Genomic DNA, 46,845 nt, shown 5'->3' with positions numbered 1-46,845 from the left:
TGCTCGATGATCTGGCGGACCGGGTCCTTCTGCACGTCCTTGACGAGCACGAGCTCGGTCTTGCCGTCGATGTCGAGCTCGAGCAGGGCGTTGGCCTTGCGGAGGATGAGTCCGATCTGATGGGCGGGCAGGGTCACGTGGCGGGGGTCGGAACCGTGGCCGTAGATGACGGCCGGGATCTTGCCGACGGCGCGGATCTTGCGGGCAGCGCCCTTGCCGAACGACCCGCGAACCTCTGCGGCCGGATCAGTACTGAGTTGGTACTGACCCTCAGATTTATCAACCATGACACGATGATAGGCGCGCGGATGACTCAGAGGTATAGAGCGCGCCTGACTTAGAACCGCTCAGTCGAGCCCGGGCGCAGAGATGGCGGCCGATCCGTTGAGCGAACAACACCATCTAAACGTTTGTGACGGTCTGCTCTGCATTGCCGCGCACCACTCGCTGAGTCACGTTGTCTCCCCGCGCAATGCGTCTGGCTCCTAGTCAACCCGGCGATCCGCGACCGTGTGGAACAGCCATGAGCTCACTCTCGTCGATTAGCAGGGCCCGACACATCGAGGAGAAGTGGTCTTGATCCACGGCGCTCATCATGCTGAACAGCGAGCGTAGCACGACCGTAGCCTCACTCGGATCGAGCATCGCCGAAACATTGCCTTCTTCGTTGTGTGAGTAGGCGTGTAGGTACCTCTCTACGTGGGTTCGGATCGACTGGTCGTGGACAGCGCCGATCGCAGCTCGCATTCCAGCATGAAAGTCTCCGATGTGCTCCGGGTAGCGGAAGCTCAAGAATGCTTCCATCATCTTGCGCGCCGCGTTTGGTGCGAGCGCGAGCAAGTCCATGCGTTCTGCGAGGCTGAGGTCCGGAGTCGCATCAATGACGGCCGTTGCAACCCGTGCGAAGAGAAAGTGATACAACGACCTGAGACGCCGACTCTGTCTTCTATCTTCGGTCCAAGGGTCAAGTTGCGGCAACCGACGCAGCACTCCCGAACGATGCGGCCTGTACCGCATTCGAATCTCGTGCACCGTGTAGCCGCCTTCAAGATGTCGTCCAGCGTTCTCTAACTGGATGATCCATTGGCGAAAGAGCTCAAAGTTGTGCGTAAACAGGAGGATTTGGCTCGCGAAGTTATCTCCGACTAGTGCCGCCCATAGAAATGAAGAGACCCCGAAAAGGATGCTGTCATCCAGGCTCGAAACGGGGTCATCGATGACCACGATCGGTTCATCTCCGGGCACCACTTCTCTTCGGATGCTGGCGAGAAAATGCAGCAATGCGATCGCCGTGCGCTCGCCTTCGCTCAGGTGCGTCGCGGGCTCATCGCTTCGTTCGATCCGATAGTGTTTGCCGTCCGTTGTGGTTTGGAACCTCAAATCTCCGCGCCCGAGGAGCCTCTCTACGTCGCGGGTCAGAATCTCTGCAGTCGGCACAGGATCTGCGCTGACGTTTCGCAGCGCCACGATTCGCTGCCCGAGTAAACGAAGTTCCGTGTCGAAGTCGTTCGCCTGCTCCTCTTTGTCACGCACTTCTTGGGCGCGTTCGGCGTACTCCTCAGAAAATGCCCTCACGCGCGCGAGTTCGACTCGTCGTGCGGCAGCGGCCGCGGCTTGGCTGTGCAGGTCTCTCTTCTTGGAATGCTTCCCAACTACAGCCAGAACGCCGGCGATCGATGGCGGTTCAAGCGGCAACTGGTTGTCCGGCACGTCAAGTTTCTGGAAAGGGTTCGCCCTCTTGGAGCCGAGGAGATCGATAAGTTCGCTGGCGCTCTTTGCGTACCTGTCTTGGGCGTCGCGATATGCCGATCTTGCGGTCCGTAGCTCGCCAGCGAGTTCGGGGTAGAGGTCGCCGTCGCCAGGTATAAGGGAACTGAACTCCTTTTTCCTCAGAACGGATGATTCGAGCACTGTGACAACTTGGTCGATTTGCCCCTGAAGCGCCGTGACCGCGTCATCGAAGTGCGCCACCAGTTGATCTCGCCGCTGGTCTGAAATTCCCTCACCGCAAAAGAGGCACGTGTTCAGGTTCGCGTGAAGCGGAATGCCCGCCTGTACCCATATTGCGCGATCGGGATGGTTCCGGAGCTCCTCTATAACTCTGGCCGAAACCTGCTCGGACAATAGACCTCGAGCTCTTTGAAAAAGTGCCGTCGCATCAATCTCAGATTCTGTCCCAATCACCGAAACACTGGGCATCGCGCTCGAAACCGCCGTAGCCCTGTCCGCCGCTATGTCGGTTGATGCGCCGTCGAAGACCGAGGCATCTCCTTCGAGCAGCTTGCGCACGCTTGCTTTCGTGTATGTATTCGTCGCTCGGTATGTGGCGACGGGCGACTGGCGAAGGTCCTCCACCACCTCGCCGGCGATCTCAGTCATTCGCCGCTGCAACAGCTTTTCTGCAGACCTCGCCTCAGACATGGCTGATCGAGCCTTCGGGGTCAACTCATCCTTGCGCGCCTCCGCTGAAATCAGCTCCTCTGCCGCCTTCACATTGGGCTTGCCGAGCGTGAGGAGGCTGTCGGAACTTGGCCCCTCGTCGTCATCGAACCGGAGATTCTCCCTTACGTAATCCGCGTTGAATACGCGTACGCGCGACCAAAACTCCGAAGAATGCTCCGTGGCGAGGACCATGGTTCCCGCGGCGTCTACGTCTATCTCGATCTGAGAACCGTGTGGTACAGAATCGGGGTCAGAACAGTCACGAAACAGACTCGCGAGAGTGCTTTTGCCACTTCCGTTGGTGCCGTAGAGGACGTTCACCCGGGCAAGCGGCTTGGCGCGACCTTCATCTGTCCAGCTCTGAAACGCGCGATAATTCGCGACTTTGCGGATCCGGGTGATTTGCGCCTTAGCCATCTCCGCACCTGTCGGCTTCCCTGTCGATTTACGATCGCTGGGCATCCGCCGCCGACCCTGTCGACTGGACCCTATCGGCGCCGGCCTATCTCTCAGGTGTGACGCGCTCGTCTACCGTGGTGTTGGGTAGCGGACCGTGTGCCGACTGACTGTGTCGCCAATTCAGACACTGCCGCGCCGTGCAGTCACACTGCGCCACTGCGAATATCATGGCGTTACTTTGTGCAACGGCCGTCTTCGCGACGCTTCCCACGACGACCACGCTGACTGTTTCCTGTAGCTCCATCGTTCCGGATCAGGCATTCGCCCAAAGCGATTGGGCACGCCGCGTGCCGCGATGCTCCACTAACCATGAAGCAAAACAAGCTGCGTCCTCAATCGCATGCCTGTTTATTCCGGTCGATCAAATTCCCAATCGCTGACGTCTGAATCGACGCGAGCGGCCTCTTTCATCGCCTCAGCGATCTGATCGTCCGTCCAGCTGAACCATTCGCCGAGCCGATGGAGCCACTCATCCGTATCGGAGTGATCGAAGGCCCCTGGATGCTTGAACCTGTTGGCAAACGCGCTCCCGGCACATGCTTTGAAAATGAAGCTTTGCTGTTCTAACGGACCCTCCTTGTATTTAGTGATCTGATCATCGATCGAGGGCGCTCCCCATGTGGGCGCTTCGTTGCGCCCGGGAAGAGTAACGAATGGCTCGGGCATGTGCCCGAGAATAACGATTCGGAGAATGGACTAACAAGTCATAACCGCGAGTGGTCTGAGCGAGCGGGAACCGATCTCCGTGAGGGAGAAGAGCCTCCCTCTCACGCGCGCTGTTCGCCCCGGCGAAAGATCACTCGGGTGGTCGATCTGGCAGCTCAGTTCGATAGTGGAGGTTTGATCCCGAGGCCTGCCGCGAAGGACTCCCTTCCGGCCTCCGCCTCAGGAGCCCAGTTGCTCGGCTGCGGGCGGTCAGCAACATCAGCTCACCGATTCGTGACTGCGGCCGTCGGCCAGGGATTCGATGATCGCTCGGAGCGCCGTGATCTCAGCGGTGAGTTCGCCGATCTCCCGCCGGGTTGCCGCTTCCTCCAGCGCTTCCTTCTTCTCTGCGTTCTGCTCGACCTTCTCGACGATCCACGACGCGAGGGTGGCGGTAACGACACCGATAAGGGCGATGCCGCCAATCATGACGCCGACCGCGACGAGTTGTCCGGTGCCGGTGACCGGGAAGTAGTCTCCGTAGCCCACTGTGGTGATGGTCACGAACGCCCACCACAGTCCGTCCTGGAATGTTTGGATCGATCCGCTCCCGCCTCGTTCAGCGTCGAGGACAGCGAGCGCGGCGACGTAGACGAGGAGGGCGGCGGCTCCGGCGGCGTAGACGATGACGCGGCCGCGGAATGCCGCCCCGGCGGTGCGGTTCAGGATGGTGAGCAGCGTCACCAGACGGAGGAGCCGGAGTGGCCGGAGCATCGGTAGGACGACGATGAGCAGGTCGAACAGGTGGGTGTAGAACCAATGCCAGCGTTGCTTGGCGAGTATGAGGTTGACGATGTAGTCGGCTAGGAATATCCCCCAAGTGATCCAGATGATCAGTTCGAGCCACGCGGTGGTGTCTGCCGGTGGTTGTGCGATCACCTCGATCGAGTAGGCGATGAGGAAGATGAGGGCGGCTGCGGCAAGCGGCCATTCGGTCAGTTTCTGCCAGCGTTCTTGCGTCATAAGGACCTCCGTGGGTGGGGTGCGGATGGGCGCGTCACCAGTGTCGCAGCCACCGACTATGGTTGCTGCGATGTCGAATACCCGCGCCGAAGCCGCTTACCAGCGGTCGCTCACAGCATTTAAGAATCCGACACTCGACCTCCTCCACGGGCGCTACGCACCGTTCGTCATCGCCATGCTGTCGATCATGTTCACGACCGGCCGGACCTCGGTCGCTATCGCTGATGCTCACGCCGAAGTCGGCGAGTCCGTCGACCAGCTTCGAGCTGCCGGCTACGACGAAGACGACCGGCGACTGCCTGGTGGCACCGCCCGCGAGATCTGCCGTTACTGGGTGAAGCTCGGGTGGCTCGTGCCTCAGCTCGAAGACGACACCGAGGTGTACCGCCTGTCCGCTCACGCGGTCGGTGCACTCGAGGTAGCAGGCCGCGCCGGCGGCACCACCGGGCGTGTGTCACGTTCCCGGGTCCGGACCCTCCTGGACGCCGTCGACCGCCTCGCCCGCGACGCCGAGTCTGACCCCGCAGAGCGGATCGCCAGGCTGAAGGAAGAGCGTGCCACGCTCGACGGGGAGATCGCACGCCTCGAACGTGGCGAGGCGGAACCCATCGATGACGAGCAGCTCCTCGAAGAGGCAGAGAACGTCATCCACCTCACGCGAGAGCTCCCGGCCGACTTCTCACGAGTGGCCGAGTCGATCAAGGCCATGCAGCGCCAGGTCGTCGCCGAACTCCGCCGGGACGTCCGTCCGACCGGTGAGATCCTGCGCGAGTACCTCGAAGCCGGCCAGCACGTCATGCAAGCGACAGCAGAAGGCCGCGCGTTCGACGGAGCGCTGCGCCTGATCGGCAGCCCGGAACACATCGACCGTCTGACCACCCAGCTGCACACCCTCCTCGCTCAGCCCTTCGCGAGACTCCTCACCCCAGCTCAGCGCATCGACCTCGACGCCATCGGTCGCCTCGTCGAGCAGGGTGTCCAGGAAGTCCTGACCGCGCAGCGACGGGCATCCCAGGTGATCACGTCACAGGTGCGCACGCACGACCCGGTCCGTGACCGGCAAGTCGATGACCTGCTCCGCAGCGCCATGTCCGGCCTCCACGACTGGATGCAGACCTCGAAGTTCAGCGACCGCGTCGAACCGATACGAAGCTTCTCCGTCGCCGAGGTCGGCCACCTCCGACAGACCCTCGACGACCTCCGCCCACCCGGCGCCCCCGAACCGCTCACCGAGTCCGACGACGTCGAGTTCATCGACGCCGACACCCGGGCCTGGGGCGGACCCCGTTACCGGGAGCTCGAGGAGTACGTCGGGACGCTCGGTGACGAGTTCGACCTCGCAGCAGCGTTCGACGGCGCTGACGACAACACCCGTCGGCCGGTCGACCTCCTCGGCCTGCTGGAGATCGCCCACCGCAACGGCATGACCGAGAGCGACAGCGTCTCCGTCGTCGAGACCATCCGACCCGACGGGACGAGCCGCAGGTTTGCCTTCGGCAGCGTGACAGCCCGCACTGCGAAAGAGACCAACGATGACTGACCACGAAGAAGACCTCGAATCCCCGACGGCGGACGAGTCCTTCATCGCCCCCGTCGCGATGGAGGAAGACCCCGACCGACTCTTCGCCGGCGACCGCGGGAGACTCGACCCCGAGGTGCGACGAGTCCTGGTCCGCCTCGTGCAGCGCCGGTTCCTCCTTGCCGACAGGAACCGCGGCGACTGGGCCGTCCTGCTCGAGCACCAGAACGTCATCGAGTCGCGACTGAACGACCTGTTCCTCCGACTCGAGGTCGACCGTGACCGCGGTGTCGCGTACAAGCAGCAGATCCGTTCCGACGAGCTCGACATCCCGATCCTGCTGAGGGATGAGGCTTACACGCGCTCTGAGACCCTCGTGCTCGTCCACCTCCGCACCGTTTACCAGCGGGAGTCGACCGCCGGCGAGGAGTCGCCGCGCGTGGATGTCGAGGACGTCGAGCAGACAGTGCTGACGTACTTCGCCGACGCTGACGGAGACACCGCCAAGCGTCAGAAGATGATCCGCGCCGCGCTCGGCCGCCTCCGTCAGGAAGGTGTTGTTGACGAGGAGTCGGAAGGTCGGTACCGCATCACCCCGTTGGTGGAGATCGTCCTCAGCTCGGGGCGTCTCCGGGAGCTGGTGACGTGGCTGGCTGAGCATAAGAGCCAATCGCGCTCCATCGATCTCGACGACGACACCGACTCTGACCTGGCGGATGAACGTGACCTCGAAGGAGCCTCCCTGTGACGATGATCGACACCCTGTTCGGGCTCATCCCGGCAGCATCGCGTGGTCAGCAATGGCTGGCCGAAGAGCTCCAGCTGATCAACTGGGGTGGCTACGACAACGGCCCACACAGGATCCGGTTCTCCCCCGCCGCGACGCTGCTCTGTGGCGGGTCCGGTTCTGGCAAGTCCACCCTCATGGACGCGAACGTCGCCCTGATGATGCCGCACACCACCCCGTTCAATGGAGCCTCCAACGGCGGCGTCACCGGCCGCCCTCGCGGCGCGGACCAGCGCAACATCCTCTCCTACGGGCGCGGGAAGACGGATGAGACCCGCACAGAGGACGGCACGAAGCTGACGGTGCTCCGCGGCGATGGCAGCGACACGTGGAGCGCGATCGCAATGACGTGGGTCGACCACGACGGTTCCCGGTTCACCGCCGTCCGGGCCTGGTACATCCCCGCCGGCGCCCGTCTCATCGATGACACCGTCAAGGTCCGCGCGACAGTGAACGGTGCGATCCGTCTTGGCGTGCTCGAACGTGCGGCGGAACAGCGCCTCAGCGACGCTTCCGTCAAGGCTGCCGGCTTCGAGACCTTCTCCACCGACAAGGAGTTCTCCGCCCGACTCCACAACGTCCTCGGCATCGGCGCCGCCGGCTCCGGCGCGAAAGCCATCAGCCTGCTCGCCCGGATCCAGGCCGGCCAGCAGATCACCACCGTCGATGACCTCTACAAGCGGATGGTCCTCGAGGAGCCTGAGACGCTGAGCACCGCTGACGCCGTCGTGGCTCATTTCGATCGTCTGGAAGGCACCCGGAACCGGATGGTGAACGCCCGCCAGCAAGTGCAGGCGCTCACCCCGATCCGTGGGATGCGGACCCGGATCGAGGAAGCAGCTGAACGCCTCCGAGTCATCGACGCCGTCGGGCGCTTCTCTGACCCGTCCTCCCTCGCATCCCTGTGGCGCGCGAACCGCCGGCTGGAGATGCTCCGTGCTGTTGAGGACGAGCTGCGCGCCAGCTCACGCACAGCCGAAGCGCTCGTGCGGGAGACACAGGCCCTCGCTGAAGCGGCCGAGCTCGAACGTGACAGCCTGAACGATGTCCTCCGCGCCGCTGGAGGTGACCGCCTCGAGACCGCGAACCGCGAGCTGCGTGGCGCCCTCCTCCGTCTCGCGGACGTGGAGCGTGAGCACGCCCGACTCGAGGAAGCTCTCACAGTGCTCGAGGCCAAGGCCTCCACGGCGAAAGAGTTTGACTCCCTGACCGCCGCGGCTACCAAGGCGCTCGGATCCGACGATGCGAAGACGACGGCTCGCGAAGCCTTCGTCGAAGCCAGCAGCACGAGCAAGGCACTCCGTGTGGAGCTCTCCTCCCTCGAGGCGGAGCGTCGAAAGGCGGTCGACCGTAAGGGCAACATCTCGGAGCGGCTGCATGAGTCCCGGGCTCTGCTGGCGGCAGCGGCCGGCCTCACCCTGGAGGATCTCCCGTTCGTCGGCGAGCTCGTCGAGGTGCGGACCGAGTTCGAGCCGTGGCGGGAAGCGTTCAACCTCGCACTGGGCGGATTCGCTACGACGCTGCTGATCGACGTGGCGCACCTGACCGCGTTCCGGTCCGCCATCGAGTCCGTCCGCACCGCTGACCGTCTGCGTTACGAGGGCGTCCACGTTGGGATGGCTCTCGCCGGCGACGGTGACCTGAGCACCCTTCCCGGACGTCTCGACCACAAGGGCGGCCAGTTCACCGGGTGGCTGCAGGATCGTCTCGCGCAGCAGTACGCGTTCGTCTGCGTCGACTCGCCCCGCGAGCTGTCCCAGCACCGGATGGCCCTCACTATCACCGGTCAGACTTCGCAGGGCAACCGCGGCGCTCACGGTGGTCACGGACGCGCCAACGTTCTCGGCTACTCGAACCAGCGGTACCTCGCTGATCTCGACGCTCGAATCGAGGCGACGCGGGTCCAAGCGAACGCGGCGAAGGACGCAGCCGACGAGGCGAACCTCGCTCTCGACACAGTCGAGGAACGGCATGCCGCTTACAGGACCGTCCGCGGCCTGACGTGGGACCAGGTCGATGTCACATCCGTTGAGCAGGAACGCGATCGCTGGACCGGGATCATCGAAGAGGTCACAGCCGGCAACCCTGAGATCGCTGACCTGAAGGCGCAGATCAAGATGGTGTCCGCGAAGGCCACCAGCCTGCGGGAGGACATCGGCGGCGCAAAGAAGGAGCAGGAGCGACTCGCCCAACTCTGGGCGAACGTCACCGACGAGGTCGACGCCGCGCAGATCGTCATCGATGACGCCGAGAATGCCAAGCGCGACCTCTCCGATGACCAGTCGACGTACCTCGATGCCCAGTTCCTCGCGCCGGACACCACTGCGGAAGCCACCCCCTCAAAGGTGCTGGACCGGTTCGACGCCGCGCTCGCCTCAGCCGCCCGACGCCTCGAAGCCGACCAACAGGCAGCCATCGACCAACTCGGGGAGCAACGAGACGCCCTCCGTCGCACCATGACCGCCTTCCTCGAGCGGTGGCCGAACCCGAACATGCTCGCCGACCCGGAACAGTCGTTCGCCGACTTCGACCGCATCCTGGTCGAGCTTGAAACGAGCGGCTTCCATGACCTGCAAGACGAGTGGCGTGACAGTCTGCTGAAGCTCTCCGGCAACGACCTCACCAGCCTCGACTCGAAGCTTGGGCAGGCGACCCGTGAGATCCGAGATCGGATCGAGCCGATCAACGCCATCATGCGGGACCTCCCGTTCTACGACGACGACCACCGGCTGCAGATCACTCTCAGCGAGAACCAGTCCGAGGTTCGGAAGCGGTTCCGTCGTGAGCTCCGTGACGTGCGCGCGGCCATCGATGCTGCGACCACGGACGATGAGCGCGAGCAGGTGTATGGACGGATGGCGAAGCTGATCAGCCGGATGCGCCGCACCTCACCGGACTTCGAGGAGCTCGTCGACGTCCGCAACCATGTCCGGGTCAGCGCCGAGCGGATCCTCGCGGCGACGAACCAGCACGTGGCTCTGTACGACCACATCGGCGAGAAGTCCGGTGGCGAGTCGCAGGAACTCATCGCGTTCATCGTCGGTGCAGCCCTGCGCTACCAGCTCGGTGACGCCGGAGCGGAACGCCCCCGGTACGCGCCCGTGTTCTTGGACGAGGCCCTCATCAAGGCCGACGCTCACTTCACTGCGCGCGCGATCGGCGCTTGGCGAGGTCTCGGCTTCCAGCTGATCATCGGCGCTCCGAACGACAAGTACAGCGCCATCGAGCCGCACGTGGACGTGGAGTACGACATCCTCAAGGACACCAAGAACCGGTCGTGGGCGAAACTGAAGGTCGGTCTGCCGGAGCAGTCCGCGTGACCGCCCGCCTGCTCAGCCCCTCAGACGTCGCGGCCGCCGTCGCGAAGCACGTGAACACCACCTGGGCTGAGCGGGTCTGCGCCGAAGTGGCCGGCGGCGAACAGCATCCATTCTCAGTGGCTGTCCGGAGTGGGGTCACCGGAACGGCATCCGTCGAGCGAGTGGGCTTCGACGTCTGGCACGACTGGAAAGTCAGTTGGGGCATCGCCGACCTCAGCGGCGTGCCCGGAGCCCGGGTGGAGAGCAGCGATGTCACCGTCGCCGGGAACCGTTCAGCCGTGCCACACCGCCTCCATGGGGACACCCTCGAATCCGCGCTCGGTGTCCTATGCGCCCTCGGCGGGAAGGGCGTGAGCGTTGACATCGATCGCGCGCGCAACGTGGCAGCTCGGCTGCGAGAAGCCGGCGCAGAGGTGACGCCAGCCACCCTGAAGAGCACCGTCCGCCTCACCGACGCCGACATCGACGTGGTCATCGACGCAGTGGGATGGCTCGAAGGCCACACCGATCTCAGCGAGTGGACTACTCGGCAGCTTCCCGTCCCCGGGATGCACTCCAAGTGGCTGAGCGGTCACGAGAACCTCCTCCGATCACTCATCGGCCGCGACATCCGAGTGGAGACCCGCCCGCGCCTGTCGGTCGCTCACTTCACCTACGTCGACCCCGACTACCTCGCCACCGGCGGACGCCGGCACGACGCCTGGATGACCGGGGACCACCACAAGGTCGCGTACCTGCCGAGGAACGTGCTCGTCGTCGAGAACCGCGACTGCCGGCTCTGGTTCCCGGAGCTGCCCGACACCATCGTCGTCGAAGGCAACGGGAAGGCCGCGGCATCATCGCTGGCGGGCATCGACTGGATTACGGAAGCGGCGACACTCGTCTACTGGGGCGACATCGACTCAGACGGATTCGCCATCCTGGACCACCTGCGTAGCGAGCTGCAGCCCCGAGGGATCCGAGTCGACTCAATCCTCATGGACGCCCCCTCGTGCGCCCGATACGCGGAGTACGGCGTGAACCGCGACCGACGCGGCGCGCCGTTGACTGCCGCAACTGCGCGCCTGCCACACCTGACTTCGGAAGAAGCGGAGGCCTACGCGAGCGTAGCCACCGCCGGCCACGTCCCATTCCGACGGATCGAGCAGGAGAAGATCGACCTCGCTGATGCGAAGACGGCTTTCGAGAAGGTCATCGCCAAAGTAGCGACGCCCGGTCACGAATGACGGATGCCTCGCATATCCGGAACTCTCGACCAAATCAGATCGGAGCAACCGCGCCCGCTCCTCGAGGCGTCATGGACGGTTGAGAAGTGACCGCAGCACCAACCGCATAGGTTGCTGGCGGATTCGAGTCGCGCCGGTCCCCCATACCTTGTGCCTTTCGAGTAGCGTCGCATCGTGGCAGAGCTCCCGTCCCCTGAAGCGCTCGAGGCGTTCATTCTGCGGTTTCTTCAGGACAAGAGTCATTCGGAACAGATCATGGTTCTTGCCGAATACCAGAGCGATTTCCTTGTGCTGTTCGGTTTGATTCACCGAGTGCGGCGACTCGCACGGGCGTACATCCTGCTCCGCAAGCAGGCCTTCACGACCGAAGGTGAGGTCCTCGTCCGCGCAGCCATGGAGCACGCCGTTACGGCGCAATATGCATTCCTCACGGTCGGCGGCATCGAACGCTTGAACAACAGCCTCGGCCAAGCGCAGAAGAAGTACGCAGCCGTGATTGCCGCCAGCTCCCCCAGCGCAGAACGTGACGCCTGGGCAGCCGCGCTGCCTGATCCGACCGGCCCGCAGCTCCCACCATTCTCTGGAGCCGGAATCATCGGCCAGCTCGACACGATCAAGTTTCTGAAGACGACTTACAAGGTCCTCTCCCAGACGGGCCACGTGTCACACGAATCTCAGACGGACGCCATCATCGAGGTCGACGGCGAGTATCGCCTTCAACCAGAGCCGGAGCCATTCTTCGAGCACGAGGTTCTCTATGCTCTCACCGGCTTCTGTCTTCTCGCGGCATGGATAATCGCTCGACTGGAAGGCAATACCCGGGAAGAGGCACGTCTTCAGGAGTTCGGTGTACAGCTGCACGTTCCATGGCGACTCGACACCCATCTGCCAGCCGAGAGGCGACGATTTCCCAACGAAAATACATAGCAGGCGGGTGATACTCACAGCTGGCGACCGACGCCCCTCACTGTGCGGAATGCGGCAGCTGCCGCCCACCTCTCAGGGCATTTGGGCCGGCGGCCGCCGTCGTCGTCAGCTCGATGACCTGTTACCGGCCGACCCACGCGCCTCGGTCCTGTGTAGATGGTCGTTCAGGATCGGGGATGCTTCCTCCGGTGTCGCCCACAACGGGAGCAACCGGTTCAGATGCCCCTGGTTTAGCCCATACGCCTCCATGTGACGATTCAGCTGCATCTGTCCGCGCCGATCCCACATCAGGCGCCCGTCGTCCCAGGTCGTGTATGGCTGACGGGCTCGCCCTGCCTCGGACGGCGACAAAAGGGTGTCGTACTCCTCCACCTCGAGGATGAGTGCACTTCTTGCTTGGAATCCAGCTGCAGGGAAGTCAGGATCCGATTCCGTATCTCCCACTGGGGCCACCCGATATAGGGCGCCATGCCCGAGTCCTTCCGTCATGAGTGACGCGTACGCCCGAGCAAGCTGACGATCCGTCGTGAAGTAGACGCGGTTCTTACGGGCGATCGGATCGTAATTCGACACGCTGATCGCATTCGTCAGCTCGGGACTCAGCAGCCGATCGCCGACCTGCAGCCCTGCCACGCCTCCATGCCAGAACGTCGTTCTGGCGGCGACTTCCCGCGCTTGGCGACGGCGAGCTTTGTCAGTACTTGCCTTACCCATTCTTCTTGCCCGCCCATTTCGTCGTCGGTCTCGTCCATCCACGGTACTCATAGCTGGCACCACGGCAGGGCCGCCGCAGCTGTGCGTCCGCCGCGCAAGTACGAGTTTGAGTGATGAACCAGATTCCTGCAGCGCCTCCCGAAGGCCAACGAAAGGAATCCGCCAACCCGCGGGCACCCCGGCAGGGCCGCCCTGTGTGTCGGAGCCAAAGTGGAGAGTGTCATGTGCTCGGGAGTGCGGGGGCGGCCTTGGTGCAGTTCGTTGACTACTCAGGGTGGCGCGGGCGAGTCCGCAGGCGACTTTCGGAGGCTAGAACGCCAGCCGGCAGTATGTTGGCAGCCATGCTGATGATCAAGCCGCACGATGGTCCCAAACTCACCGCGGAGCAGGCTCAGGAACTCGACGACGAGTTCTTCTCATCTCGCCCGCTGAACTACTTCTCGGCGCGCATCAACTCGCTCCTGCAGAGCCATGACTCTGCCGGCACCCCGGGACCGTCCACCGAAGCCTTTTACGGTGCGTTAGGCCTCGGACGGAGGGATCTACTCCAGTTCGAGGATGATGATCGGAAGCTGCAAGTTGCGGTTGACGCACTGGCGCTTAGGCACCACGTCGCGGAGGCCGTTTTGAGGCTCCTGCACGCGATCTCGACACCATCAGGCCCGAACCGCATTTCAATTTGGGCAACCATCACCGACGGGCCGACCAGCCTGTACGAAGTGGTTGGTCTGGTGAAAGCCCGGCTTGCCGATGACCAGCACCTTTTCCATAAGTCCTTCTTCCGCGTCGGGACACCTTCGAGCGAAACGGTCACCAGCTTGTTCGATTCCGCCTGGGCGTGGATGGCTCGGGCGCTTGATCTGCTCACTGACAACGAACTCACGGTGAACGCTGCACACAACAAGCTCAAACACGGGCTAGCCGTTCGAGCACGCAACGATGTCCGAGTTGAGCTAGTTCAGGGGCTGGTGCTCGATGAGCAGGGAAACGCCCCCGTCAGCGCGTTTCAGAATGGCAAGTCCACCCCGATCTTCGATCGACCAGCGGTCACCTATCTAGCTCGTCCCCACCCTCACCACAAGCAGGGACTTGAGTTGACGTCGCTCCTCATCGACCCACCCGTAGTGCTGGCCGAGGCATGGATGATCGCCGTGGTCTACACGGCCATGTTCCACGTCGCAGCCTCCGCTCACTTCGGGGATCGAGAAGCTGACGTCGCCCCATATCCGACGCTCCACCTTGGGCCAACCCCGGAGACGCTCCTCAACGGACGTTTCCGCGGATACCGAGGAGTACTGACCACACCGCTTCGACCTGAGGTCCAAGCCCGGCAGTCAGGGCTCTTCGTCAATGCCAACGACTTCGTGCCCATCACAATTGACTTCGACACCGTCGTTCAGACGACCATCGTTGACGCCTGAGGCTTCGCGTCTCCCCGACCGCACTGAGGATTGTTGCCGAAGGACGGTCCCGCAGTCCAGCGTGCTGGTCATTCCGGCGGACTCGACGTTGGCGGAGAAGCCCTCCCACACGATCTTGACGGGCCGAGCGGCTGTCGGCGCCGAAGCGAGGACTCGTGGCGGATGGGTTACGCAGCTTGGGTGGCGCACATAGCTGCAAGCCGCGACCACGCCCATGCTGCACTGCCAAACTAAGTTGTGGGCTTCTCTTCCAGACGCACGAACGCCTCGATCGTCTTCCGGCCCAACGCCCTATAGGCGACCGTGCGGTGGGAGCCATCGAGAAGCATGAAGGCACCGGCCCAGTATCGAACCACGATCGGAGGCAGCGGCTTCCGGGCACGAACCTTCGCGATGAGCTCCAGCTGTCTTATCGATCCGGCATCCAACTCCGTCGATGGTCGAAGGCCCCGCGCCCACTCCACGACCACTTCCGGCGGATATGGCTGCCGGTCGAGATCGATGATGTGCGCGAGCGGAATCCGTCGTCGCACGTAGAGCTGCCCTTCGTAGCCGCTCTCGAATCCGTGATTGCCGTCCTCTTCGGGCGGCAGGATCTGCTTGAGTTCGCCATGGCTGTACGTGCGTTGCACACTCACGAGAGCACCCGCAACGGCACCAACAGGGAAACACCACGTCGGCAGTTCGCGCCTACACGAAGGCTCGTAACGGCTTGGCTCCGACTGTACGGCGGCGGCGCTTCGTGGGACATGGCTTCTCACTTCTCAGGACGGATACGGATCAGCATTACACCCATCTGGGCTGCTGGCCGGGCTCATACGGCTGGGGAACCGCGGCACGATCGCCCATCTAACACGACTATCGACACCCATGTTCGCCAACCTCCGGGCGAGACGGCGAGGCCCTACGTTCGACAGGTTGAGCCCTTGCCGTGTGCAGTGTGCGTCAAAACCGTCAAGTAGCCAGTCGCTGGTTCCCACAGCCACGTAGGCCGAGACGGCCGATCAACTGCTGGAAGAAATTGGGCGCCCGAACCACTCTGAGTGCCCCCGGAGGCGCCCAAGGATCCGCCGGATAACTCACCTGCCAATTTTCTGTGTGCTCGTCCAAGAGAACAGCATCCAGCAGCTGATCAGTCGAATCGCCGAGTTGGCGACTTCTTGCTCGGTGCCGCTGCGAGCCGAGGGATCCTGCTTCTACGGTGAGAGGACCGGCAATCACGATCTGGTTTTACGAGAGTCCCATCCCGTGACTCGCTGGATGCCGCTGAAAGACAGGGAGTCGACATCCATGTACCAGATCGACCTCGCAGTGGAGTTCTTCGGCCGCCGGACGGCTCGTATTCTTCGTGTAATCGGACTCTTCCCCGACGGCGTGGACACCGACTTCGTGCGAATAGTCGTTGGCGGGAAGGCCGCACGCACACGCCACACCATTGATCGCCTGATCGCCGCCGGGCTTCTCCGGCAGGATGGGCACGAGCGGGTGTCCCTCAATCGAGACTCCGTGTACTGGCCAGGCGTGGTGCTGCTTCTGGACCTGCGTGTGAACTTGGTGCGGCTGATTAGCGCGCTCGCCGCGGATCTCGCCGGGCCTGGCACGAAGGTCGCCCTTCACGGCTCCCGAGACATCGAATCAGCCCTCTACGAAGCCGACAAAGAAGTGCTCTTCATCCGACCCATCGGCCATAAGGACCATCGGATCTCGCTCTGGGACGAGGCGCTCAGCGTGATACCGACCAGCGGACCCGGCGTCTCCTTGGACCTGGAGGCACCAAACCAGCTCCGAACGATTCTGGACAGCGGCTCCCCGAAGCTACTGCGTTCATGGTTGCGCGGCGACGACATCCACCCCGACCTGACAGTCGGCACGAATTTCCTCGCTGCCGAGCGGGAAATCCCGATCAGTCAATTGCGCCGCAGCGTACCGCCTACTTATAGGCCTCCGGGTGACGGACCAACCGACACACGCCACCTGACTAGACCGAAAGGCCCGCCATGCTGATCGACACCCCCGGCGCCGAACTACTCGGCTACCCAACAGCAGCGGTTTTGCGAGTGCTGACCCGGTCCGGCAAGAGCCTCAGTCGGAAGCAGTTGGCAACCAGGACGAAGCTGAAGAACGCCGATCTCCGGGCGACTGTCGAGCGACTCTCGGCCCTTGGGCTGGTTCTGATCGATGCGGACGGCGAGGAGGCGCTCTATACGATCGACCGACATCACGTCGCGTGGAACTCGCTCTCAACCCTGCTGACTGCCGACGAGAAGATCTACCAATCGATTCGCAATCTCGTTGAACTTCAGGGAGAAGACGAAGTCTCGGTTGCCGTGGCCGGGCCGGCAGCCATTCCCGAGGCGAACGATCACAGCATCCATGTCCTCGTGGTTTCTCCATACGAGCTCTCGTTCGACGTCCCGCGCGAACTCGGCAATGCACTAATCCGGACCCTCGGCGGGGCCACCGGGTCGGTGATCCAGGTGAGCATCTGCCGTGATCGAGAGTCACTTGATCGGGTACTGCGTGGCACTCGGATCGATCGGTCGCGATGGTTGAACTCCCGAACCGTTCATGGTCCCGACGTGGCCACGCTCATCCGCACCGACCAGCGGAAGCACACGGGATCAAATCGTGGGTCGTGAGCTGACGATTTTGTCACCTCCACCTGGTTCGGACCGGGCCGGGCCTCGCTCGAAGATGCTCGCATTCCCCTCGTCCATGCTCGTGGCGGCGGAGTACCCGGCCCTGACCGGCTCCAGGGAACCAGGAGAACCCCGATGAACCGACGAGCGCAACTTGCCGTCGTCCACCAAGTCTTCGACAACGAACTCCACTTCTGGTGGGAATGGGCCGACGACGATGGCGGGACCCTCGTGCGCTGGTCAGCAGAGGACAAAGCCATCAATTCGCATCTCGTCGAAGCAGCCGATGACTTGCCGGTGCTGTGGAGATGGCTCGACGAAGTAGCCATGACCTTCCAGACCCAGACCGCTACCCAGATGGGGCTCGAAGCGCACCCAGCCGACCAAGACGTCTCAGCGCCGTCTGCAAGACCCACCGCCAGCCGGCTGAACAGCGAAGTCCAAGAGTTGCCGGACAACGAACAGCTGCCCTACATCGACGAAGAGATTCGGGACCGAGTGGTATGCGGTACAGATCTGTGGCATCCCGGGGATGCCGGTATGCAGCTCGGCTACTGACGCGGCCTTGCTCTCGAGGCCGGGGTCGTAGATGCGAACATCACGTGGGACTGTTTCGGGGACCATCCCGGCACGATCAGTTGGAAGGAATTCGACGTCCGCGTCTACACATGGTGGTCCAGAGAGCGGGTCCTTGACACTATCCGATGGGCAGACAGAGCGGACGATTAGGAGTCATCCGCTCGCATTTCCTCGAGCCTTGAAGTCCGGATACCCCTGAAACGGCGCCGGCCCGTGGCTTCGGATGAAGGCATAGTGCACTCGTTCGCACGCACCCCGCAGCGTGGTCCCGTAGCCGAGGAGTTCGCCCCGGAACCCAGCACGGAACCGTACCGCCCCGTCCACGCGGACGACGGCGACGCGACCATACGCGTGATCTTGCGCATCGATCAGCACCCAGATGCCCGGTTCGGGTTCCGTAGCGGCGAGGATCGGGTGCCACTTCATGGTTCGAATGATGTTCGAACCCTCCGACACCAGCACGACTCAAACCGGCCGAGCGAGGCAAACCTGCTCGATGGCAGTGCCCGCAAGCCGATCCGTTGTACGCATCGAGATTGGTGCTGCCGTTGCCTGCGGCCTTGACGACCACGATCCCGGTATCGGTCGCCGCGACGATCGCATCGAACACTGCTGGCTCAACCTCGACTGGCAGGAGATCGGAAGTTCCGACTGCGACCTGGGCTTCCAGAAGCAGCACGTCACCGGCCGACATCGAATCGACGGCCGAGTGAGAGCCGTCGGTTATCTACCCCCAAGGGCGAAAGTGTCCTAGAAATAGCGGATCGCGACCGCCTAACCTGTCAGTGAATGTCAGACATCTGAGTCACCGCGGCTCTAATCCTCGCTAAACGACGTCCCGTTACTGCACGGCCAGTGGGGCGGAGCATCCGGAGAGGATGGGTGCGAGGGCCGCGATGAGATGTGCATTGCGGGCGCTGGCGGCGACCACAACGTCACGGTCCCGGGCGTCCGGCCACTCCGCGGGGTCGTCAACATGGGTTCTCGTCTGCGAGCGGCTGTGGAAACGATCGAGGTGGTATTCGAACTGAACACATTCCACAGTGTGGCGTCAGATCCTGTGACCTGAACGACGATCGCTACACCGCGGCCGGGGTCTGCTGCGGCTTTGCCCGCATCGGCGCGCACGAAGAATGATCGGCGGTGCGGTCAGATGAGCGGTCTGAGGAACCCGAGGCGTTGAACCATTTCCGCGCGCTCTCCAATCTCAACCGCAGCGACATCCGACCACACGGAATGTCCTGGTACGGCGAGCCAATCGTTGAGACGGACGCGTTCGTCTGCTGGAATCTCCGGGTCCGACAAAATATCCCCCAGAGCTCGAGTCACATTTTCTGGCCGGAAGACGTGGCGGGCGACGTTGGGGAGCCCGTCATTGATCGCGGCAAATAGAGCAAGTGCTTGGCGAGGCGCATGTGCTCCGACCTCGCCGAGCGGTGGCCTGACCGACAGCAGGAACTGGAGCGTGTTGACGAAGCGCTTCACGCGGCGCGGTGTGTCACCCAGAAGCGGCCCGAGATGCGCCGCAAACTCGACCTCCTCGGGAGAGAGGGTAAGTGAGCTGGTCTCAACTCTCAACCCTGACCCACTTTGACCGATCATACGGTCAATGGCCGAGGTGCGAACGTCGTCGAGTCTCAGCACGCCACCGCCCGGCGCCGTGCCCTCACCCGCGGAACGGATTGCGGGAGAAAGCAATCCGGACACAATGGCGCCGCGCTCTTCTCCCGACAAGGGCTGGACCCAAAACGGAAGCTGGAAGATCTTTTCGATATAGTCCCTTGCCGTCGGGGTGTCTGCTTTCCCTTGGCTAAGGGTCCGCAGGGCGTGCAACTCTTCGATGAGAGCCGAGCTGAGCCATCTCGAATCGACCGCGACGAAGACAACGAAGAGAGGGAAGGCGAGGAGTAGATGTACGGCCTCAAGCACTTGAACGACCTTCGCGGGTGGGCAACGGTCCAAGTCATCGATGTAGAGCACGATTCTGTTGGGCACTGAGGCGTCGTAGCCCATCGCGGAGTCAATCGCGGCAGTGTTGTTGGAGACGATCTCTCGCTCCAATTGTCGTAGGTCCTCGCGGACTGCGCCGAGGAGTCCCAGCTTGCTGCGGTAGTCGGTGCTTCGTTCACCGGCGAACTCGACGAACACTTTCCCCGGGGTGATCGCGTTAAGCTGACTCGCGAGATCCATGGCACGGCCTTGCTCGGCGGAAACGTTAGCCTTCTGTTTCTCGAGATCGGCTTTGGCAATTGCCAATCGAGCCTGCGCGTCGGCCAACGCCTCCTCGGCATCATCTACCGGTTTCTGGCGCATAGTCTCTATCTTCGATTGCGCATCTTCGATGTGCCGCCGCTGCTTGCTGATCCATTTGGTCGCGCTGCGCAGCCACCCTGCCAATGCCGGGATGCTCACTGCCACTGTTGCGAGAAGGGCATTCACCTCAGGGATTTCGGTGAAGGTTTGGAGAGCCCATGTCCCGAGGGGCACGATGAGTAGGACTGCCGAGATGAGGGCCACGTGCGTCCATCGACGCCAGTACGGACTGAAAAGTGCCGGACCTGAGCGAAGTTCGTCCCAGGCGTCGGCGAGAGCATCGGCAAGGTCTTCGAGCTCCGGATCCAGCCCTTCAATTCGACTCTCCTCCCATTGCTCAGCAAGCGCCTCTTTGACAACCCGCACAGCTTCATCTGGGCTCGCAGCGTTCTGCTTCGCTTCTGTCTCGCGCTCCTCAAGCTCGTTCTTCGCCTTCTGAGCCTTGCCTTCGAGAGTGTGCACCAGCCCAGAAAGGGTATCCTCCTGCAATCTAGCGACGACGAGGATCGCTTCTTGTCGCTCAAGCTCGACCCTGATCGGTGCTTTCCGTTCGCTCACCAGGCTCGCTTCGACTACCCGGGTGTCGAGGGTGCGAAAGACCTTTTCCAGCAGTGCTGCCCAGAGGTCCCCCTGCACGTATTCCCACGCGTTGAACGAGATGTGCTCGATGTTCTTCCATACCGCGGATTCGTTTTGTGGCTGGTCTCGGCTGAGCTCCACCAGACGATCTATCCGCCGCTGCACATCTCGCATGAGGAAGCTCTTGCCGCTGCCCCAATCGCCGAAAAGTCCGATAGCCAGGGGCGGAACTAGGTCTCGGGCGGCCACAAGGTATGCGAGGGCGTTGGACTCAGGCGAGATTCCGACGAGGTCCTGCTGTTCAACAACGGGGCCAGCTACGTCATCGGTCGCGAAGCCTGCGATACCGACGGGCGAGCGCGGGTTGTGTTCCCGTAACCATGTTCGGAGCGACTCGCCGGCTACTTCCTTCTGCTGAGGCGCACCGCTAAGCCAGTCGTTGTAGGAGACGGAGATCGCACGTTGGTCTTCGCCGATGGTTTCGAACGCGTGATCGAGGGCTACCGCCAGCTGCGTTGGAGCGGAAAGCATCCCTCCCAACAGGTGCAGCAACTGGATAGGGCCCCGAGGGGAAAGCATCCCCGCCATCTCGAAAATCTCGTTTATCTCGATCTCGTCCGATGGCGCTGCCCCGACGGAAACGTAAGGGAGCACAGCAGCGAGGGTCGACGGACTGAGGCGCGCGTAGTCTTCGCCTACTACGTCGCGAGCTGTGAGCCCGAAATGATCGAGTATCACCTGAACCTCACCGTTCGCATCAGCATGGGCCAGCAGCGCGCCAACGAACAGGTCCCTTGCGTTGGTCTCGGGTGAGCCTCCGGCTGGTCCAGCATTCGCCCTGACCCGAGCGACCGCGTTCGCCCAATCGATGGCTCCCTGCACGGATGTCGAGTACGGAGCGCTGGAATTGGCAGCCACGTCAGCCTCCTACCGGGTGCGGCAATAGTTCTTACGGAATGGTGAGTTCTTGTCCTGGGTAGATCTGCTTTGGGTCGGCTATGCCATTTACTTCTCGTATCTCCTTCCATCTCGACGCATCGCCGTAAAACCTTCGGGCGATCCCGCTGAGCGTGTCGCCTGCCACGACTGTGTAGGTGCGACCGGTTGGTTGCGCGGCCAGCACTGGCCCGTCATTGGGAGGGTTCGGCGGTAGCGCCCGGACTCGCTGAAGCATCCAGCCGAGGATTTGCAGCCCGGGCTGGGTTAACTCGTTCCGCCCAACGCTGGAACTCACGTCAAACGGACCCCACGACATCGCCGTTTCCAATCTCGTTTTGTCGACGTCGGACCAGTCGGCGGCGATCTGAAGATTCCGGATGGCAACGAAGGCGATCGGGATCAGGGCAAGGCCGCTTGATGCCTCGAGCTCGTTCAGTGCGCCCATTTCACGCCCAGGAACTCTCCATGGCGACGAATACAAAAAGGACGTCTTCAGCCAGGCGCGGCGCAGAGTAACAACGCAGAAATCGAATGACACGGACACGCTCTCGGTCTGTGTGGGTTCGTGAAGGGCGACGTCGTCAAGGAGTCTCTCTAGTTTGAGTCGCTCGGGGAATCGAAACGCTGACAAACGTTTGGCAAGCTCAGGTCCTACGGTCACCGAACTGTCCGCGTCATTCGTCAGTCGCGGCCGCAGCTTCCGGGTGCTCCAGAGAGCTAATGTCGGGGGGTTTTCACCGAGCGCGTGATCCACTTTGGCGGCGGACGGCACGATCCTCCAGTTGACAGGATCAGCCGCATTGTCTGCAGACGACTCTCTCGCTACGTACGCGTGGTGAGTCCAAGCATCGGCGATGGATGTGTCGTACCAGTTGGCCGGGGTCGAGTCGGTTGCGTGGAACGGCACGGGACTGCCGAGAACTGATGTGAGTTCGGACAGTGCCCAGACTCGTTTTGCGTCCGCCAGAATGGCAGTGAAGTCCTCGATGAGCGAGGCTCTCGTGTCAGGGTCGGTGCCACCCGGAAGGAACGGCTGAGCAGACGTCAGCAGATCCGAGTAGAAGTCGTCTATAGAATCGCTGAGCAACTGAACATGGACTCCGTCACCAACGTCGGTGGGTACCCGATTGACGAGGTCGGAAACCTTCTCCCGCGCGATGGCCGCGCTGACTGCACTGGTTTTGTCACTCGGGTCGACGCGAAAGTCATCCTCAGAAAGCGCGGTTCCAAACCTGTCGAAACGAAAGATGATGGGACTATCGTCTCGCGTGCCGAAGCGCGCCAGGAAAAAATCGTTCAGCGGACGATAGACCGAACCTATTGGGAGAGACATCAATGAATCCTGCCGTCCGTGGTCGATACCGTGATCGAGGCCACCCTTAGCCGATGGGGGTAGGGGGCTCGGCGGGGTTCGGCGTCGTCATATAGGTACTGCTCTTCTCCTTAGGTGACGCGGGCGTGATCTGGGATACATACCCGATGAGTTGGATCCCCTCGACGGTAAGCCCTTCGCTTTCATTGTCAGTCGTTGCATCCAGCGAGTGCTTCTTACTCCCGTAGCTGCCCGAAACCGCGAATGGTCCCCAGCCGACCGATGCTCCGGCCTCCAAACTCGAAGTCTTTGCATTCCAGTCGCTCTTCCAATTCGCCCATTTGATGTGAATGTCCTTCACCAGGATCAGGCTGGTGATCACAGAGGGAAGGAAGAGTGGTTCGCTACCATCCGTCGGCTTCTCCTGCGCCATGGTGCCGCTGGAAATGGCGTTCTTGTCGTAGTCGCCGTACAGGAACCAGTTCTTCAGGTTCAACAGCTCCATGCTGAGCCACGGTCGCTGGATGTCAGCGATCATGTACTCGAAGGAGACTTCCAAGTTGTCAGTTTGACCTTGCATCGATGCTCGCTCGTTCTTGCTGGCTAGCGAGCCACCGACGCTCCAAAATCCGAGGTTGAGTCCGGCGTTGGCGTTTATCGAGGTGCTGGATTCCGTGTAGTGAGTCTCGGAGTGGAAGTCTGCGCTCGTGTACTTATTCCAGCCGCGATCGTCGCTGCCCCGCGACCAGCTGCTAGGGGAGACAGTTGTCAGCGGAAGTAGGCCGACCCCGGGGAAGTCAAGCAAGTTGTCGCTGAGCTTCTTCTCGGCCCGGCTGATGAGCGCCATCGCTGGATCGACCCCCTGAGCCGCAAGCGTATTCAGCGCCGCCTCCACTCTCTCCTTGGAGCCCAAACTGTTCCACCGGTCCCACGCTTTGTCCACTTGCTTTCGTGCGTATCTACCTTGGAGCGGGAAGCTCGCCAGGGTTTCAGGATCGGTGGCGGCTTCTGCGTATGCCGTTGCGTACTCGTGCAAGGCTTCTTCGTACGCGTCGGAATACTCCAAGTACTTCTCATATCGAGGTGTAGGTTCGCCTCCTTCGTCCACCAGGTCGGCTTGTGCGTCGTCATAGGCCTGCTTCAGCTCAGGCGAAAGTTCTAGCTTCTTGGGAATACCGTTTGCGCCGGTTACGATTGCCCACCAGGTATCGCTCACTTTGGTTGTCCCGGGCATGACTGAGTAGCGTGGGCTCATCGTGAGTTTCGCATCGGTGAGCATGAAGGTGTTCACGTATGCGCGCTGTGATGCCGAGATCTTCGCGAGCAGGGTGTCGTCATACACCTTCTCTGGGTCCAGCCCGGCCTTCTCGCTTGCCGTTTTTGGGGCGTCCTTGGGATCCGTGTTCGGAGGAGGGAGTTCCACTTCGGCGTGCCCTAACGGGTTGTACGGGTGATCGAAATCCTCTTCACGAATGGGTAAGCCGATGTCGCGGAATGCAACGAAATAACCTTCCTGCTGTTGCATGGTTTTCTCGTCGAGTCCGGTAGCTTTTAGTTCCAGATCCTTGAGGATCTTGAAGACATCAGGCATGGTGCGCCTTTCTTTCCGTTGGTGCGGTGATGGCGGTAGCAGCTCGTGCGGAATGCCTCCTGCCGTATGACGAGCTCGGCTTGCTGGTTTATGGCTGATCAGTCGGCGTCAAGCTCGCCGCTGTACGAATCGTTTGGTCGCGGGTGCTGCGCAGGTCGGTGCGTCTTTCGGGTCGATTCCACGTTTTTCCTGTGGCCGAGCGAGAGCAAACGGTCGTAGGCATCGTTTACTCTGAGCCGGTAAGTAGCGCCGGTGGTCGGCCAGTTCTCCAGTGCGTGAGGGTCCTTCCGGGCCTCACTGAGAGCATCGTCGTATGCCTGCTTCGCGTCCTGATAATCGCGCTGGAACTGCCGATACACGCGTTCGCTCTCTGCTGAGAGATTCGCAGTGTCTCCCAATGCTGGTTGATCATCGGCGGATTTGTAGCCATCCACCACGGTCACCACCAGCCATCTTTGCCTCGGTGGAATATTCGTTTGCGAGCACTCCAGAGACCTGTCGCGGCTTGAAAGCCGCTCAAGCTGTTCGTGGCAAGGCTGAGGACTTCGGAACCGAACTGGCTGGCCCAAGGTACTAGGGCGTCCGCGCTCTGTAAATGCCACCATTCCGCGCTGAGGTAATCGCCCGGAAATGTCGATCGAGGTCCAATTCCCTGTAGTCCTCGACGCTCGGCGGCAGCAGTGACGTCTATAAATCGCCCCTCGACGGTCCGAGTCGACGTTCTGCCTTCAGCCCACTCGACCGCGTCCAACGTTGAGTCCTGGCCGAACTCCGAGCGGGCCCAAACTCGCCAGCGGCCGGATTCATCGGTGATGACATACAGTTGGTTGTTGGCGTTGGCGCTCTGATCACTAACCATCCCGGACGTCGTCGCCAGGTCGATTGCCGCTCCGCTGTAGTGGATGGACGTGCCCGAGCGTCCTGTCCGAATTGCGGCATCCAGCGCTCGTGACGCGCCAGCCGACGTCATCAAGACTTCAACCGCGTTCAGATCGGCGCGCAGGCCCTCCACCGCGCCCACGACGTCTGAACGGACGCGGACGGATTCGTACCCGTGCTCATCAGGGATGTGCTGCTGCGCTCCGGGCGGCACCCACGCATCCATCGCGACACGTTCTAAGGCCAGCTGGCGGGAGGCTGCCCAGTCTTGATTCAAGGCCCAGAGAGTGTCCTCACCAGGCACCCCATCCACTTGCAGTCCTACAGCCTTTTGGAACTCGGATACGGCGCCACGGAAACTGGCGGCGTTCAATTCATCGGCCGATCTCGTGATCTGGTGAAAAGAGAGCAGCTCACCCAGACGATTGAAATACCGATCCATTTCGACGGCAAAGTCCTCCGCCGAAATACGGAGATAGCGACATAAGGCGTCGACATCCGCGTCGACAGAAGGCTCTGAAAGTGGACTAGCGCCGGCCTCACCTGATCCCAGCAGAACAAACGGAGTCTCTGCGCTTGACGCGTCCTGAACCGAAACAGTCCAGTCGACGAAATCCGCGTCATCTTCAGAGGTGTACAGCCGGTAGTAGATCCGCTCGGCTTGGCCGAGCCGGTCCCAAACCTCTTGAGGCATTGTCCATGACGCAGTTGCCGCGAATGAACCCTCAGTCTGGCCACCAAAGAAGTAGTTCTGCGATGACCGCTGATCTTGGTTTGCCGAGTCCAGCAGGTCGAGATCTGTGGAAACTTCGATCATCCAGAACGGATGATCGTTCGCAAAGATGTCGAATGTAGGCGGTTCGCTAGTTCGCGGCCATATCTCGGGACCCATGACTGTCCCGGGCTCACCAGGCATGGGAGCACCTTCCAGCATCGTTGCTGTGGCAAAGGCGTGTGCACTGGCCGCCGAGGTGGCCAGTGTGGCAAGCGAACGACCGAGCCGTCCGGCGCCAACAGATCTACTCTCGAGGCGGACCAGTCCGACAAGTCCGACAGGGGCACATCTTTGGACTACTCGCGAGTCAGGCTACACCCGCCTCAATGGCTGCCGCAACGCCTTCCGTGGGACGTCGAGAGATAGGCGACGATCGTGCCTGCGTGAGCAACCGTGGCCGTAGGAAAATAGGTCGGAGCCGACCAGCCTGAAACTCTTGACGTATCTACAGACCGCACCCACGCGAGCAAGACTCGCCCGGTCAACCCCCGACCGCGGTTGGGCCTGTAGTTCGAAATCAGCGACACGAGTCGCGGTGCGCGATAGTTCAATCGCCTGGGTTCGCCGCTCCGCGCCATGAGGTGACGGCCGTGCGCGTTTCGTCGTCAATGGCGGCCATGCGGAACCAGTCTTCGAGGTCGAGTTCCTCATACATGCTGCGGAACGCAGATTCTGGTGTGTGACTGAATCGAGCGAGAACCTGCAGGCGCTCCTCGACATCGAAAGATCGACCGTGAAGCGCGGCCATGGTTTCAGCATTCGTCAAGGATTCCAGGTAATCCTCGACGGCGGCATCGTCGGTGACATCCAGTGCGCGCAAGAGAACTGCGGCGAGAAGACCAGTTCGATCCCAACCGGCCCCGCAGTGGAAGAGGATTGCTCCTCCGTCCGCCGCGGCGATGGCCCGCAGCACCGCGGCGAGCCGGTGTGGAAAGTCGTGAACGTGTGCGAGGTAGCTTGGAGCCCGTAGTGGGGTGTCGTGCCGAGACCGCAACCGCAACAGGATGGGCGCTATGGGTGTCACTATGTCGACGCGGCTATCGATTGCTTGGGACTACGAGGTTGCGGGTGGCGCACTTGTTGCCGGCACGATAGTCGCTTGGTTGCCTGGTGCTCCGGACCGAGACGAGGGGGCGGGCTGCCTCTCATCGAGTTGGACGAGCCTGTCACAGCAGAAGGACTTGTGATCGGAACGAACGAAGCGCTCGTGGCGACTGGTCGGTATTTGAGTCTTCGGACCCGATATGTCGGACAGGACTGGTCATCGAGGGAGGGCGTGGCGAACGTGACCCTTCACGCCGAAGATCCTCGTTTCGTCGAGGGTACGGAGATCTGGGTCGCAGCGCATGGTGTCTACCGGACGCTCAACGAGTAGGAGAAACAGAACCCGCGCGAGCGCTGTTGGTGATCGTCAACCGCACTAGAAGGCGTCAGGAATACGGATTAGCGGCGAACCGTCGCCCTTGAACATGTCGAGTTCGAACAAGTTCCCGTCGCTATCGACGTTGAGAGCGGCAGATATGGGCACGCCATCACCGTCAACGAAACGGAGCTCAGCGACTTCGCGGCCAAATCGGCGCTTGGCATCAGCTGCTACCTCCAGGGGAAGAATCAGAAGGCTGCCCATCTGCCCATCGTCCATGGCCTGGACAGATGCGACCTGATACTGAGAAATGAGCGCTGGCAAGGATGCTCGTTGGATCAGCTCCAAAATGATGCTCGTCTCAGCCGCAGACGGTGATCTCAGTTCTGACGCCACTCTGCCCCCGCATCACAGCCGATGTAATCCATCCCTACTGGAGATCATGCACCGACAGCGCGCCTTTCGGTCGGAAGCGCACGCGGCAGTTGGCCCCTCAATCAATCCCCTGGGCACGATGCCGATGTCAGGAGGTCTGGCTGTCAGCCTTCGATTCCTCCATGAGCCAGTCCTGGAGCGGGCGTCCGCAAGCGGATCCTTTACTGCGACAGCTTCCAGGCGCTCCCGAGCTGGGACTTGTCCCCAGCTTCCGGAGGACCGAGACGACGAATCACCAAGGTGAGCACATCTGGATAGGTCAGCCCACGGCTAGAAGAGATGGTTGATTTCCGGTCGTCTGCACCTGAAGCGGTGCTGGATGTTGGACGCCAGACAGGTTTCGAGATCACTTTCCGCGCGAGCCGTGTGGGGATCCATGCCGACGCCTGACGGCGACCAGCACGACCCCTAGAGCCAGCAACGCGATTGCAGTGCCCAGCGGGATCCCGTTCACGTCGGTCCCCGTGCGTGCCAGATCGGACTTGGATCCGGCCGGCTCGGTGTCGCCATCATCATCTCCCCCGACCAGCGGCGGATCGCCGACGACCGTCAGTGTCGCGGACGCGCTGAGGGTCGACGTGGGAGACAGCGGACTCGTGGACTCGACGGTCGCGGTGTTGACGATCGTGCCGGCAGAAACGGCCGTCGCGCTCACAGTCGCAGAGGCTGACGATCCGGGTTGCATGTCCCCGAAGTCGCACGACAGCGTTCCGTCTGTGATGGCGCATCCATCAGTCTCGGTCGTCGCATCCTCGAGGCCCTCAGGAAGCGTGTCGGACATGACCACCTGATCCGCAGAGGCGACGCCGTCGTTCGTGACGCCGATCCTGTAGGTGACGGCTTCGCCTGCGACACCTCCTGCGATCACCGTCTTCGTGGTGTGGAGTTCAGCCAGCGCGGGCGTCGCGGAGAGCACGACCGACGCTGTGTTGTTCGAGGTGTCCGGATCGACAGCGAAGGCCGAGGCACGGTCTGCAGACGCCGTGTTCTCGATGAGGCCCGTTCCCTCGACGATCGCGCGTACGGTCAGGGTCTCCTGGGGTGCCGTGATCGGGAGCGACACGGGTTCGAGATTGCCCACGGACCAGTGCCCGGAGTCCGCGTCGAACGTGCCGACACTCGCCTCGGCCGAGACGAATCGGAGTCCGGATGGCAGTGTGTCCTGAACATCGACGTCGCCGCTGGCGTCGGGGCCCGCGTTCGAGATTCCCACTACGAAAGACACCGTCTGTCCGGCGACGGGGCTCGCGTCGTCCACGGTCTTCGTGACCATCAGATCGGCTGATGGCGCATAGGCCTCCGCCACCGCGAGGTTGTCTGCGAGGTCGGGATCGGGCTGGCCGAATCCGATCACGCCTGCGACGTTCTGCTGCAGTCCCGCCGTCGTCGCGATGATGTCGACGGTCAGGGTGGATGAGGCTCCGTCGGCCAGGTCACCGACGGTCCAGTGCCGGGTCGCTGCGTCCCAGGAACCCTGCGACACTCTCACCGTCGCCGAGTCGGGGATGCCCGGGTCGGCGACCATAACATCCGTCGCAGCGTCGGGCCCACTGTTGGACACGACGATCGTGAACGACATCGGGGCGCCCTGTCTCACGATCGGATCGGCGACGGTCTTGGTGATCGAGAGATTCGCGAGCACTATCCCGCTGCCGGAGACGATTGCGGTGTTGTTGCTCGGATCCGTGTCGGCCTGGGCCAACGAGACGACTGCGAGCGTGTTGTGGAAACTGCCTGGAGCCGTCACCTCTGCGACGACGATGTGCGTGGCGGAGGAACCGGCATCCAGTGTCGCGATCTGCCACTCTCCTGTTTCAGCGTCGTAGCTGCCGTCGCCGCTGTCGCTGTCGTATTGGAGGCCAGTAGGGAGGGCATCGCGCAGGACCAGCTCGGTGGCCGCAGCGGCGCTGTTGTTGCTGGCCGTCAGTGTGAACTCGATCGTCTCCCCGACCGGGACAGCCTCGACGTCCGCTCCGGACGGTACTGATGCTGACTTGGCGACGGAGATGTCGACCTGCGGCTCGCTGGTTCTCACCGATGCTGAGGAGATGTTGTTGGCGGGCACGGTATCCGACACCACGGGTGAGGAGATCGTGGCCGTGTTGACGAGGGTGCCGGATCGCGTGACAGTCGCCGTGACGGTCGCCCGGGATGCGGTATCACCCGCGGGTAGCGTGCCTATGGTCCACAGGGTGGCGTCGGCGGAGATCGTTCCAGTGTCCGTCGACGCGCCGGTCACCGTGAGACCAGAGGGAATGACGTCCGCGACGCTGACCTGGCGGGCGGCGACGGGTCCGGCATTCGAAGCCACGAGCTGGAAGGTCACCGTATCGCCCACCGTCGCCGTCTGAGACGACACGCTCTTGATGACCGACAGGTCGGTCTCGGCACGAACCACACTCAGATTCGCACTGGAGGAGTTGTTGGCCGAATTGGAGTCCGCGGGAGTCGATCCCGGCTGCACGGTCGCGAGGTTCGTGTACGTGCCGAGCGCGTCTGCACGAACGGCGATGGTGCGCTCGGCGGCGGCTCCTGACGCGAGGTCGCCGATTCGCCAGACGCCTGTTCCAGGGTCGTAGGTGCCGTCGCCGCCGGATTCGTCGGCAAGGTAGGTCAACCCGGGGGGCAGCAGATCGCGAACGGCCACTCCCGCAGCGGCTGAAGGTCCGCCGTTCGACGCTCGCAAGGTGAAGAGATCGATCTCACCGATGCCCACCCTGGCGAGGTCACTGGTCTTCGTCACCGCGATGTCGGCGGTCGGTACGAAGGGATTGACTGTGACCACGGCCCGATCATTCGACGGATCGCGGTCAGTTTGATCCAGAGCACCCACCGAGGCGCTGTTCGTCAGGGTGGAGCCAGAACCGAGCACGCCGGTGATCGTCAACGACGCAGCCGATCCGGGCGCGAGGCTCGGAATCGACCACGCGCCGCTGTCGGACGAATACGAGCCTGCCGTGACAGTCGATCGGGTGAACGCGAACCTCTGGTCGGGACCGGTGCCGGGCAGCGTGTCGGTCACGACGAGGCCGGTGGCTGTCGCGGGACCGTTGTTCGAGGCGGTCACGGTGAAGGTGATGGTGTCGCCGACCTCGGGGTCTGGATCGTCGACCGTCTTGATGAGTGCGACATCCACGGCGACGGGGAGGGATAGCCGCTGGGGGGCGGACTGGACCGTCTGGCCTACTGCGGTGCCTCCGCGTGCGACGGCGGTGTTCACGAGGTTTCCGTCGGCATCGAGATCTGCCGGCGCGATCACACTCGAGCCTGTGCAGGTGACGTCTGCGTCCGGGGCGAGTACCGTCTGCGGGCAGCGCAGATCCGCTGCGGCGATCCTGTCGTCGGCGATCGACACATCGGTCAGCGTCGATCCGCCGGTGTTGGTGACCACGTAGGAGTAGGACACCTGCTGGCCCACGTTGTATGGTGCCGGAGTCGCCGCGGACTTCTGAAGATCGAGCGAACTCACGAGGGGAACGGTCAGCGAACGCAACGGCGACTCGACGCCCGTCCCACCCGCTGCAGTCGCTGACGCTGAGGCCACGTTGGTTACCGAGCCGACAGCGACATCCGCACTCGTCACCGTGTACGACCCACGGCAGGTCGTCGTCTCGGTCGCCACAGTGCCGTCGAGCGACGTGCTGCTGCAGGTGACGTCGGTGACGAGGTCGTCATTGACCCGCAGGGCATCGACAGGGCCACCGGAGTTGGCGACGGTGTAGAGGTACGGGATAACCGAGCCTTCGGTGAGCACAGCTGGGAGCGCTGGCCCGGACCGGTCGACTTGCTTCTCCAGTACGAGGTCGGCGAGCGGCTCGACGGTTCTGACCACGACGTTCCGGAGGAGGTGCACGTCCTGCCAGTAGCCGGTTGATCCCGAGAGACCGAACTTGAGAGTCGACGGCGTGCCCGCAGGCGCCGGAAGGTCGATCTCAGGAATCCAGGCACCCCCTGGCGTGTACTGAACCTCGACACGGATCCGCGGGTCGGGATCGCTCGAGGGGTCGACGGTGACGTTGACGGTGCGTCGAGATGCGTCGAGTGTGTCGGCCCGCAAGGTGCCGCTTCCCCCGTTCAGCGTGGTGCCCGGCGAGTAGGGGTTCCCCAAGGGTTGCGGAATCGTCGCACCCAACCAGCAGTAGCCGTACCCGCCGTCGCCTGGTCCTCGCACGGTGATGACGCTCGGCGCGGCCGGGCCGTTCCAGGTCGACGGCGATCGAGATTCGGCCGGGCATCCGGTGCCGCGGCCCTCGGTGTCGTTGTAGTAGTTACCCCATGCGTCGAGACCGACGCCGAGATAGCCGCCCGGGATTCCCGGCTGCCCGTTCACGAACTGGGCATAGCCGAGGCTGCCTCCCACTCCCCCGATCGCGTTCAGGGTCGTCGACCCGTCGACGAGGAAGAACCCGATTCCATCTGCACCGTTCCCTCCGTACTGGTACTGCTCGAACGTGACGGAGATGCCAGCCGACGCCGGAATGGGACGGTCGTAGAGGATGCTCCCCTCCCGGCTGAATCCGGTGTCCGTGAGCTGCAGATAGCCGTCCGTGACGCCCGGGGTAGGGACAGGCCCGCTCTGGTGGGCGGCGCAGCTCGGCACAGCGGCGGATCCCGCAGGTGGCGTCGATCCAGCGGCCGAGCCGGTCAAGCAGGCATCGCCCAGAACCTTCCACGCGTCGTCCGGAACAGTCGCACCCCTGAAGGTCTCGTCTACAACTGTGGTTCCGGTCGTGGGTGGGTCCGCGAAGGCAGGAACTGTCACCACCGCTGGAGTCAAAAGGAGGGCAGCGGCGGCAATGGTCGCCGCCAGCTTCCGACCAGCAGTACTCACAACCGAGCGGCCGCTGAGATCCCCATGTCGCCCCATCCGTGCTGCCCCCAATTGCATCAGGAAGGTACAGAATTTGGGCTAGTCAAACACACACTCCCCCAGCTTGACCACCCGTGGGGATCGACGGACCGCGAGCGTGTGCAGGGTCGGGGGTGAAGCGGATCCGGACGGCGCCATGCTCTCTCTTCCGAAATCTCCCGCATCTAGCTAACGTGGTGAGCAATCCAAACCGGGCACCCCTCGGACGAATCCAACATCTGAAAGGGCGTCACAGTTGTCTCGAGAGGACAGCGCTCGCGAGGGCGCACAAGCAGTCGTACCCGACGACGAGGTTCTGGATGTAGCGGTGGTCATGCCGCGGGGTTCCACCTTCGCGAGCGTGCTCGGCGCGGCAGCGGGCGTGGGGGTGGGCGGTGACAACTCCATGGCCTGGGGCGTCGCCGGGGGAATGCTCGGACAGCGTGTCAACGCTTCGTCGAAGGGCAGCTACCCGTCGATCGTGCTCGCAGCCTCCGCCACACGCCTCTACGTGCTCGGTCGCACCAGGACGGGCCTCGTGGGCGGATGGAAGAACCTGCACCCGGTCACGTTCATTGAGCGGAGCAACCTCGCCGTGGACCGTCATCAGCGTGGCACCGTGCGCGTCATCAAGCTGACCGATACCACCACCGACACGACCATCGAGTTCGAGGCCCAGAACATCGGCGGCCTCGGCCTGAAGGATCTCCTGGGCGAGCTCGGCGACTGACGAGCTGGCTCCTCCCCGCGGTTCATGGCTATTCAGCCGCGACCACCGATGAACACGGTCTGCGGTCATGCAGTCCGAGCAGGAACATCGCCGTCATCACCGGGATGACTCACTGCGGTGAACTCACGAAGAACGAGAAGGAGAACACATTATGGCTGGTCAGCGTCCTGGCGGCATCGTACTCATCGCAGTTCTGGCGTGGATCGGAGCTGCGCTGCAGATCATCTCCGGAATCCTCGTCCTCACCCGAGTCCTCAACCCTGAGGGAGTGTCGACCGAGACCGCCTGGGTGGCGATCGTCGTCGGCGTCATCTCATTCCTTGTCGCCTTCGCCCTGTTCACCGGCAGTCGCGTGGCCCGTATCCTCGTCACGATCTCGTTCGTGCTGTCGCTGATCTCCGCAATCTTCTCGATCCTGGCGCACCCCGCGAACTTCGTCGGCCCGCTCCTCGCCGCGATCGTGGCCGTCATCGGCCTCGTGCTGCTCTACACCAAGACCGCGAACGAGTACTTCCGTCGATAGCAGCGACATCGCCAGCACGGCGTCTATTGCCTGCATTAGAGGCGTCAATGATCGCCATGGGCCGTTTGGTACTCGAGCCTCACCCGATCGTGACGCCGCGCTGAACTCAGTGGCGACGGCGTTCGATGAGCGTGTCAGGCTTTCGTGCCCCGATTCCTGGCGAGATCGATCACGCCGATCACGAGTGCAATGATTCCCGCAGCCAACGAGATCCACCAGAGGATCTGCCCTCCGGCGGTGAGGGCCAAGATACTCAGAACCACCACGATGACACCAATCACGATGAGCGCTGTGGATCGGCCGCGGCTGCGAGCTGGCATGTGGTCTCCTTAGATGAGGAATGATCGTATGACCACGGTACAGAACACCCGGTGATCCGGGCAGTAGTTCCTCGGAGTGGCTCGGCATGGGAAAGGCAGTGTGTTGACAGCAATCGGCATATCCGGACTGAAGAAGGCTTTCGGGGATGCGCACGTCATCCAGGATCTGTCTTTGACGATCCCGACCGGCTCCTTCTACGGACTCGCGGGTCCGAATGGTGCCGGTAAGACGACGACGATCCGCATGATCGCGGGACTCCTGCGTCCGGATGGCGGCACGATCGAGGTCGACGGTGTCTCAGTGTGGCCGGATCCGAGGGCGGCGAAGCGGATCCTCGGATACGTGCCAGACAACCCCACCCTCTTCTCGCGGCTCAGCGCGCGGGAGATGCTGGACTACGCCGGCATGTTGCGGGGGATGGAGTCCGCGACGATCCGGGAGCGTGGTGACGACCTCCTGCGTGTGCTCGGGCTGGAAGCTGACGCCGACCGGCAGATCGCGGACTTCTCCCTGGGGATGACTAAGAGGGTCGGCCTCGCCGTCGCCATCCTCCACAGCCCGCGTGTGCTCATCCTCGACGAACCATTCGGCTCTCTCGACCCGGTGAACACCCAGGTCATGGAACAACTGCTCGCTCGCTATCGAGACGGCGGGGGCTCGGTCGTCTTCTCCAGCCACGTCCTCGACGTCGTCGAGAGGCTCTGCGATCGCGTCGCCGTGATCGCTGGAGGCACTCTCGTCGCGGAGGGCACGGTTCGCGAACTCGCTGGCACCGGATCTCTCGAAGACGCCTTCGTCGGGATCGTCGGTGGGCGGGAGCTCAAAAAGGAGGATCTCGGATGGCTCTCGTCCTCTTCAGACTGAGGCTCGCCCTGCAGCGCGGCGGCCGCGATCAGCGGGGTACGGGCGGAACCGTCTGGTTCGTGGCAGGGTGGGTGATCGCTGTCCTGTTCGGGCTCGCCGGTGGCACCCTGGTCGCGATCTTCGACTCGCAGGACACCGCCGCAGGCGACATGATCGTCCTGCTGCTCATGACAGCACTCTTCCTCTCCTGGATCCTCACGCCCGTGCTTCTCCCAGGCGCGGGCGGAGATGCGATCGACCCCGTGAAGTTGGAGCAGTTCCCGCTGTCGCGTACGGAGCAGATCACCGGACTGCTGATCGGAGGACTCGCAACACCCACCGCAGTTGCCACGTTTCTCGTGGCTGTCGGAGCAACGGTCGCGGCGGGTTACGACGTTCTCACGCGGATCATCGTCCTGATCAGTGCGGTCCTGTTCGTCGTTCTCTGCGTGAGCACGTCCTACGCCGTTCGCGCGCTGTTCGCGGCCGCACTCGCATCACGACGCGGTCGGGATGTCGCCATCATCGTCAGTGGTCTCTTCGCGGTCGGTGTCTTCCTCTTGGTGGAGGCATCGACGAACATCCTGCGGTCGGCGGATGCGGCTGCCGGCGTCATCGGTGATGTGCTCTCGTGGACCCCTCCGGGTGCTGCCGGGGCCATCGGCATCCAGATGCGCGACGGGGATGCCGGCGGCGCTGCGCTTCGTGCGGTGATCGTCGTCGGTACCGTCGCCCTGGCGATCGTGGGCTGGACCTGGGCGCTCGATCGACACGTTCGAGGACAGGCGGGATCGAGCGACAGCCATCGCAGCATGAATCGGCGCGAAGATCTCGCGCTCGTGCCACGCCTGTTGCACGGTGTCCGTAGTGGGACCGCGCTCGCCGCGATGAGCCAACACCTGCGGTACCTCTTCTTCCGGTCTCCGAGAGCGGTGCAGCTGATCACGATCACACCCCTGTTCGGAATCGTGATCGGGGTGACGCAGGCCGCATCCAACCCGCTGACCGTTTCGATGGCGATCACGACACTCATCATCGCCTTCGGCGGGGTGACGAATGTCTTCGGGTACGACGGCGTAGGGATCGAAGCCACCGTGCAGTCGGGCGCGAGGCTCCAACAAGTACTGGCTGGGAAGATCGTCGCCGTCGTGCTCTTCCTCGTGCCCCTGACGACGGGTATCACGATCGCGTTCGCCCTGGTCTTCCACCACGTCGATGAGGTCTTCGTGGCTCTGATCGCCAGCTATTCGACGATCGCCATCGTGGCTGCAGTCGGCGCATGGTCGAGCGTGCGAAGCCCCTTCAACGTCAGCAGCGCCTCCAACCGGGCCGCCCAGCTCCCGCGGATCCTCGCCACACTCGGGGTGGCGCTCGCCCTGCTGATCCTGGGCGGAATCGCGTGGGCGGCACTGACGGTGATCGTGCCGTCGAGCATTGCGGCCCTCACGGTCCTCCTCATCGGGATAGTGATGGCGGTGCTCTCCGTGCGAGGCTACGGTCGACGTTTGGACCGCAGTCCTGACGCTCTGCTCGAAGCCGTCACCGGCTGAAGACCAACGGGTCGTCAGGCGGGGCGCTTGACTAGTTCGCGTGGCTCCTCGTCGGCGTCGGCTCGGCCCTGTGCATTACCGCGGGTGATGATGAGGAGCACGGCAGCCCAGACCACGTAGCCGACGGTTCCGACGACAGCGACCATGTTCGACGAGTTGAAGGTGGCATGGGTTGAATCGTCGATACCACCGGCCGCGAGGATGCTGGTGGGGTCAGTGAGACCGTGCAGGATGATGGGCCAGATCAGGTTGCCGCCGGCGCGAAGAGTCGCGTACATGCACACACCGAACGCGAACGTGTAGATCACGATCGGCCCGACGGTCGAAATGTCCTGACCGGCGATCAGGTTGGACAGGTGCATGCCGGCGAAGATCAGCGAGGAGAGCGCCATCACGGCCCACTCGCGGTAGCCACGGCGACGGAGCAACACCACCGCCATCCCTCGGGTCACAAAGTCTTCGGAGAAGCCGACGAACAGACCTGCGAGCAGCACCGACAGGACCACCGCAATGCCGTATCGGGCGTAGTCGATGCCGAAGAAGTGGAACACGATCGGGATCAGGATGAGGACGGGCGCGACCCAGAACCACCACTTGCGCGACAGGGGTGGCTGCCGGCCGAACAGCGGACGCGGCAGCCAGCCGAGACTCAGCGCGAAGATGATCAGGACCACCGACCCGACCAGCGGCTGCAGGCCGATGACGATGAATGCCGACAGCGGGTCACTCAGGTAGTCGTCTGAGATCAGACCGCCGACCACCGGGATGAGAAGGAGTCCGGCGAGGTTGTACAGGATGACGTAGACGATTGCGATGAGAAGGGCCTTCAGCAGCCCACCGCGATTCCAGAAACCGCGCCAACCTCGCGCGTCTCGGTCGATCGTGCCGGAATTCTCTACCTTGGACAATTGGACCCCCACCACGCTCACCGACCGGTTGACTGGCACTCACAATAGCCAGCATGGCGCCGGAAAATAACGGCTTGTTTGGCGAGTCCTCCGTTGATATGAGCGATGCTCGTGCAGCACGTTGAAATGCCCAAGAGCGTGTCTCTGCCCGATGCACAACCGTAGCCGCGGTTCAACGCAGTCACGCTGACGATCCGCCAGGGTGTCGCATTAGGGGTGAGCCTACGGGCGTTCCTCTCGTGGACGAGAGGTGTCAGGAGATGAGGGTAGCGCTGGTGGCGAGGGGGACTCCGAAGAGTATCCAGTCGTTGATGATGTGGGCTCCGGTGGAGACCGCGATGTTCTTCGTGCGCATGTACGCCAGGGTGAGCACGAGGCGGGCGACGCCGATGACGACTAGGGCTTGCACGACATTCCAGTCGTAGGTGGGAAGGTGAGCGGCCCCGAACCAGAGCGCGGTGATCAGCCACGCCAGGATCGCCGAGGTGTTGCGTCCGACTCCCGCCTTCGAGTGCAGCAGGTACATCACTGCGAGGAACGGGAGGATGGTGAACAGTTCCTCGCCGAACAGCTGAATGGCAGTGCCGGCGAAGAACGCGATGATCTCGATCGGGCCACCGGCCGCGAGACCCTCGGCAGCGGTGTTCGGTGAAGCGCCGAACAGTTCGCGGATGACGAACCCGACAAGGAATGTGACCACGATCGTCAGCAGACCGAACACAACCATGTTCAACCAATCGCTTCCAGTCAGCTTCCGGAAGATCGCCGACCAGTACCGTCCGGTGAGCAGGATGAACACGGCGAGCATGATGGCCGGGAACAGTGCGCGCGCGAACAGGCCGCCGACGTTGTTCTCGCTCGGGATGCTCGTCAGTGCGATGAACCCGGCCACGCAGCCGAGGATGATCAGAATCCATTTCCATGCAGCGACTTCGGTCGGCTCACCGTCGTAGTAAGGGAAGTCGCGGTCGTCGCGGCGCTCGAAGAGCCGACCGAGGCGTGCGTTCGTGGTCGTCGTGGTCATTCGCTGTTCCCTCGTTTCTGTTCGTTCGTCTCTTCGCCGAGTTCGGCGAGGAAGTCCTTCAGGCCGAGGCCCCCGATGTTCCGCGCCTCGAACTCGGGCGTGGTTCCCGTCGTGGTGTCGGTCAGTTCGATGACGCAGACTGTTCCGCTGTGGTGCCGATTGGATGCGAGTTCATTGCGGTCGATGTGGGCTACAGGGTGGAGATGCTTCCATCCGCCGATGCCCGTCCGGGTGAGACCGAGCACGTTTGGCTTCGTCGCCGACACCGCGAGCACGATCGAGGGGTAGCTGCCCTTCGCGGCACTGTTGGCCCGTTGACCGAGGATGCCGCCGGTGACGCCCCATGCCGTCGCGTTGTTCCCGCCCAGCCCGGCACCGGCCGCGGCACCGAGCAGGCTCGCAAACGTGGAGCCGCGAGGCGTGACGAGCGCGACATCGAGCATCTCGTCGTCAGGGACCACGGCCTGAGCCCCCTCACGCGCGTTCTCTTCCTTGGACATCGCCCCCCATCCCGATGGCCGCGCCAACCAGGCCGACGCCGAATGACGTTTGCATCAACATAACGAGAAACGCGACGAAACCGAACACCCCTCCGATGGCTTGTGAAGCCCACTCCCCCTGCTATGACAGGCCGCCCGCAAGCCGATGGCTATGTGGTCACGGTCGCGCAGTGGTGACCACCTGCTCCCTCAGTGCTCGAAGGGCTCACTGGTGGTGTCCAGTCTTCCTGATCGCGTTGCATCGATGACTGGCATGGGAATACAGCTGAGTGTGTCGATTTCGCCCTGTCGTTATTCGTCGCATGGTTAAGGCTGGTTCAACGCATCGATGGGGAACTCAATGAAGTGCATGCTTTTGATCTACGGCAACGAGCAGGCGTGGGGTGACATGGACGCTGCGTCGATCCGCGATTCTTTCGGGGTGCGCTGGTCGATCATGTCGAGGGTGGAGGACCTCCCAGAGCAGGAGAGCGCCAGACGGATCGCCGCATGGGCGGCGACCCAGGGCGCGTAGTGCGCAACCTTAGCGGTGTAGTGCGGGCGACGAGTCCCGGGTGGATGCTCGCTGTGGCCGCGCTCGCCTCGATCATGATCTCGCTCGACCTGCTGATCGTAGCGACCTCGCTGCTCACGATCAGGGTGGAACTGGGCGCCGCCCACGATCAGCTGTTCTGGGTGGTTACCGCTTACGCGATCCCCTTCGCTTCGCTCCTGCTCGTCGGAGCGAGACTCGGCGACAGATTCGGGCCGAGACGGATGCTGGTCACCGGTCTCCTGGGGTTCGCCGGTGCGTCGCTCCTCTGCGGTCTCGCGCCGAACCTGGCGTTCCTCGTCGGGGCGCGCGCTGTGCAGGGATCGTTCGGGGCGCTCGTCATCCCACTCGCCATCTCGTTGCTCGTCGAGTCCGTCGGCCCGATGCGCACCACCCGTACCCTCGGATTCCTTGAAGCGCTCACCGGCGTCGCCACCGTCGCCGGTCCCGTTCTCGGAGGCATCGTCACCACGGGGCTCGGATGGCGCTGGGTGTTCTGGCTCAACCTGCCCATCGCCGTGGTCACCGTCGTCGTCTGCCTTCTGGCGGTGAGGGCCGACGGACCCGGCCGCCGCGAACCCATCGACCTCCGCGGTGCCCTGCTGGCTGCGACATCCGCCGCCCTGATCGTTCTGGCTGTCGCCACCAGGCCGATTCGCGGACCACTCGATCCGCTCGTTCTCGTCTCGGGTGTCGCCGGGATCGTGCTGGGCGTCCTCTTCGTGCGTCATCTTCGACGAACGCCGAACGGACTGATACCCCGTGTTCTGCTGCGAGACAGGCAGTTCACCCGAGCGCTCCTGACCACGCTCGCGCTGTTCGCATCCCTATACGGATCGGTGTACTTCCTCGCGCAGTACTTCCAGGTCCTCTATACGACGGATGCCGCCGGCGCCGGACTGCGGTTACTGCCCTGGACGGCGACCCTCTTCGTGGTCGCTCCCCTCGCGGGGTTCGTCGCGGAACGCGTCGGAGACCGTCCGGTGCTTCTCGTCGGGCTGATCCTCCAGGCACTCGGAATGGGCCTCCTCGCTGTGAACGCAGGCAGTACCGACTACGCGGCTGCCCTCGTCCCTCTCGTCATCGCCGGTGTCGGCGCATCCGCTGCCATTCCCGTCGTACAGGCCCTCGTGCTCGGCGCAGCCCGGCCGGCGACCCTGGCTGCGGCATCCGGCGCCAACTCGTCGGCACAGGAACTCGGCGGTGCCCTCGGCGTAGCCGTGCTCGTCGGCGTGCTCGGCCTCACCGGAACCGCCACCGCTGAGGGCGTCGTCGTTGACGGCATGCGCTGGGTCTTCCTCGGAAGCGCCGTCTTCGCCCTCGTCGCGATCGCCGTCGCCCCGTGGAGTCGTCGACAGGCATGATGCCAGCCTCGTACTCTGTCGTTGGTGCGCTGGCCCGTGCGCCGCGGGATGAGGGGGATCAGTGATCATTCGACCTGAACGTCCTGACGACGTCGAGGCCATCGACGAGTTAACCAGGACGGCCTTCGAGCCGATGTCGTTCAGTGACGGATTAGAAGCGCCGATCCTCCACGCGCTCCGAGCGGCAGGCGACCTCACACTGTCACTCGTGGCCGTGGAGGACGACCTCATCGTCGGACACGTCGCCTTCTCTCCAGTCACCATCGACGGAACGCACAATTCATGGTTCGGCCTGGGTCCGATCTCCGTGCGCGCCGACCGCCAACGACAGGGAGCAGCGCTCACCGCCGAGGGGATCCGGCTGCACCGGGAGCAGGGGGCTCGAGGGTGTGCACTCATCGGGAACCCACTCGTCTACAGCGGCATGGGTTTCACCGGCGGCACAGGTGTGACCTATCGCGACCTCGACCCTCGCATCATTCAGACCATGGTCTTCCGTGGCCTCGAACCGCAAGGTGAACTGCGCTTCGCAACTGCGTTCGAGACGGAGGAGTCCTGATAACTGGGCGGCGCCGCCGCCGCATGCGGGCTCGCCAGCGCGGTCGCGGTGCCCGCGTGCGAACTTTCCGCCGGCGCGATAGGCGCATCTGCTCACCCAGCGTCGCCAATACGGGTCCCTCACCGTCATCGTCGTGTTCGACGGCGCACCGCCAGACCGTCGAAGGACTCAGTCGCCGTATGACCCGACCGCGAAAATGCCCGGTGAAGGTGCGCCAACCGCAACAACATTTCGCTCGTCAATCAGCACTGTGCAGGCGACCACTCGTCGTGCCGATGCGTCCACGTCCCAGCCACGCGACTGGTACAAACGTCGACGCCAGCCCCCAGACTCAGGTGATGAGCCCGGTCCAGCGCTACTTGCGGAAAGTCCAGTTTCGGATGCAGCGTGACAACTCAGATGAAGAGCCAGTCCAGCAGCACACCCCCCGAACAGCCCGTCGCTGACCTTAGAGCCGAGGGCGTTCGAGGCGGAGCTACAGCTCACGCGAGCGGGCTTTCGTGAGCTCCCACAGCATCGCCACCCACGGGCCGTGCCGGGACATGGCCGCGACTAGCAGTTGTTGTTCGACGACAAAAGAACTTGGCGTATTCCCATCTCGGGGTCAACTCAGTCTCACCGGTCTGAGACGAGTCTCACTCCGAATGAGATCCTTCACCTCGGCTGCGCCCGACTCACGTTGCATCACACGGCATGTGGATACCCATCCCCGTCTTGCGTCGGCATGCTGTCTCGGCGAAAGCAGGACGATGTCGCTCTGGCTCTTCTATTGGCGGCTCTCCCGGAGCAGTTCCGAGAGGTCTGCCGCTCTGGCGGATGGGAGCCGACCATCGTGGGAGGCGGTCAGCTGTCGACTCAGCCATCTGGCGAGGATGAACTCCTCGCGGTCAGCACCGTTCAGGCGCGGAAGGGCACCCGTCCTGAGGAGGAACTCGCGGCATTGCAAGAGTTGTTCCGACCAGGAGTCTGCATGTGGATCCCACGAAAACGCGGGTGACACCTCGAGCCTGGTCCGCTGATACGAGGACAGCCCTCGGTGGAAGCGGCGTTGGTACCGCGCCCACTCTCCGAGGCGCCTTTCCTCGTCGGGGAGAGCGCTTCGATCGCGAGTGTTCTCGCGTGGACGCGAACCTGAAGCCCGCCAGAAGTTCTCGTATCGGTGAAGCGCTTTGACCCACCGGGTCGGCCTACGGGCGATGGCCCCGTCTACTCCCGTCAGACTCAGAATCGCCGCTTCCGCTCCGGCATACGCCCTTGATCGTTGCTCGTCGTCGCCCTCCGACGGCCGCATAGTCTCCATGGTCCGCCGGTGAAGCGTCTCGGCGTTCTCGTCTCGCAGCAATGTCGCGCCCATCTGGGCCGGCTGTGTGCCGGCTCCAGCTGTAGACATGCGCGGATGCCGCACAGATTCGAAAGACCAGGGCGGGTTTTTGTCGCGGGATCGGCGATTTTGCTGTTATCTCGCACCGGCGGTGAAGCTATTGGAATTGCCACGTTCGGGCGGCGAATGTGTGCGACTGCGACCGACGACTCTGCGACACGGCGCTGTAGTTCGGCGGGTCAGCTTCGCCGGGTGTCCGCGGTCGATCATTGTGACGTTGTCACCGAGTCGGTTGAAATTCGCGACGCATCAGTTCTACGTTTGATCCAGACCGGATCACGATCTCACCCCCATCGAGGGCAGGCCTAGAGGAATGGGCTTCGAGGGACTGACTGGGCTTCTTCTGCCCCTCACGGTCGACCATTAGTTACATCTGTCGAATTGTGACCAGTGTGAAGAGGCCAACGTGTGCAAACCCGTCAGGTGTTCAGTTCCCTAAGGATCACGTTGCGGATGCTCTCGAACCGATCAGCCCAGAACACGAGGTCAGCCAGCTGCATCTGCGTCTTGCCCCGAAGAAGCCGGATTACTCGGTCGTAGCTCAGCCCAGGCAACGGGTCATCGATGGCTCCGAGGTATTGATCGGTGTTCTGTCCGAGCGCGAGTATTTCTTCGCGAACGGCGTTCGCGATCAAATGCTGAAGCTGGGCAGCGCGAAGGCGCGGATCTGTGCTGTCTACACCGTCGGCCGGGCTGAAGTGGGCACTCGAGCGACCGAACACCTTCGGCATAGCGCATAAGGCGCGGGGTTCGAACGCGAACCCGCTTGTCGACGGATGGCGATCGCGTGCTGTGACGCGGCGAGATGACATGTGAACATTATCCGCCCTTTTAGACGCATATTCCCCCAGAGAAGAAGAGAAATACCGGCTAACAGGGATTCTCAGTCGACTCGCCTCGAAGGCACTGAAAGTCGCCGCACACGAACTTCGGCATGACCCCCGCACCATCCACATCCGTCACGCCTTCCAACGACCTCCACACCCCCCGAGCGATACCGTCACGACGGCGGCCGGCCGGCACAGCCGATGCTCCGACTGACCTCGACGGAAGCTACTACCGCTCCCATTCCGAGGAGATGATCATCGCCGTCGAGCGCTACAAGCCGCGCACGCCGACCCCAAGTTGGGAGAGCGTGAAGCCGTTCGTACGGGACGCCGCCGCGCGCAGCGCTTCCGAACGGTACTCGGTTCAGCGCCTCATGGTGGTGGTCGCTCCCTTTGTACTGTGGTGCGTCAATCACAAGGGCCTTCCGCTGCAAGGCGACGTGCTCTTCACTCGACGGGTCATTGACCAGTATCTGGAGACCGTTCAGAACACCGGCTCCAGGGCGACCTACCGCTCTGTCCTCACCGCAGTTTCTGAGACCCTCAATGCTGCGTCCTTCCCCAGCCGGCAGGTTCCAATCTCGCGCCGCGACATCCAGATGCCCTACAGCGAGAGACAGATCGAGGGATTTCGTGCGTGGGCCAACGGGCAGCACACCGAACTCAAGCGGCGCAAGGCACGTCTGATGGTGGGATTCGGTGCTGGCGCAGGACTTCGTCCGAACGAGTTCGAACTGATGCGCAACGACGTGACCGTCGACACTCAGGGGGTTGTGATTGTTATCCGCGGCGGGCAGCACCCGCGGACAGTACCGCTGCTTCCCGCTTGGGAGGACTGGATCATCCCTGTTCTGGACGAGGTACCCGCGGATGCGCCGTTGTGGATGAGCCCATCACAGAAGCCCAACAGAAGCATGCTGAACACCTTCACTGCCAGCACGATCGGCAAGGCCCCCAACGGCGCGCAACTGCGCGCGACCTGGCTGGTCACGCACCTCAGCAGGGGCACCCGCATGAAAGAGCTGATGAAGGCCGCCGGCATCACGCAGTTCGCCAACCTCGACAAGTACCTCAAGTTCGTCGACGATGTCGAACCCGCCGCCTACAACGAGATCATTCGCGGACGGTACGACCGATGAGCGTTGCTACCAGCGCGTCGATCAGCGCAGCCGCACGACCAGAAGAACCCGGCGGCTACCTCCGACTCGGCCAGCGCATGCAGGACGTATTCGGCCGGAGCCACGACGAGTACGAGAACGAGGTCGCGAACGAGACCCTTCCAACGGTGTACCTCGAAGTAGCCCACCGGCTCGTTGCTGCCGCGCGAACCGCCGAGGACTTCGCAAAGTGGAAGAAGGAAGCGCGGCTCTCGAACGCCGGCGCCAAACCTCTCATCCCTCTTACAGCCGTGATTACCCTCTTCCTCGCGCACGCCATGGCCGGGTTGCCCGTCACCTATACCGAACTCGCGACGACAATTCGCCGCCGTCTCAAGCACAACGGCCGTGAGCTGCTCGGGATCTCGCACAAGCACGGGACTGATCTGCAATGGTACAACCGAGTCTGGGCAGCCGTCGATCGCGTCGTAGAACTGATCGATCCGTACCCCGCACCCACCAATGTGATCCTCAAAGACGAGGCATGGACCGAGTTCTATGCGCTAACCCAGACGCCGGAGTACCGGGCCAACACCGACGCCATGCTCGACCGATTCGATGACCTGATCAATAACATCCTCCACGCGTCGCTGGATCTGCTCCCCCGCGACATTTGGGACCGTTACATAGGAACGTCGCCATCGACGCCACCAAGGCTGAGATCAAGGGCCGCCCCAACGCGGCGTCGCCGAGAGGCAATCGCTCGAACGCCGACCCGCTCTCGGGCCGATACCGACGCGAGGAAGACCACGACGGAAAAGGAGCTGCGACAGATGCCGCCGCGTACGAGGTGGAAACGGCAGTGATGGTGTGGAACAAGCCGGGCGAGAAGGACGTGGTTCCATGCCTGGTCACGGCGCTGACAATGCACAACCCCGGTCGGCTCAGCGGCCATGGCGCACGACTCCTCGACTTTCACAAGCGGCTCGGATTCGACCGGCTGATTGCCACGGTCGACCGGGCATACAACGGCGGCAAGATCGAAGACTTCCACATGCCTGCTCGACTCGCGGGCGTCGAGTTCGTCTTCGACTACAAGAAGAACACCCTCGGACTCCAAGGCTGGTATGAGGATCTGATCCTTGTCGACGGCAACTGGTACGTGAACTGGATGCCTGAAACGCTCATCAACGCCACCACCGAGTACAGACACATCGATGATGCGATCTCGACCGCACATGGGTCGCTCACCGAGTCATCACGTCGCGCCAAGCACACACCGAAGCAGACCAAAGAAGATCAGGACCATCGGATCGTACTTGAACAGGGAAAGCCCCAGCGTGCGCGACTCCGCGACCTCATCGCGGACCGCGAGAACTATCGCATGAAGGAACACGGACAAGTGGACGTCGACGGCGCCCAGAGATTCCGCTATCCCAACCCAGCGAAGTCCGCGGTCACTCCGACGCCCAACGAAAAGAACCGCGCATCGATCACCATTCCAATGCTCGTCCCAGAGACGGATGTCCCATCAAAGCTTGCAAAGTTGCGTCCGTCCGGGTCCTCTGAGAAAGCCCAACCGCTCAAGAACCTTCAAAAGTTCCCCTACATGAGCCAGATCCATGCCGACTACAAGGGCATGCGGAACCTGGTTGAGGCATCGAATCGTCTCCTGAAGAACGGCACCAAGTTCAATATCGCGGATCCCGACTTCCGCTCGGGTCGCGGCTATGCGCACACCTACTTGGCGGTAGCGCTGGCGATCGTTGCCGACAACGTTCACCGCATCAAATCCTTCTTCGAAGCCGAAGCTCGACGGACGACGCGCGTAGTAGCGCCCAAAATCCGCACACGCCGACGCAAAGATCCGAACGGCAACCCTCTCCCCAGGCGACAGCCGACAGTGAACGGCCCTCCACTCCAGTAGGCACCTCACCCCGGCGACACCGT

39 protein-coding genes and 1 pseudogene are annotated in these 46,845 nt (G+C 62.8%); 19 read left to right on the top strand and 21 right to left on the bottom strand.

Translation table 11 applies throughout. The features are described from left to right. From E4M00_RS17180 to E4M00_RS17165, 4 genes are all read right to left on the bottom strand, one after another. On the bottom strand, positions 1-287 hold a 287-nt coding region (locus tag E4M00_RS17180; RefSeq protein WP_135121694.1), incomplete at its 3' end, for a 50S ribosomal protein L25. 202 nt (positions 288-489) lie between these two features. Further along, entirely contained in the window at positions 490-2,904 is a 2,415-nt protein-coding gene (locus E4M00_RS17175) for an AAA family ATPase (protein WP_135121693.1), read from the bottom strand. Positions 2,905-3,249: 345 nt separating this feature from the next. Further along, on the bottom strand, positions 3,250-3,567 hold the full coding sequence (locus tag E4M00_RS17170) for a hypothetical protein (RefSeq protein ID WP_135121692.1): 318 nt from the start codon (positions 3,565-3,567) through the stop codon (positions 3,250-3,252). Between the two features lie 258 nt (positions 3,568-3,825). Beyond that, a complete protein-coding gene (locus tag E4M00_RS17165) occupies positions 3,826-4,569 on the bottom strand; it encodes a potassium channel family protein (protein ID WP_135121691.1) in 744 nt (247 codons plus the stop codon). Positions 4,570-4,639: 70 nt separating this feature from the next. Here E4M00_RS17165 and E4M00_RS17160 point away from each other — a divergent pair, with 70 nt between their 5' ends. The 5 genes from E4M00_RS17160 (at position 4,640) to E4M00_RS17140 (ending at position 12,348) form a co-directional block, all read left to right on the top strand. After that, positions 4,640-6,109, top strand: a complete 1,470-nt coding sequence (locus E4M00_RS17160) for a DUF3375 domain-containing protein (RefSeq protein ID WP_135121690.1) — start codon at positions 4,640-4,642, stop codon at positions 6,107-6,109. Then, on the top strand, positions 6,102-6,836 hold the full coding sequence (locus E4M00_RS17155) for a DUF4194 domain-containing protein (RefSeq protein WP_204773037.1): 735 nt from the start codon (positions 6,102-6,104) through the stop codon (positions 6,834-6,836). Before E4M00_RS17160 ends, E4M00_RS17155 begins: the two co-directional genes overlap by 8 nt. Continuing rightward, the gene (locus E4M00_RS17150) at positions 6,833-10,195 is read left to right on the top strand and encodes an ATP-binding protein (protein WP_135121689.1); all 3,363 of its coding nucleotides are present in this window, start codon (positions 6,833-6,835) and stop codon (positions 10,193-10,195) included. Before E4M00_RS17155 ends, E4M00_RS17150 begins: the two co-directional genes overlap by 4 nt. Beyond that, on the top strand, positions 10,153-11,421 hold the full coding sequence (locus E4M00_RS17145) for a Wadjet anti-phage system protein JetD domain-containing protein (protein ID WP_338033201.1): 1,269 nt from the start codon (positions 10,153-10,155) through the stop codon (positions 11,419-11,421). The genes E4M00_RS17150 and E4M00_RS17145 overlap by 43 nt, the downstream gene beginning before the upstream one ends. 174 nt (positions 11,422-11,595) lie before the next feature. After that, a complete protein-coding gene (locus E4M00_RS17140; protein WP_135121687.1) occupies positions 11,596-12,348 on the top strand; it encodes a hypothetical protein in 753 nt (250 codons plus the stop codon). Positions 12,349-12,453: 105 nt separating this feature from the next. Here the strand turns inward: E4M00_RS17140 and E4M00_RS18295 are convergent, their stop codons facing one another. Both E4M00_RS18295 and E4M00_RS17930 read right to left on the bottom strand, forming a co-directional pair. Beyond that, the gene (locus E4M00_RS18295) at positions 12,454-12,981 is read right to left on the bottom strand and encodes an NAD(+)--rifampin ADP-ribosyltransferase (protein ID WP_167756951.1); all 528 of its coding nucleotides are present in this window, start codon (positions 12,979-12,981) and stop codon (positions 12,454-12,456) included. After that, complete coding sequence (locus E4M00_RS17930; protein ID WP_167756941.1) at positions 12,948-13,100, bottom strand: hypothetical protein; 153 nt, start codon at positions 13,098-13,100, stop codon at positions 12,948-12,950. The genes E4M00_RS18295 and E4M00_RS17930 overlap by 34 nt, the downstream gene beginning before the upstream one ends. 303 nt (positions 13,101-13,403) lie before the next feature. Here E4M00_RS17930 and E4M00_RS17130 point away from each other — a divergent pair, with 303 nt between their 5' ends. Next, a complete protein-coding gene (locus E4M00_RS17130; protein WP_135121685.1) occupies positions 13,404-14,483 on the top strand; it encodes a hypothetical protein in 1,080 nt (359 codons plus the stop codon). 230 nt (positions 14,484-14,713) lie between these two features. Here the strand turns inward: E4M00_RS17130 and E4M00_RS17125 are convergent, their stop codons facing one another. After that, positions 14,714-15,121, bottom strand: coding sequence for a ParB/RepB/Spo0J family partition protein (locus tag E4M00_RS17125; protein ID WP_167756950.1), 408 nt, complete (start codon positions 15,119-15,121; stop codon positions 14,714-14,716). Positions 15,122-15,581: 460 nt separating this feature from the next. Between E4M00_RS17125 and E4M00_RS17120 the strand changes: the two genes are divergently transcribed. The 3 genes from E4M00_RS17120 (at position 15,582) to E4M00_RS17110 (ending at position 17,680) form a co-directional block, all read left to right on the top strand. Further along, complete coding sequence (locus tag E4M00_RS17120) at positions 15,582-16,487, top strand: hypothetical protein (protein WP_135121683.1); 906 nt, start codon at positions 15,582-15,584, stop codon at positions 16,485-16,487. After that, complete coding sequence (locus tag E4M00_RS17115) at positions 16,481-17,122, top strand: hypothetical protein (protein WP_135121682.1); 642 nt, start codon at positions 16,481-16,483, stop codon at positions 17,120-17,122. Before E4M00_RS17120 ends, E4M00_RS17115 begins: the two co-directional genes overlap by 7 nt. 135 nt (positions 17,123-17,257) lie before the next feature. Continuing rightward, positions 17,258-17,680, top strand: a complete 423-nt coding sequence (locus tag E4M00_RS17110; protein ID WP_135121681.1) for a hypothetical protein — start codon at positions 17,258-17,260, stop codon at positions 17,678-17,680. Between the two features lie 174 nt (positions 17,681-17,854). Here the strand turns inward: E4M00_RS17110 and E4M00_RS17105 are convergent, their stop codons facing one another. The 9 genes from E4M00_RS17105 to E4M00_RS17065 all read right to left on the bottom strand — a co-directional run bounded on the left by E4M00_RS17105 (position 17,855) and on the right by E4M00_RS17065 (position 32,652). Continuing rightward, positions 17,855-18,127: a hypothetical protein gene (locus E4M00_RS17105; RefSeq protein ID WP_135121680.1), complete on the bottom strand. Its 273-nt coding sequence runs from the start codon at positions 18,125-18,127 to the stop codon at positions 17,855-17,857. A gap of 723 nt (positions 18,128-18,850) precedes the next feature. Further along, positions 18,851-21,511 carry a P-loop NTPase fold protein gene (locus E4M00_RS17100; protein ID WP_135121679.1) on the bottom strand — a complete coding sequence of 887 codons (2,661 nt, stop codon included), beginning with the start codon at positions 21,509-21,511 and terminating at the stop codon, positions 18,851-18,853. 31 nt (positions 21,512-21,542) lie between these two features. After that, positions 21,543-22,865 (bottom strand): LysM peptidoglycan-binding domain-containing protein, encoded by a 1,323-nt coding sequence (locus E4M00_RS18205; RefSeq protein WP_275668232.1) that lies wholly within the window; start codon positions 22,863-22,865, stop codon positions 21,543-21,545. 46 nt (positions 22,866-22,911) lie between these two features. Continuing rightward, a complete protein-coding gene (locus E4M00_RS17090) occupies positions 22,912-24,435 on the bottom strand; it encodes a hypothetical protein (RefSeq protein WP_135121678.1) in 1,524 nt (507 codons plus the stop codon). A gap of 98 nt (positions 24,436-24,533) precedes the next feature. Further along, the gene (locus tag E4M00_RS17085) at positions 24,534-24,881 is read right to left on the bottom strand and encodes a hypothetical protein (protein WP_135121677.1); all 348 of its coding nucleotides are present in this window, start codon (positions 24,879-24,881) and stop codon (positions 24,534-24,536) included. Continuing rightward, on the bottom strand, positions 24,875-26,131 hold the full coding sequence (locus tag E4M00_RS17080) for a peptidoglycan-binding domain-containing protein (protein ID WP_167756949.1): 1,257 nt from the start codon (positions 26,129-26,131) through the stop codon (positions 24,875-24,877). The genes E4M00_RS17085 and E4M00_RS17080 overlap by 7 nt, the downstream gene beginning before the upstream one ends. A 505-nt stretch (positions 26,132-26,636) precedes the next feature. Then, positions 26,637-27,113, bottom strand: a complete 477-nt coding sequence (locus E4M00_RS17075) for a tyrosine-protein phosphatase (protein WP_275668230.1) — start codon at positions 27,111-27,113, stop codon at positions 26,637-26,639. Positions 27,114-27,509: 396 nt separating this feature from the next. After that, positions 27,510-27,848, bottom strand: a complete 339-nt coding sequence (locus E4M00_RS18290) for a DUF6984 family protein (protein WP_420813461.1) — start codon at positions 27,846-27,848, stop codon at positions 27,510-27,512. A 385-nt stretch (positions 27,849-28,233) separates the two neighbouring features. Continuing rightward, complete coding sequence (locus tag E4M00_RS17065; protein WP_167756948.1) at positions 28,234-32,652, bottom strand: DUF7507 domain-containing protein; 4,419 nt, start codon at positions 32,650-32,652, stop codon at positions 28,234-28,236. A 418-nt stretch (positions 32,653-33,070) separates the two neighbouring features. On the opposite strand from E4M00_RS17065, the gene E4M00_RS17060 reads away from it, so the two are divergent. Both E4M00_RS17060 and E4M00_RS17055 read left to right on the top strand, forming a co-directional pair. Beyond that, positions 33,071-33,466, top strand: a complete 396-nt coding sequence (locus E4M00_RS17060) for a hypothetical protein (protein WP_135121672.1) — start codon at positions 33,071-33,073, stop codon at positions 33,464-33,466. 151 nt (positions 33,467-33,617) lie between these two features. Further along, positions 33,618-33,989 carry a hypothetical protein gene (locus tag E4M00_RS17055; protein WP_135121671.1) on the top strand — a complete coding sequence of 124 codons (372 nt, stop codon included), beginning with the start codon at positions 33,618-33,620 and terminating at the stop codon, positions 33,987-33,989. A gap of 134 nt (positions 33,990-34,123) precedes the next feature. On the opposite strand, the gene E4M00_RS17050 is transcribed toward E4M00_RS17055, so the two are convergent. Continuing rightward, the gene (locus E4M00_RS17050; RefSeq protein ID WP_135121670.1) at positions 34,124-34,309 is read right to left on the bottom strand and encodes a hypothetical protein; all 186 of its coding nucleotides are present in this window, start codon (positions 34,307-34,309) and stop codon (positions 34,124-34,126) included. A 76-nt stretch (positions 34,310-34,385) separates the two neighbouring features. On the opposite strand from E4M00_RS17050, the gene E4M00_RS17045 reads away from it, so the two are divergent. Continuing rightward, on the top strand, positions 34,386-35,174 hold the full coding sequence (locus tag E4M00_RS17045; protein ID WP_204773035.1) for an ABC transporter ATP-binding protein: 789 nt from the start codon (positions 34,386-34,388) through the stop codon (positions 35,172-35,174). Next, complete coding sequence (locus E4M00_RS17040; RefSeq protein ID WP_135121669.1) at positions 35,150-36,703, top strand: hypothetical protein; 1,554 nt, start codon at positions 35,150-35,152, stop codon at positions 36,701-36,703. The genes E4M00_RS17045 and E4M00_RS17040 overlap by 25 nt, the downstream gene beginning before the upstream one ends. 14 nt (positions 36,704-36,717) lie before the next feature. Here E4M00_RS17040 and E4M00_RS17035 read toward each other — a convergent pair whose 3' ends face one another. From E4M00_RS17035 to E4M00_RS17025, 3 genes are all read right to left on the bottom strand, one after another. Beyond that, complete coding sequence (locus E4M00_RS17035; RefSeq protein ID WP_135121668.1) at positions 36,718-37,650, bottom strand: CPBP family intramembrane glutamic endopeptidase; 933 nt, start codon at positions 37,648-37,650, stop codon at positions 36,718-36,720. 214 nt (positions 37,651-37,864) lie between these two features. Beyond that, positions 37,865-38,635 (bottom strand): CPBP family intramembrane glutamic endopeptidase, encoded by a 771-nt coding sequence (locus E4M00_RS17030; protein WP_135121667.1) that lies wholly within the window; start codon positions 38,633-38,635, stop codon positions 37,865-37,867. After that, on the bottom strand, positions 38,632-39,135 hold the full coding sequence (locus E4M00_RS17025) for a hypothetical protein (RefSeq protein ID WP_135121666.1): 504 nt from the start codon (positions 39,133-39,135) through the stop codon (positions 38,632-38,634). Before E4M00_RS17025 ends, E4M00_RS17030 begins: the two co-directional genes overlap by 4 nt. Positions 39,136-39,532: 397 nt before the next feature. Here E4M00_RS17025 and E4M00_RS17020 point away from each other — a divergent pair. The 3 genes and pseudogenes from E4M00_RS17020 to E4M00_RS17010 all read left to right on the top strand — a co-directional run. Continuing rightward, positions 39,533-39,649, top strand: a pseudogene (locus E4M00_RS17020) (VOC family protein); the annotation flags it as partial. Between the two features lie 44 nt (positions 39,650-39,693). After that, entirely contained in the window at positions 39,694-41,031 is a 1,338-nt protein-coding gene (locus E4M00_RS17015) for a DHA2 family efflux MFS transporter permease subunit (protein ID WP_204773034.1), read from the top strand. Between the two features lie 61 nt (positions 41,032-41,092). Beyond that, entirely contained in the window at positions 41,093-41,590 is a 498-nt protein-coding gene (locus tag E4M00_RS17010; RefSeq protein WP_135121664.1) for a GNAT family N-acetyltransferase, read from the top strand. 1,800 nt (positions 41,591-43,390) lie between these two features. Here the strand turns inward: E4M00_RS17010 and E4M00_RS17005 are convergent. Then, positions 43,391-43,783 (bottom strand): hypothetical protein, encoded by a 393-nt coding sequence (locus E4M00_RS17005; protein WP_135121663.1) that lies wholly within the window; start codon positions 43,781-43,783, stop codon positions 43,391-43,393. Between the two features lie 266 nt (positions 43,784-44,049). Between E4M00_RS17005 and E4M00_RS17000 the strand changes: the two genes are divergently transcribed. The 3 genes from E4M00_RS17000 to E4M00_RS16990 are packed head-to-tail and all read left to right on the top strand — an operon-like array spanning position 44,050 to position 46,822. Continuing rightward, positions 44,050-44,937, top strand: coding sequence for a site-specific integrase (locus E4M00_RS17000; protein ID WP_135121662.1), 888 nt, complete (start codon positions 44,050-44,052; stop codon positions 44,935-44,937). Continuing rightward, positions 44,934-45,761, top strand: a complete 828-nt coding sequence (locus tag E4M00_RS16995) for a hypothetical protein (RefSeq protein ID WP_135121661.1) — start codon at positions 44,934-44,936, stop codon at positions 45,759-45,761. Before E4M00_RS17000 ends, E4M00_RS16995 begins: the two co-directional genes overlap by 4 nt. Beyond that, positions 45,758-46,822: a hypothetical protein gene (locus tag E4M00_RS16990; RefSeq protein WP_135121660.1), complete on the top strand. Its 1,065-nt coding sequence runs from the start codon at positions 45,758-45,760 to the stop codon at positions 46,820-46,822. The genes E4M00_RS16995 and E4M00_RS16990 overlap by 4 nt, the downstream gene beginning before the upstream one ends. The last annotated feature ends 23 nt before the right edge of the window (positions 46,823-46,845 follow it).

This window comes from Orlajensenia leifsoniae (genome assembly GCF_004570845.1).
Lineage (GTDB): Bacteria > Actinomycetota > Actinomycetes > Actinomycetales > Microbacteriaceae > Orlajensenia > Orlajensenia leifsoniae.
This window is presented reverse-complemented; position numbering and strand designations above follow the sequence as displayed.

Excerpts from the sequence above, each read along its gene's own strand:
- E4M00_RS17040 (WP_135121669.1), top strand. The coding sequence starts at position 35,150 with ATGGCTCTCGTCCTCTTCAGACTGAGGCTCGCCCTGCAGCGCGGCGGC.
- E4M00_RS17155 (WP_204773037.1), top strand. The coding sequence starts at position 6,102 with ATGACTGACCACGAAGAAGACCTCGAATCCCCGACGGCGGACGAGTCC.
- E4M00_RS17005 (WP_135121663.1), bottom strand. The coding sequence starts at position 43,783 with ATGTCATCTCGCCGCGTCACAGCACGCGATCGCCATCCGTCGACAAGC.
- E4M00_RS17030 (WP_135121667.1), bottom strand. The coding sequence starts at position 38,635 with ATGACCACGACGACCACGAACGCACGCCTCGGTCGGCTCTTCGAGCGC.
- E4M00_RS17025 (WP_135121666.1), bottom strand. The coding sequence starts at position 39,135 with ATGTCCAAGGAAGAGAACGCGCGTGAGGGGGCTCAGGCCGTGGTCCCT.
- E4M00_RS17105 (WP_135121680.1), bottom strand. The coding sequence starts at position 18,127 with ATGAAGTGGCACCCGATCCTCGCCGCTACGGAACCCGAACCGGGCATC.
- E4M00_RS17130 (WP_135121685.1), top strand. The coding sequence starts at position 13,404 with ATGCTGATGATCAAGCCGCACGATGGTCCCAAACTCACCGCGGAGCAG.
- E4M00_RS17175 (WP_135121693.1), bottom strand. The coding sequence starts at position 2,904 with ATGCCCAGCGATCGTAAATCGACAGGGAAGCCGACAGGTGCGGAGATG.
- E4M00_RS17930 (WP_167756941.1), bottom strand. The coding sequence starts at position 13,100 with ATGGACGAGACCGACGACGAAATGGGCGGGCAAGAAGAATGGGTAAGG.
- E4M00_RS17015 (WP_204773034.1), top strand. The coding sequence starts at position 39,694 with ATGCTCGCTGTGGCCGCGCTCGCCTCGATCATGATCTCGCTCGACCTG.
- E4M00_RS17110 (WP_135121681.1), top strand. The coding sequence starts at position 17,258 with ATGAACCGACGAGCGCAACTTGCCGTCGTCCACCAAGTCTTCGACAAC.
- E4M00_RS17060 (WP_135121672.1), top strand. The coding sequence starts at position 33,071 with ATGCCGCGGGGTTCCACCTTCGCGAGCGTGCTCGGCGCGGCAGCGGGC.
- E4M00_RS18205 (WP_275668232.1), bottom strand. The coding sequence starts at position 22,865 with ATGTCTCTCCCAATAGGTTCGGTCTATCGTCCGCTGAACGATTTTTTC.
- E4M00_RS17090 (WP_135121678.1), bottom strand. The coding sequence starts at position 24,435 with ATGCCTGATGTCTTCAAGATCCTCAAGGATCTGGAACTAAAAGCTACC.
- E4M00_RS16995 (WP_135121661.1), top strand. The coding sequence starts at position 44,934 with ATGAGCGTTGCTACCAGCGCGTCGATCAGCGCAGCCGCACGACCAGAA.
- E4M00_RS17160 (WP_135121690.1), top strand. The coding sequence starts at position 4,640 with ATGTCGAATACCCGCGCCGAAGCCGCTTACCAGCGGTCGCTCACAGCA.
- E4M00_RS17080 (WP_167756949.1), bottom strand. The coding sequence starts at position 26,131 with ATGATCGAAGTTTCCACAGATCTCGACCTGCTGGACTCGGCAAACCAA.
- E4M00_RS17115 (WP_135121682.1), top strand. The coding sequence starts at position 16,481 with ATGCTGATCGACACCCCCGGCGCCGAACTACTCGGCTACCCAACAGCA.
- E4M00_RS17000 (WP_135121662.1), top strand. The coding sequence starts at position 44,050 with ATGATCATCGCCGTCGAGCGCTACAAGCCGCGCACGCCGACCCCAAGT.
- E4M00_RS17165 (WP_135121691.1), bottom strand. The coding sequence starts at position 4,569 with ATGACGCAAGAACGCTGGCAGAAACTGACCGAATGGCCGCTTGCCGCA.
- E4M00_RS17055 (WP_135121671.1), top strand. The coding sequence starts at position 33,618 with ATGGCTGGTCAGCGTCCTGGCGGCATCGTACTCATCGCAGTTCTGGCG.
- E4M00_RS17050 (WP_135121670.1), bottom strand. The coding sequence starts at position 34,309 with ATGCCAGCTCGCAGCCGCGGCCGATCCACAGCGCTCATCGTGATTGGT.
- E4M00_RS17170 (WP_135121692.1), bottom strand. The coding sequence starts at position 3,567 with ATGCCCGAGCCATTCGTTACTCTTCCCGGGCGCAACGAAGCGCCCACA.